Genomic DNA, 54,166 nt, shown 5'->3' with positions numbered 1-54,166 from the left:
GGATGCCTTCGGAGTAGACCACCTTGCCGTCCACCGGTGTGGTGTTCAGTACCGGAACGTCTTCCAGGGATGCGGGCCAGGTGGTGGGCAGGCGGCCGCCTGGCTCCTCGACGCCGAGGAGGATGTCCGCGATGGCACGGCCGAATTCCTGGCCGCCGAACCAGCCGAGCAGGACGGCTCCCACCTTGTCGAGCCATGGCATCAGGACCGGTGAGCCGGAATTGACCACCACGACGGTACGCGGGTTGACCGCGGCAACAGCTTCGACCAGTTGGTTCTGCAGGCCGGGAAGGTCAAGGTCCTTGCGGTCAAAGCCCTCGGACTCGATCGCGGCGCTGGTTCCCACCACCACGATGGCAACGTCGGCGGCCTTTGCCGCTTCCACTGCCGCGTCAATATCGGCCTGGGGGTCCTCCACGACGGTTTCCTCGCCCAGGAGGATGGCGGTGAACGGGATGACCTGCTGCTTGGGCAGCTCGTAAACGGCTTCGATGCGTACCGCTTCGCCCGCAGCGGTTTCCACGGGGTGGACGGTCTTGGGCGGGTCGAAGAGGGCAGCGCCGAGCACGTCGGTGTCATCCTCGATCTCGCCGTTGAACACTTCCTCGCCCTGCAGCGACAGGCGGATGTAGCCCACCGTTCCCACGCCCAAGTGATGGATGCCCGCCGTGGGGGCAGTCCAGTCAGCTTCCATGCGGATGGCGGCGGCACCTTCCGGGATCCCGACGCCGAACCAGATGAGGTGGGACGCGAGCCGGTCTTCACCGGAGATTTCCGCACCGTCTTCGGACAGGAAGGTCACCCGCATGCCGGGAACGCCGGACACGGGGTTGTGCAGGGAGGTGCGCGGGAAGGCCTGCAGGCCTTCGGCTACCTTGGCTCCGCGGGCGTAGCTGACGCTGACGCCTTCCGGCAGGGCTTCACGCAGGCCCTCCAGGGGAGAGACCGTGTACTTGGGCATGACGGTGGCACTGCCGCCGCCCTGCGTGCGGGCTTCTTCGGCGTTGTGGCCGCTGACTGCAACACTGGCCAGTGCTGACGGGTCAAGGGGCAGGAGCCCGTCCTTGTTGCGGACCAGGACGGCGCCCCGGACCGCCACTTCACGGGCGACGGCGGCGGCGTCGAGGGCCGGCGGAAGGTCGGCCACAGCGGGGGAGACGCCTTCAAGCGAACCGACGCGGGCAGCCAGGCGGAGGATGCGGATGACTTTTTCCAGGATGGCGGCGCGGCTGACGCGGCCGTCCTCGACGGCTGCGAGCAGTTTGGATCCCCAGTGGCCTACCGGGCCGGGCATCTCGAGGTCCTGGTGGGCGTTGGCCGCCTCGACGGACCGGACGCCGGTCCAGTCCGAGACAACGACGCCGTCAAAGCCCCACTCGGTGGACAGCGGGGTCTTCAGGAGGTGGTTCTCGCTGGCCGTGGTCCCGTTGATGGAGTTGTAGGAGCTCATGACCAGCCAGGCGCGTGCCTCGGTGATGGCGTCTTCGAAGGCTGCGAGGTAGAGCTCGCGCAGCGGGCGCTCGTCCACCACGGAGTCGGCGGTGAAGCGGTCCGTTTCGGCCTCGTTGGCCAGGTAGTGCTTGGGTGTTGCCCCGACGCCCATGGACTGCACGCCGGCCACGTAGCCTGCGGCCAGGGTGGCGGTGAGCCGGGGGTCTTCGCTCATGCATTCGAAGTGCCTTCCGCCCAAGGGTGAGCGGTGCAGGTTGATGGTGGGGCCAAGTACGGCGTGGACGCCCTTGCGGCGGGCTTCCTGGCCCAGGACCTGGCCGTAGCGGCGGGCGACGTCCACGCTCCAGGTGGCGGACAGGGCGGACGACGACGGCAGGGAGACGGAGTCGTGCCGCTCGTCGAAGTCTTCACCACGGACCCCCGAGGGACCGTCCGAGAGGACGACGCGGGAAAGGCCGATGGAAGGAAGGGCGTGCGTTGCCCAGACATCCGCGCCGGTCAGGAGCTGGATCTGCTGTTCAAGGGGAAGGCTTTCGGCCAGTTCGCGGATGCGTGCTTCAGCGTCGGGCGAACCGGCGGCCGGGGCGGTTACGGCAGGGGAGAGGGTGGGGTTCATCTATTTGACTCCTTTGATGCGGGTGACGAGGACGGCGCCGATGATGCCGACGACGGCCCCGCCAATGAAGAGTGCGGGGTAACCGCCGAGCGTGATGACGGGGAACGCGATGGCCGGCACCAGGGACTGGGGCAGTGCCTGGGCGATGTTGAAGACTCCAAAGGTTTTCGCGTTCTCGCTCTGGTCTTTGGGCAGCAGGTCGGTGATGAGGGCAACGTCCACGGCTCCGAAGCAGCCAAGGCCGAGGCCGGTGATGGCCTGTCCGACCAGGACCTGGTTGGTGGTGGTGCTGGTGGCGATGACGATCAGGCCGAGCATCACGATGATTGCCGAGGCGATGACCATTGCCTTGCGCTTGCCGATGCGGTCGCTGATCCAGCCTCCGGCGAGGCTGGTGAGGACGGTGCCGGCGGAGTTGACCAGGGTTGCCTGGAAGACCAGGGCGGTGACATCCGATTCGGCGACCTTGAGGTGGTCGATGAAGAAGTACGGCAGGTACAGCAGGCCCGCGCAGTATCCGATGTACACCAGGAACTTGGTGAACCAGGCCCACCCCAGTCCGGGGTTGGTGCGGGGGTTGAAGTAGAACGAGCCCGCGATCTCCTTCAGGTTCAGCGGGGCAGGCTTCTCGGTCAGGACCCGGTCTTTGAACGTGAAGGCAAAGGCGATGGCCACCACGGTGCCGATGATGCCGGGCACCACCGCCATCTGCAGCGCGTTATCGAACAGCTGTGCAAGGAACGCGGCGGCAACCAGGCCGAGGGGAAGCGTCATGCCAATCAGGCCGGAGAGACGGCCGCGTTCGGTGGGGCCGGCCTGGTCAGGAAGCGTGGCAACCAGGGCGGAAAGGGCGGCATTGAAGCTGAGCTGCGTAAACAGCCAGGCAACCAGCACCCCGGTGACGTCGGTGGCAGAGCCCAGGAAGAACAGCGACACGAGCCCGACTAGGGAACCGCCAACAATCCAGGGCTTGCGCATACCGAACCGGGATGTGGTGCGGTCGCTCAGCCTCCCGAAGAACGGGTTGGCCAGCAGCGCTGCCAGGGCGCCGACGCCCGCAACCAAGCTCAGGGCTCCTGCCCGGGTTTCCGGAGTGGTGATCTCGGAAACCTTGATGGCCAGCACCACAAGCGCCGGAGCCAGCACAGCCATCCAGAGCCCGGCGCTGGCGATGGGCATGCCGATGACGTAGGCGCGCGGTGCCTTGACGGGTGAGGGGGCGCCGGTTCCGGCGGCGGTGTCTGCTGTGCTGCTGCCCAAGGCACCGCTGGCCGGAGATGCAGCGGGATCTTGGGAAATGGTCATATCGGCCACATTGCCTCCTGATGAAAGCGACCCTCCGTTGGGCCGTGAAAAGGATCATATACACAAAAACCAAGTAAGACTAGGTTTTCAGGAGGGGCGCTTGAAATAAACTGTCGTGATGCCAACATCAAAGCCGCGTGGCCAGTACGCCAAAGGAGCGGAGCGCCGGGAGCAGATCATCCAGACAGCAACGGATGTCTTCGCCACTGAAGGCTTTGAGGGTGCGGCGCTGAAGCGGGTGGCCGAGCTCGTAGGGGTGAAGGAAGCCACTCTGTTCCACTACTTCAGGGGCAAGCAGGAGCTGCTCACTGCCGTCCTGTCCGAGCGGGACCGGCGGGTCCTTAGTACCGCCGATGACGCCAAGACAGGACTGAGGCTGCTCGCGCCCGTCGCGGAACGGAACCGCAACGAGCCTGGACTCACCACGCTTTACGCCGTGGCCTCAGCGACGGCCAGCGATCCCGGGCACGACTCACACCCGTATTTCGAAGACCGCTACGCCATGCTTGTGGCGGAGCTGGGCGAGGACATCCAACGCCGCCAGGAATCGGGTGAAGTGCGCAACGACGTTCCCGCGCAGGCCCTCGCGAGGCTGGTCATCGCAGCCTTTGACGGACTGCAACTGCAATGGCTCTACGACAAGAATGTCGACATGGCCGGCGGCCTGACGCAACTCACCGACATCCTCATGAAGCCGCCCTCAAAGGACAGATGAAGGCATATCCCGGTTCGGCAGGGGGGCATCCCGCCGGGGGATGCAGTTTCAAAGGAAGTGGGACACCCCCTGGGGTGAAAAATGGTGCCTCGGGCACGGCGCTAAAGCATCATGAGGACGAAACCGGCGATCGCGCTTGCCATGCCCACGCCGGTCAGTACCAGGCCCAGGACGGTGGCGGTGTTGTCGTACCTTGGGGGTTCCAGCCGCCAGCGTGTGGGGTGGCAGATGTCGTAGTGCAGGACCGCTACGTGTCCGGCCTGAAGTTCCGGTGCCTGTTCGGGCTCCAAAAGGCCCCTGCGGGAGGTGCTGGTGTTGTCGGTCCATTGCAGTCCCCGGTACCGTCCGGCGGTAAAAACTTCACCGTCGGCGGTGGACCAGTTGCACCGGCGCTTGCGGATGATCCAGCCGATGATCAGAAGCGGCACGCCCGGTACGACCCCGACCCAGGTCATCAGCTCCAGGATGGGGCCCAGGAATTCCGTGGGGCTGGCCATGGAGCGATCATATCGTCAGGGCACACGGGGTGAATGGGTAATCCGGGTTGTGGAAGGAAGCGAGGGGCCGACCAGACTTCAGCTGGAGATGGTGGTAAGCGCCAGACCAACAACGGCACAGAGGACGCCGGCTCCGGTCAGGATCCAGCCCAGAACGAGAAGCGGGTTCTGCTGCCGCGGAGGATACATGGACCAGTGGGCAGGGTGGCAGGTGTCGTAGTAGAAGACGATGAACGTTCCGGCAGTCACCTTCGCGGCTTCATCAGCCGGCAGCAGGATGAGACGGGATGTTGCCTCGTCCTTGGGTCTCCACTGGAGGGCTTTGTAGGCACCTGCGGTGACGACTTCGCCCGCGGCCTGGGCCCAGGGGCATTGTTTTTTGGCGATGATCAGGCCCGCGATGATCAAGGGGATGCCGGGGACGATACCGATCCAGGTCATGAGTTCCAGGATGGGACCCAGTAAGTCAGCGGAAAAGGGCATTGTGCTCCAGACCGGTCATGCCCGGCAGCAGTGTTGTTACCGCTGCCGGGCACGAAAGCAAGGGTGACTGTCAGGCGCTGGTGGCGTCCTGGACTTCACCCACGAGTTCTTCGATGATGTCCTCGAGGAATAGGACACCGGTGGTGTTGCCGTGGGCGTCGAACACCCGGGCCACGTGGGCGCCGGTGCGCCGCATCGTGGCCAGTGCGTCCTCGAGCTCGCCTCCGCTGAAGGCGGAGGCGAGGCGGCGGATCCGCTTTGCCGGAACGGGCTGGGTAAACTTCTCCGGCGTCACCAGGTCCATCACATCCTTGAGGTGCAGGTAGCCGGAGGGGACGCCGGCCTCATCGGTGAGGATGTACCGGGAGTAGCCGTGTTGGGCCACGGCGCGCTGGATGTCCGCCGGGGTGGCGGAGGCGGGCAGGAGCACCATCTCGCTGATGGGTACCTCCACGTCCGCTACTGTCTTGGCGGTGAACTCGAACGCGGCCGTCAACGTGCCGCTGGCGTCGCTGAGCATGCCGTCGCGTGTGGATTGCTCCACGATGTTGGCCACCTCGTCCAGGGTGTAGGCGCTGGTGGCTTCGTCCTTGGGCTCCACCTTGAACAGCCGCAGGATCGAGTTGGCGATGCCGTTCAGGGTCCAGATCACCGGCTTGACCACCCGGGAGACCATCACCAGCGGCGGGGCCAGGATCAACGCCGCACGGGTGGGCACGGAGAAGGAGATGTTCTTGGGGACCATCTCGCCCAGGACCACGTGCAGGAAGGTCACCAGCAGCAGGGCAATGACGAACGCGATGATGCTGATGGCCTCGTAGGACAGGGAGGTCAGGCCCAGCGGGATTTCCAGCAAGTGGTGGATGGCCGGTTCGGAGACGTTCAGGATCACCAGCGAACACACCGTGATGCCCAGCTGGCTGGTGGCCAGCATGAGGGTGGCGTGCTCCATGGCCCACAGCGTGGTCTTCGCGGCTTTGCTGCCGGCCTCGGCCTTGGGTTCGATCTGGGAACGGCGGGCGGAAATCACGGCGAACTCGGCGCCCACGAAGAACGCGTTGACCACCAGGAGCACCACCAGCCAGATAATGCCGGGAAGGTATTCACTCATGGGTCAGCTCCGAGGTGAGATTGTCGATGATGCGGTCATGGGCGCTCTGGGGCGGTTCCTGCGTCTCGTCCGGGGTGAAGCGGATCCGCTCCACATGCGTGCCCAGGACGCGCTCCACACGCAGGGTCCCGCCGTCGATCTGCACTTCATCGCCGAGTTCGGGGATGCGGTCCAGCTGGTCAGAGACGAACCCGGCGATGGTGTCGTAGTCCTCGTCATCCGGGACGGTGATGCCGGTCCGGTCCAGCAACTCGTCCGGCCGCAGCGACGCATCAAAGGTGATGGACCGGCCAATACGGACCACGCCGGCGCGCGCCCGGTCGTGCTCGTCCTCGAGTTCGCCCACAATCTCTTCCACGAGGTCCTCAAGCGTGACGATGCCCGCGGTGCCGCCGTGCTCGTCGGAGACGATCGCCACCTGGAGCCCCTGCTTGCGGAGCAGGACCAGCAGCGTGTCGACCCCCATCGACTCGGGCACCCTCAGGGGTTCGATCATCAGCTCTGACGCGGTGACGCGGGCACGGTCTTCCAGGGCCACGGCGAAGGCCTGCTTGACGTGCAGGACGCCCAGGACGTCGTCGCGGTCTTCTCCAATGACGGGGAACCGGGAGTAGCCGGTGGTGGTGGCCAGGGCGATAATCTCTTCGGCCGTGTCATCGTCGTTAACGGCAGTCATGCGCACGCGCGGCGTCAGGACGTCCGCGGCGGAGTGTTCGGAGAAGCGCAGGGTGCGGTGCAGCAGGACTGCGTGGTCGGCGTCGAGCACGCCTTCCAGGGCAGAGCGCCGCACCAAGGAGCTGAGTTCCTCGGCGCTGCGGGCGCCGGACAGTTCTTCCTTGGGTTCGATGCCGAAGGACCGGATGATCGCGTTCGCGGTGTTGTTGAACAGCAGGATCACGGGTTTGAACACGGCGGTGAAGAGCGCTTGGAACGGCACCACCACCTTCGCCGTCGCCAAGGGCAGCGCGAGGGCGAAGTTCTTGGGGACCAGCTCGCCGATCACCATCGAGAAGATGGTGGCAAGGAAAATGCCGACAACGGAACCCACCGCGGGCACGGCGCCTTCAGGAAGTCCGGCGGCGAGCAGGGGGCCGCTGAGCATCCGGCTGATGGCAGGTTCGAAGGTGTAGCCGGTCAGCAGCGTGGTGAGCGTGATGCCCAGCTGCGCACCGGAGAGGTGCGTCGAGGTGATCTTGAGGGCCTTGATGGTGGGCCCAAGGCGCTTTTCGCCGCGCGACTGGCGGGCTTCAAGATCGCCGCGGTCAAGGTTGACCAGCGCGAACTCGGAAGCAACAAAGAAACCGGTACCGACCGTCAGGACAAGGCCGATACCGAGCATGATCCATTCATACATTCGGGCGCCCCTCTCCCGTGGTGGCCGGTGAACCGGTCAGAAGGTGGAGGGGCCAGGGCATATGTGAAGGAGGGTCATCCATAATGCTTCCACTTTACGCGGTGCCAACTCTCGGCCGGGCCGTGTGCGCCGTGGGCGAACTCCTGGCATCCACGACCGAAACAGGTAGCGCCGGTGTGGGCCGCCGGGGCCACGTCAACGCTTAGTCCCTGTTCCGCTGCTTTTCAGCTTCCTCCTGGGCTTCCTTGCGTTGCTTTTCGGCCTCCTTTTGCGCCTCCTCGCGCTGCTTCTCGGCCTCTTTTTGCGCCTCTTCGAGCCGTTCCTGTTCGTCCTTGGTCAGCGGCCGATCGGTTGCGGGGGGCGTTGGCGCCGGCGCCAGGGCTGCTTCCAGGTCGCTCCTGATCGTGCTGATGGCCGCCTCGATCCGGGCCTTCCGCTGCTGCGAGACCTTGCCCTGCTCCGCAGCGGCTGCCACGTCCTGGTTCAGCTGCTGCAGCTCCGCCAGCGCGGACGGGAAGTCCTGTGCCGCAGCCAGTTCCTTTGCCGAGGCCACGCGCGTCTGCAGCTGGCCGGCCACCGCAGTGTCCAGGTCGGGCGCAGGGGAGCACCCGCCCAGCAACGCCACGCCAAGGCAGGCGCCAAGGACAGCGGTTGTCAGCTTTCGGCGGGGATGGCAGTTCATGGCCTGACGCTTTCTTCGAGTTCCTTGAAGTGCTCGCCCAGCTGCCCGGGGATGGCCGGCCCGGGATCCACCGGCGCGGGTGTCGGCCGCTGGAGGGACGTCAGCAGGACCGCCCCGAGGATGAGAACGACGACGGCGGCCGCGGCCAGGATCCACAGGCGGCGGCGCCGCAGGGGGCCGGGTTTGTCCCCGGGACGCTTCCGGGCAGGCTTCGGGTGTGCGGAGGCAGGTGCCCGCGCCGGCATATGTGGGGCAGGCTGCCATGACGTGGCGTTGGTGGCCTGGCTGTCAGCGAGGACGGGCAGCCTGCTTCCCTGCGCGGCCGGGCTCCCCGCCACGCGGGTCCCGGCGTCACCGGCGTGCAGGACCCGGGTGGCCGGGTGGGACGGTGCGACGGCAGTATCGCCGGCTCCTTCCGCCGGCGGGTTCCAGCCCGCGGTTCCCAGCATCCTGGCGACGCCCGCCGCATCCGGCCTGTCCTGCGGGTCCAGGGAAGTCATGCCGGTCAGCAGCGATTTCCACTGCGGGCCAATGGAATCGGGAATATCCGGAAGCCGGGAGAGCCGTGCCACGGCGGCTTCCAGCGGAGGACCGGGGAAGGCCACCGTCCCGGTGAGGGCCTCCAGCAGCACCAGGCCCAGGGAGTAGATGTCCGCGGGCGGTCCCACCGTGTCCCCGCGGGCCTGCTCAGGACTCAAGTAGGCCGCTGTTCCCGGAACCATGTTGGTGGCGGTGAGGCGGGCGCCGTCGAGCATTCTTGCGATCCCGAAGTCGGCAAGCTTGGGCCGCAGCGGGGAGTCCGCCGCGTAGCGGGTCAGCAGGATGTTCGCGGGTTTTACGTCGCGGTGCACCACGCCGCGCTGGTGGATGTACTGGAGCGCTTCAGCCAGTTCGGCTCCTAGCCGCGCCGCTTCGGCCCCTGCCAGCGGCCCGGCTGCGAGATGGCGGCGAAGGTCGGTTCCGTTAACAAGTTCCATGACCAGGAAGGGCACTTCCCGGTGGCCGCGGAGCAGCGTGCCGGTGTCGAAAAGCGTGACCAGGCCGTGGTGGTTCAGCTGGGCGAGCATCCGGGCTTCCGCCTGCTGCCGGGCCAGTTCCTCCGGGTCGGTGACGTCCTCGCGGAAGATCTTCAGTGCCACCTGCCGATCAAGAACCAGGTCGGTCCCGCGGTAGACGCTGCCCATGCCGCCGTGGCCAAGGACTTCTTCCACTCGGTACCGCTCACGCAGGACGGTTCCCGCCAAGCCGGTGTGCGTCTCTTCGGTCATGGTCATTGCCTTCCGTCCAGCACCTACTGTAGCGATGCCTTGCCGGTTCAACCGCTCGCCAACCGTGCTGGGAGGCGTAGAGTTAGGTGCATACTTACGCACATGTGAACTCGAAAGGGTGTCGAATGCTGGACGTTCTGCGGAATGTGACCTACCGGCGGTTGTTCGCGGCGCAGGTGGTGGCGCTGCTGGGGACGGGGCTCCTCACAGTCGCGCTGGGCTTGCTCGCGTTCGACCTGGCAGGCAGCAACGCCGGCGCCGTCATGGGCACGGCCCTGCTGATCAAGATGCTGGCCTACGTGGGCTTCGCCCCGGTGATCAACGCCGTCGTGGCACGGTTGCCGAAGAAGCCCGTGCTGATCGGTGCCGACCTGGTCCGTGGAGCCATGGCGCTGTGCCTGCCGTTCATTACCGAAGCGTGGCAGATCTACGTGGTGGTGTTCCTGCTGCAGTCGGCATCGGCCACCTTCACGCCGGCGTTCCAGTCGCTGATTCCCACAGTGCTGAAGGAGGAACGGGACTACACGAGGGCCCTCTCCCTGTCCCGGCTCGCGTATGACATGGAAGCCCTGGTCAGCCCCGCCGCGGCAGCATTGCTGCTGACCGTCGTCAGCTACAACAACCTCTTCCTGGGCACCGTGTTCGGGTTCCTGTTCTCGGCGCTGATGGTCGCCGTAACCATCCTTCCGAAGATTGAGTCGACCGCTGCACCGGCAACATCGCTGTGGCACCGGACCACCCTCGGTGCCCGGATTTTCTGGCGGACCAGCCGGCTGCGGTCCCTGCTAGCCCTGAACGTGGTGGTCGCCGCACCCACCGCCATGGTCCTCGTCAACACCGTGGTCTACGTCCGTGACGTGCTCGGCCGCGCCGACGCAGACCTTGCACTGGCGCTGGCATCCTTCGGCGTCGGCTCCATGCTCGTTGCGTTGTTTGCACCCCGCGTCCTGGAGCGCTTCGGTGACCGCTCCGTGATGCTGACCGGCGCGGCCGCCATCCCCGCAGCACTGGCCGGTTGCGTGGCCGTGGTTGCCTTCGCCGCTCCCGAAGCAGGGTGGTGGTGGCTGCTGGGGCTGTGGTTCGTCCTTGGCGCGGGCAACTCAACCATCCTCACGCCGTCGTCCCGGCTGCTGCGGGACGCCTCCACGGAGGAGACCCGGCCCTATGTGTTCACCGCCCAGTTCTCGCTCTCACACGCCTGCTACATCATCGCCTACCCCCTTGCCGGCTGGGTGGGCGCTGCCGCCGGCCTCGGCTGGGCAGCAGTGGCGCTGACAATCCTTGCGATACTGGGTAGCGCAGGAGCCTTCCTGTCCTGGCCCCGGCACAGCAGCACGGAGGCAGGCCGGCCCGTTATCGAGGAGAAGCCCGTTGAGCAGCCAACCGAGCAGTCCTCCCAGCACCGGCACTGAAGAACCCTCGCTCGTCCATGCGGTCGCGCCCGGGGCGGAGCTGCTGGAAACGGCCGCCGGGACGCTGCGGATGCTGGCCGAACCCACCCGGCTGCACCTGCTCTGGCAGCTCGCCCAGGGTCCCAAGACGGTTACGGAACTCACGGCCGCAGCCGCGGCACCCCGTACCGTGGTGAGCCAGCATCTGGCCAAGCTGCGCCTCAGCGGATTGGTGGATACCCGCAAGGACGGCCGGCATGTCATTTACTCGCTGCACGACGGGCACTTGATTAGGCTGATCCAGGAAACCATCAACCACGCAGACCACCGCGTCACCGGCGAACCCGTCCACGTCTGACGCCGGCTCAGCGGCAACCTGGGGGCAGGCCCGCCCGCTCCGAGCATGAAAGGCAGGACCATGCCCGCACAGCAGCCCCTGCGCTTTCTGCGCTCCGGCGTGATCACGGGTTCCGGTGTTGGTCTTGCGGCTGCGGCGCACACCGCCGGGGGCGGGCACCTGCCCCCGGCTCCTGTCCTGCTCCTGCTGGCAGTCCTGGTCATGGCCCCGGTGATGCTGCTCTCCCGCCGCCGCTTCCGGCTGCCGATCATGGCCCTCATCCTCGGCGGGAGCCAGGCGGCCCTGCACTCGGCCTTCACCGCGCTCTCCGGACCGTCGGTGCACTGTGCCGGAACCGGCGTCGCCGCCCACGGCCACCATCGCGAAATCGCCATCCCCAGCTGCGCCGACACACCAGGTTCCGTCGAGGAGCTGACAGGTCACGCCCTGGCCGCGCTGCCCGCCCCGGCCATGCTGGCAGCGCACCTGCTCGCCATCGCCGCCACCGCCGTCGTCCTGGCCCGCGGAGAGGCCGCACTTTGGCAGCTTAAGGCGTGGCTCGCCCCGCTGGCCGCCATCCTGCACCCTGTCCGGCTGCCGGCCGCGTACCGGGTCTGCGCTCTGCCGAGAAAGGCCGTAATGACGCGGCAGACGGCAGTCCGCATTCCGCCGCGCCGCGGCCCGCCGGCTGCCTCCGGGCGGACATTGTCGGCCATCGGCACACCCGCCTAATCAGGCCGGGCCCCTTTACCTTCCCCGAATTACGTCCGACCAGCCCTCACGCCTGGCCGGACACAGTCCCTGAAAGGACAACCACCAATGAGCTTTCCCATCCGCCGCGTACTGACCTCAGGCGCCGCAGCCGCTGCCCTCGCCCTGGGCCTGTTGGCCGGTGCTGCGCCAGCCCAGGCCCACGATGCACTGGCGTCCACCAGCCCTGCCGCCGGTGAAACCGTCACCGCCAATCCCGGCAAAGTCTCCATCACCCTGACGAATGCACCGGACACCGGGCTTCCCGGTTCAAACATCATCACGGTCACCGCCCCCGACGGCCATGTGGTCAGCGAGGGTGACATCGCCGTCGATGGTGCAACCCTGAGCATCAACGCCGCCATCGACCACGACGGCGAACATACAGTTGAGTGGCGGGCAGTTTCCGCCGACGGGCACCCCATCGACGGCACCTTTACGTTCACCTACGCCGGAGCCGGGAGCCACGGCCCGGAGGAGACGTCGACGGCGGCCGCCACCACGGAACCATCACCCACCTCAGCTGTCACCTCAGCGGCCCCGAGCCCGGCGCCTGCCACCGAAAGCCCGGCAGCCGCGTCCGCAACATCCGGACAGGACAATACGGGCCTGTTCATCGGCATCGGCGCACTCTTGCTCCTCCTGGTCGCGGCCGGCGCATACTTCATCGGCCGCCGCGCCAAAGGTGGCACCGAGTAGCTCCCACTAGCTGCGTTGCCCCTGATAAGCCCGTCCGGCACTTCGCCGGGCGGGCTTATCTTTTTGGCTACCGGACGGATGTACCCGCACTGCCGCCTCAAACGTCTAAGCAGGTATGGCGAGGAAAAAATTCGAGTACATACTTCGGATGTTTTCTGAGGCTGCGTCTTCTACAGTCGGCAGGAAGGCGGCCCCTCGGGGTTTTGCTGTGCCCCGGTTCCAGATGGGCAGGTCAGGCCCCGATCTGATTTCATCCATGGTCGCTGTGTTTGGCCCTGTCAAGAAATGTGCAGGTACGGTTCCTTCGCTAGGAAGTCATGACTGACCCAGCGCCCCAGATTTCACCTGGCCGGGCGCCAGTCTTCTTCGATGCCACAGGCAACCGCTGGCGAAGAATTTTGAGCCTTGTGTTTGCCGGGCTTCTGCTGGTGGTGCTGTCCATCGTTGCGATCCTCCCGGCCGCGACCGCTCCGGTACGCCCGGCACAGCAGAACCAGGCTGTGGCGTATCCACGGCAGCTGCTGAACCTGCAGGACCTGGAGAGCATCCCAAGGATCGGCCCCGACAAGGGCCTGGCCACATTCCACCGGATCGCAGTCGTAGAACGAGTGGATGGAAAAACGCTGCTCGAGGATCCGTTCAGTGACGCCGTCTGGAGGGAGGCAACTCCGGATGAGACATTACTGATCGGCGCCAGTCCGTACGTCGTTGAGGCCTACGGCCTGCCCCTGGAGCGCACGCTGATGCTCACCTTCGACGACGGCCCTGACCCCACCTACACGCCCGAAATCCTGGATCTGCTCTCCCGGGAAGGTGTTCCGGCAACCTTCTTTTCGGTGGGGGACAACGTGGTCAAATATCCCGACCTGTTGCGGCGCATTGTCCGCGAGGGCCACATGGTGGGCAACCACTCTGAATCCCACATCGACTTCTGGTCCCACGACGATGTGTACAACCGCCAGCAGATCATCGGGATGGACCGGATCATGCGTGCGGTCAGTAACTACGAATCCAGGCTGTTCCGGATCCCCACCGGTGACCCGGAGAACAACACGCTGGCGCTTTTGCTTTCGCAGCAGCTGGGGTATCTCCACGTCAGCTTTGACCTTGACACCCGCGACTGGGAGCACGGACCGGCCGAATCCATTGCACTGCCGGAATTGAGCGGCCCGGGCCACGTTGTGCTCGTCCATGACGGCGGCGGCGACCGCACCGCCACGATCGACATGCTCAAGGAGTTCATCCCCCAGGCCAAAGCCCAGGGCTACACATTCACCACGCTCCAGCCTCTGCTGCCACCCGAGTTCGTGCCGCAGCACAACGTGCCGGCGTCCATAGAGGACAACGTAACCCTCGCTGCCCTGACCTCTTACCTCGTTACCCCCAACGTGCTGCTCACCTGGCTGTTCTGGTTCGGTATCGGCTCCCTGACCATACTGACGTTCCTGTTCGTCATCCTGGCGCTGGTCAACAATTCCCGGCAGAAAAAACGTCAATGGGATGAGGTCAAGGAGACGGAATGGCCCTTCGTCAGCGTGGTCCTGCCCGTGTACAACGAAGAACTTGTGGTGGCGAAAACCTTGGATGCCCTTCGAGCCAGCGACTATCCCCTGATGGAAGTGGTGGCAGTCAACGACGGGTCAACCGACGGGACGCTCGCCGTGCTGACGGAGTATGCCACGACGTGGGCGGCACTGCGCGTCATCAACCAGCCCAATGGCGGCAAATCGGCTGCGAGCAATCACGGCATCGACGAGTCGTGCGGCCAGGTTGTGGTCACACTGGACGGGGACACCCTGTTCGAGCCGCAGACCATCAAGATGTTTGCCCGCCATTTCCTGGCACCCCGAAGCGGCAAGGAAGTGGGGGCAGTGGCCGGCCACGTCAAAGTCGGGAACCGGCAGAATCTCATCACCGCCTGGCAAAGCCTGGAGTACCTCTCCGGCATCTGCGTCACCCGCATGGCCGAAGGGCTAATGGGCGCGATTTCCATTGTCCCGGGTGCCTGCGCTGCCTGGCGCCGGGAGGCACTGGTCAGGGCAGGAGGCTACTCCCACGACACCATGGCCGAAGACGCAGACCTGACACTGTCACTGCAGCGGCTCGGCTACAGCATCGTCCAGGAGAACCAAGCAGTTGCCTGGACCGAGGCACCCCTGACAGTGCGGGGGTTGTTCAAGCAAAGGCTCCGGTGGACCTACGGCAACATCCAGACCCTCTACAAGCACCGGGCCATGATCTTCAACCCCAAGTACGGCGCCCTGGGCATGCTCAGCATGCCGTACGCGCTGATCTCCGTGCTGGTGCCCCTGGTCTTTATGCCGCTGACCGTGGTCGTCGCCGTCATCAGCCTCACTCACGGGGAATGGCAGGCCATCGCGATCTTCTCGGCTTTCGTCGCAGCAACCCACATGCTCATCTCCATCGTGGCGGTACTGATGGTCCATGAGAACCTGCTGCACCTGCTCATGGTGCCCGCGTACCGGCTGATCTACGAGCCCCTGCGGGCCTACGTCGTTTTCGGATCGGCCATCCAGGCCTTGCGCGGTTCCGCCGTGGGCTGGTACCGGCCGGCACGCACCAACAGCGTGGACCTTTCCGAAGCATCCGGGAAGCTGCGCTCCTTGGCGCCCAGTTCCACCTGACTGGGGCAGGCCATTCGGGCACAACACGTCCCAGGGTTATGGGGGGAGAAGGGATGAGTCCTGTGGAACCACTCTGCGTACAGCTGGAGGTGCTGTGGGCGAGATACTGATGGCGATAGCAACGGCGTTTCTCATCCCAGCCCTCAGCGCTGTGTGGTCCCGCCGCCGCAAAAGCGATGCCGAAGCGGCCGAATCACTCATATTCGGGCTCTTGATCCTGGCAGCGGCCATTTCGTGCTTCTACTTCGGGCTCACGCTGCCGATCGCGGTTGACGTCGAGGTGCTGGAAACGCTCCTCGTCATCCTGAAAATCATGCTGTTTGCGGCCGGAGTCTTCGGCGGGATGGCGGCAGCCGCCATCATCTGGGAATCCTTCAAGGGCTTCTCAGAAGGCACGAAACGAGGATGAGCAGGCTTAGATGACAGGGGAGCGGCGTTCGATCAGGATGGTGTCGCGCCATGTGCCGCGGAGGGGTCCGTGGCCCATTTGGGCTATGCGCTGCCGGCGCCCGACCACGACGTAGCCGTTGGCGAGGTGCAGTTTGAGGCTCGCTTCGTTCTCGGGGAAAACGCTGGCTTGGATGGTCCAGATGCCACCGGCTTCGGTGGATGCGGACAGGGCCCGCAGCAGGGCCGTGCCACCCCCGAGGCCGCGAGCTTCTCCTGCAACGTACACCGAGTGTTCCACGACGCCCGAGTAGACGTGGCGGGCTGACACCGGGGAGACAGCGGCCCAGCCCACGATGCGGCCATCCGCCGTCTCGGCGACGAGGCGATGGGCGGGAAGGCGGGAAGCGTCGAACCTGTCCCAGCCGGGCGCCTGCGACTCGAACGTGGCCTGGCCGGTATCGATCCCCTCCTGGTAGATATCCCGGACGGACGGCCAGTCCTCCGGACGCATGGAACGGACAGTCAGGGTAGGGGGCGCCGCTGGGGTCATCCATCCATTAGACATGCCTACGGCTTGGTTGCCTGGCTGCCGTGCGGGATAACGACGTCGTCGGCGGCGCGCGCGGCGGCCGGGAACAGCAGGAGCAGCAGGCCCAGGCCGACGGCGGCGCCCACCAGTTGGGCGACCACAAACGGGGGTACGGAGCCCGGGGCGATCCCGGCGAAGGTGTCGCTGAAGATCCTGCCGACGGTTACGGCGGGATTGGCGAACGCGGTTGAAGAGGTGAACCAGTACCCGGCCCCGATGTAGGCACCCACGGCGGGTGCGGCGAGGGCGCCGCGGTTGGTCGCGGCGAGGGCGAAAATCAGCAGGACCAGCCCGGCGGTGGCCACCACTTCGCCCAGCAGGTGCCCCCCGCTTGCCCGGTCCTTGGCGGAGAAGGAGGTCCCGACGTCGAACATTGCGTTGGCGAGCACGCTGCCACCAATGGCCCCGGTCACCTGGGCGGCGACGTAGGCGCCGAGGTCCGGCAGGGTCAGGCCCGAGCGGCTGCGCCGGCCAAGGAACCAGTCGGCCAGGGAGACGACGGGGTTGAAGTGCGCTCCGCTGACCGGGCCGAACACCAGGATCAGCACGGTCAGGCCAAAGACGGTGGCGGTGCTGTTCTGGAGCAGCTGCAGGCCCACGTCGTTGGGGGAGAGCTGCTGGGCGGCGATCCCGGACCCCACAACGATGGCAACGAGCAGGGCGGTGCCGAGCAGTTCGGCCACGGCGCGGCGCCACAACGGCGGCTGGTTCAAAGTCATGCCACCAGCTTGACGCACCAAGATAGCTCAGTCAAAATTGAATCAATGAAGATTGAGCCAGCTTCCGACTTTGAAGCCCGCGTCGCCCGGCATGCGGCTCTCGCCGATCCGGCACGCCTGCGCATCGTTGACCTCCTGACGCTGGGGGATTTCTCGCCCACGGAGCTCCAGGCTGAGCTGGGCATGTCCTCCAACCTGCTCGCACACCACCTGAAAACCCTGGAGGACGCCGGGCTGGCAACCCGGCACCGCTCCGAGGCTGACAGGCGCCGCAGCTATCTCCGGCTGGCCGCCGGGGCCCTCGACGGGCTGGTTCCGGGCGCGGTCCACGGTGCGCAGCGGGTCCTGTTCGTCTGCACGCGCAACAGCGCCCGCTCCCAGCTGGCCGCGGCCCTGTGGCGCCAGGCGAGTACCGTCCCGTCAGTGTCCGCCGGGACGCACCCCGCGGACCGCATCGCCCCCGGGGCCGTCGACGCCGCCCGCCGCCACGGGCTCCACCTTCCCGCCGTTGCGCCCCAGTCCCTGGATGAGGTCGCCGGTGACGCCGATTTCGTGGTGACCGTATGCGACAACGCCCACGAGGAACTCACCGGGCTGGCGGGAATCCACTGGTCCGTCCCCGACCCGCTGCGCCTCGGTACCAAGGACGCGTTCGACGCTGCCTTTGCGGACATCGCCAGCCGGGTCACGGACCTCGCGCCCCGCATTACGGCTGCCTGATCCCGCCGTGGAACTCTTCACAACAACATATTGACATTTATCAATGTATGGCCAGATACTCGCTATATCGATCATCATCAATGTTCGGTTCGGGAGTGTCGGCCAGGCCGTCACCGTCCAACCCAACCGATACCAGGAGACAACCCGTGAGCACCGAAACCGCCAAGAAGCCCTCCGTCCTGTTCGTCTGCGTCCACAACGCCGGCCGTTCCCAGATGGCCGCCGCGTTCCTCACCACGCTCGGCAAGGGCCAGATCGAGGTCCGCTCCGCCGGGTCCCAGCCCGCCGATAAGATCAACCCCGCCGCCGTTGAAGCCATGGCAGAGCTCGGCATCGACATGTCCGCCGAGGTGCCCAAGGTCCTCACCACCGAGGCCGTCAAGGAGTCCGACGTGGTGATCACCATGGGCTGCGGCGACGAGTGCCCCTACTTCCCCGGCAAGCGCTACGAGGACTGGGTGCTGGAGGATCCGGCAGGCAAGGGCGTCGAGTCCGTCCGCCCCATCCGGGACGAGATCAGGACCCGCATCGAGGGCCTGATCGACTCCCTGACCCCGGCCGCTAAGTAGCCCGGGACCCCTGGGGAGAACGCCATGAGCAACCAACAGCTGATCATTATCGGGTCCGGTCCGGCGGGGTACACCGCTGCCATTTACGCGGCCCGGGCGGGTCTGTCACCTTTGGTGCTGGCGGGTTCGGTGACCGCCGGTGGTGCGTTGATGAACACCACGGAGGTGGAGAACTTTCCGGGGTTCCCGGGCGGGGTCCAGGGTCCGGAGCTGATGGACGGGCTGCAGGAGCAGGCCGAGAAGTTCGGCGCGAAGGTGGTGTTCGACGACGTCACGTCCGTTGATCTGAAGGGTCACCTGAAGACGGTGGTGACCGGGGGCGGGGAAACCCACCAGGCGCCGGCGGTGATCCTGGCTACCGGGTCGGCGTATAAGGAATTGGGGTTGCCGGAGGAGAAGAAGCTCAGCGGCCACGGGGTGTCCTGGTGTGCCACGTGTGACGGGTTCTTCTTCCGCGAGCAGGACATCATCGTGGTGGGCGGCGGTGATTCGGCGATGGAGGAAGCGACGTTCCTGACCCGGTTCGCGAAGTCCGTGACCGTCGTCGTTCGCCGCGAGGAGCTCCGTGCCTCCCGGATCATGGCGCAGCGGGCCAAGGACAACCCGAAGATCAGCTTCGCCTGGAACTCCGCCGTCACCGCCATCCACGGCGACGGGAAGGTCACCGGCGTGACCCTCACCGACACCCGCTCCGGGGAAACCCGCCAGCACGCCGCGACCGGGATCTTCGTGGCGATTGGCCACGTCCCCCGCACCGAACTGGTAGCCGGGCAGGTGGACCTGGACGCTGAGGGCTACATCAAGGTGGATTCCCCCACCACGGTCACCAACATCTCCGGGGTCTTCGCCTGCGGCGACGCCGTGGACCACCGCTACCGCCAGGCCATCACCGCCGCGGGCACCGGCTGCGCCGCAGCCCTGGATGCCGAACGCTACCTCGCCGCCCTGGACGATGCGGACAGCATCGCCACGGCATTGGTCGAAGAACCAACCCACGCCTAAACCGGGAACAGGGGAGGGGGTGAACCTCATGACCAACGGATGCTGCGGCGACTCAGGTTGCTGCGACGACGAGGACTGCTGCTGACCCCCGCCCAACTAGGTAGCAGTAGATGTCGTTTTGGGGCTTCAAAACGACAGTTACTGCTACCTAGTTGGGCAACCCCGCCGCCTAACCGCACCGAACCGCCGCTACGGATGAAAGAGGACACCATGGATTCAGCGAAGAAGCTTCCAGTCGCCGTGATCGGCGCCGGGCCCATTGGCCTGGCCGCCGCCGCCCACCTGCTTGAGCGGGGCCTGGAACCGCTGATCTTTGAAGCAGGTACGACGGCGGGCGCGGCCATCGAGCACTGGCGCCACATCCGTCTCTTCTCACCGTGGCGGTTCAACACTGACGCCGCTGCCGTCCGCCTCCTCGAAGCCGCCGGCTGGGAAGCGCCCCGGCCCACGGCACTGCCCTACGGCGGGGAGCTGATCGACAAGTATCTGGCGCCCCTGGGCGCCCTTCCCCAGATCTCTTCCCGCCTGCAGACCGGCGCGCGTGTCACCGCTGTCACCCGGCAGGGCCTGGACAAGACCCACATCAAGGGCCGGGACACCACGCCCTTCGTGGTGCGGGTGGAGCACGCCGACGGCGAAACCCGGGACCACGCCGTGGCAGCAGTCATCGACGCCTCCGGGACCTGGTCCACCCGCAATCCGCTGGGCACCTCGGGCCTGCCCGCCATCGGCGAAGAAGCAGCAGGGGAGCGGATCTCGGCGCCCCTGCCCGACGTCACCGGCCGCGACCGCGCGTCATTTGCCGGCCGCCGGGTCCTGGTTGTCGGTGCCGGACACTCCGCGGCCAACACCCTCATCAACCTCGCTGACCTCGCCAAGGAAGAGCCGGACACCCGGATCCTGTGGGCAGTCAGGGGTGCAACTGCGGAAAAGGTCTACGGGGGAGGCGACCTGGACGGGCTGCCTGCCCGCGGCCAGCTCGGCGGCCGGGTCCGCCGGCTCGTGGAGGCCGGAAAAATCGAACTGCATACCGGGTTCGGGATCAGCTCGATCAAATCCCTGGACTCCTCGGTCACCGTCAGTGCGGTGGACGGCCGTACCCTCGAGGCCGACGTCGTGGTTCCCTGCACGGGCTTCCGCCCGGACCTGGACATCCTGCGCGAGCTCCGCCTCAACCTGGACCCTGCCGTCGAAGCGCCCATGGAACTGGGCCCGCTGATCGACCCGGAATTCCACTCCTGCGGCACGGTCCCGCCGCACGGTGCCAAGCTGCTCGCCCATCCGGACAAGGACTTCTATATTGTGGGGATGAAGTCCTACGGCCGGGCCCCCACCTTCCTGCTGGCCACCGGCTACGAGCAGGTCCGCTCGGTTGCCGCCGCCCTCGCAGGCGACCAGGAATCCGCCGACACGGTCCACCTCGACCTCCCCGAAACCGGGGTCTGCTCCACGGACGCCGGCACCAGCTGCGACGTCCCCGCCACGGCACTGCCAGCAGAGGCCGCGGAATCCGGTTGCTGCGCCGCACCCGAACCGGTGCTGGTGGGCTTCCCCACCGGCCTGGCCCACGGCCGCTCCGGCACCAGCAACTGACTCGGTTACCGGAAACCCCTTGGAGAGCTGTCATGAGTGAACACCGCGACACCGGCCTTGGCCTGCAGGACAACACAGAGCTCCTGCACCGCATCAGTGAACGGCTCGCCGAGCGGTTCGCCGGGATCTTCGCCGCCGAAACCGTTGAGCGCTACGTCTTCGAGTCCTATACGGCGCTGGCCCGCACCGCGAAAATCAGCGCGTACCTGCCAGCCACCACCGAACACTTCGCCACCGACCGGCTTGCGGCGCTGGCCAAATCGAAGGGCGCAGTAGGTTCCGAGGGGCCCGAGGTCCTGTTCGTCTGCGTGCAGAACGCCGGCCGCTCCCAAATGGCAGCCGCGCTGCTCACCGTCGAAGCCAAAGGAAGAATCCACGTCCGGTCCGCCGGATCCCTGCCCGCGGCCGAACTGGACCCCGGCGTCGTGACCGTGATGGCCGAAATGGGCCTGGACCTGACGAAGAACTACCCCAAGCCCCTCACCGACGACGTCGTCCGCGCCTCCGACGTGGTCATCACCATGGGGTGCGGAGATTCCTGCCCGATCTACCCCGGCAAACGCTACGAGGACTGGGACCTGCCCGACCCCGCAGACCAGTCCCTCGACAACGTCCGGGACATCCGGGACCAGATCCACGAACGGGTCAAAACCCTCGTCGCCTCAATTCCCGCCCACCCACTCGAAAAGGAAACAACCTCCTCATGACCCAGGACAAGACTCCGTCCGTGCTGTTCGTCTGCAGCAAGAACGGCGGCAAATCCCAGCTCGCCGCCGGACTCATGCGTGACCTCGCCGGCGATAAGATCGCGGTCTACTCCGCCGGAACCAAACCCGCCAAGGACCTGAACCCGCAGGCGGTGGAGTCCCTGACCGAACTGGGCATCGACGTCACCGGCGAATATCCCAAACCGGTCACCGACGAGGTCCTGGACACCGTGGACGCCGTTATCGTCCTGGGCACCGAGGCCAAGCTTGAACCGCTTGAGGGCAAGCGCTTCGAAGTCTGGGAAACGGACGAGCCCTCCGAACGCGGCATCGAGGGCATGGACCGGATGCGCCTGGTCCGGGACGACATCAAAGCCCGGGTCCAGGCGCTCTACACGGAGCTCACCGGGAAGTAGCCATGACCGCCCCGGCGCCGTCACGGACACTCGCCGCGGAGGGGGCACCCCGCGGCGGATTGGCCGCGCTGTGCATCACCCAGACCACCGGCTGGGGCGTGCTCTACTACGCGCTGCTGGCGGCGGTCCGGCCCATCAGCGAGGACACCGGCTGGGCCCCGGCCCTCATCACCGGGGCCTTCTCCGCCGGGCTGGTGGTGTCCGCGGTGGCCGGGATCGCCGTCGGCAGGATGCTGGACAGGACCGGCCCGCGCAGCCTGATGATCGGCGGTTCATTGGTGGGCGTTCTCGCCCTGGTTCTGGTGGCGCTGGCACCGAACCTGACCGCGTTCGCCGCGGCCTGGCTGCTGGCCGGCGCAGCACAGGCCGCGGTGCTCTATCAGCCGGCGTTCACCGTGATCAGCCGCTGGTACGGCCCGGCCCGCGTACGGCCGCTGACCATCCTGACCCTCGTGGCAGGATTCGCGTCCACCATCTTCGCCCCGGTCACTGCTGCCCTCTGCACCGGGATCGGGTGGCGTGGAGCCTTCCTGGTCCTCGCCGGACTGCTCGGCGCCGTGACCCTGCCGCTGCACGCGCGCTGCCTCAACCGGTCCTGGCGCCAAGCAGGCAACGCCGCCCAACTGACAGACGACAAAGCACTCGTCCGGGCCATCCGGCGCAGCCGGACATTCGTTGGCCTGCAGGCCCTCATGGTCCTGCTCTGCCTCGGCCTGTACACCGTGACGCTGAACATCATCCCCCTGCTTATGGAAAAGGGTGCCGATTACACCGCGGCTGCCCTTGGCCTCGGACTGGTCGGTGCAGGGCAGGTGGCCGGCCGCCTGCTCTTCGCCGCCGTCCCCGCCAAAGCCCGCATCGCCGTCGTCACCGGAACCGCTGCGGGCGCACTCCTTCTGCTCGCCCTCCTGCCGGGACCGGTGCCGCTGCTGATCGGGGCCGGGATGCTCGCCGGCGCCGTCCGCGGCTGCCAGACACTGTTGCAGGCCACCATCGTTGCGGACCGGTGGGGAGCAACCGGCCTGGGCACGCTCCAGGGCAGCTTCGCCGCGCCCCTCACAATCGTCACCGCCCTCGCCCCGGCCGCGGGCCCGGCGATGGCCGCGTGGTTCGGCTCCTACACCGCCACGGCATACGCCATGTCCGCCGCCGCTGGAAATGCCCTGCTGTTCGCGGCGGCGCCGTTCGTGCGGGGACTGCATGTCTGGTGATGAATGGCCGGACGGGCCCGTCGTCGTCGGCGTTGAATGGAACTTCTCCGAACACCTGGTCCGCACCGCCGCAGCCCTGGCGGCGGCAATGGGAGAGCACCTGATCTGCGCGTTCGTCGACCCGGCCAGCTACCTCACGGAATGGGCGCCGGTGAACCAGCGGACAGCCCTATCCCTGGACCCGAGCATCAACGAAGAAGCCGAATTTCCTTCCGGGCACCTGCAGCGGAGGCTTGAAGATGTTCTCGGGGAACCGGGGGAGTCCTGGTCCTTCCGCGTACTCAACGGCGACGTCTCCAAGGCCCTCAACCGCCTGGCCAGGAACACCGATGCGGCGCTGCTCGTGGTGGGCGCCGGCCGGCCGGGGTCTGTGGCGTGGCTGGACAGGGTCCTCGAGGGATCCGTCCCTGCCGCCCTGATCCGGCACCAGCAGCGGCCCGTCCTCGTTGTCCCGGAGGGCGGGGCGTGAGGGCGTACGACGGCGGCGCGCGGTTTGCGCTGATTGGCGCGGACCCAATGGGCTACTGGTGCGCGAGGCGGAGCTTGGCCGCCCGTTCCACAAGGAGCGGTACGTAGTCCCGGACGGGCCCGTCGTCGAGCAGGCCGTGCTCTTCGGCAACCACATCTTCAATAAGGGAGCGTTGGTGATGGGGGAACCGCTCGGCCAGCCGGTCGATGACAGCCATCAGCGCTTCAGGTTCTTTGGTCATCCCCAAAGCTTCGGCCTGCCGGCCGGGAGAGTCAACAACCACTTTTAACCGCTGCGCCAATCTAAGATCGCTGACGTCGTCGTACGTAATCGTCCACTCGTTCACCAAATTACTTGCCTGTAACGTCAGTTTCGGAAAGCCCGTCGGTCCCCCACCGGCGGGCTTTCTTCGTCCCCGCACAAGCTTCCAGTTTCACCCCTGACAGACCGCCTGCTACTGCTCTTGCAGGGTGGGCGTAGCAGAAGCGAGCATTGGTCATGGAAGACCTGCGGCAGACAGCCACCACGCTCCTGGGGCGTGCGGACGTGTCCTTGATAGACCTCTGGATCTCCTATTGGAACCACGGCGGGCGCTGTCACCCCTTCGAATTCGACGCCTTTATTCATGGCATCCTGGTTGCCCGCTGGTTTGACACGAAGGCTCTTGCGTCCGCGCTTGAAGAACTCTCCCTGGACGCCGCCAGCTGAAGAGCGGGCCTGAGCAGGCAGAGGAATCCGGGCGTTATTCGTCGAAAAATGTCCGCAAGGGTGTATGGGGTGAAACGGATTCAATGACTGCGGCCGCTACGTTGTGCAGTTTCATGTTGCGGGAGCTGGAGGCTTTCCTCAGGATGGTTATCGCCGCATCCTGGCTGCACCGGTTCTGGGCCATGATCACGCCGACTGCGATATCGATGGCAGTCCGGGACTTCATCGCCGCTTCCAGGTTGTCTTTCGCTTCCTGGAGCCTCGTCAGGCGCAGCTCTAAGCGGAGGGTCTTGGCGGACTGTTCGCCGAACAGTTCGGCGCGGGCGATGTCCTCGCCCGATATTCCGTGGGGCCGCGAGGAGTAGATGTTCAACGCGGCGGTGGAGTCTCCCTCCAGGCGCAGGGGAACACCCAGGATTGATTGGATCCCCTTTTGCGCGACGGCGCGGATGTATTGCGGCCAGCGGCGCTCTTTTGAAACGTCCGGGACGTAGGTGGTGGTGCCGGTGCGCATGGCTGTCAGGCAAGGCCCGTCGCCGAAGGCGTATTGGAGCTCATCCATCTCCCGTGCCCTGGGACTGCTGCAGGCTACCGTAACGGGTTTTTTCCTGCGCACCACGGTGACATTGCAGTGGACCTTGGATTCGGGCGGAGAGAGGAGCGACGCAGAGAAGGTGGCCAGTTCCTGGAAGAATTCTTCGGCATCAGAGGTTTCCAGGACCATGTCCTGAAGCCGGGAGGCAACATCGTCCTGCAGTTCTGAGCCGAGAGGCATAGCGTCCATGGCGCGTCCTTACGAAGTGTCTTCAACCGCGATGAAGAACATGCGGCGTGAATGCGACCACCTCCAGACGGTTCCCTCCCAGCTTACGCCGGAACCGCCTGCCCGGAAGGTTGTGGAGCCGGGAAGCGCACCGCCCCTGCATTCTGTGGCCGCCGAGTCACGAATGCAGCGCGAAGTCCTCGAGAGCCCACGCCAGGATTTTCAGGTCAAAGGCGTCAAGAACCATGAGGTCGTAGAGGCAGGCATCGAATTCCACCAGGCCTGCGTTCCCGCCGTTTCCCCAGTACCAGCCCCACAGAATGGGAAGTGAGGAGACATCGTCGCGGATGAGGACCTGTGCCTGTGCCAGTGGATCCAGCATGAGAAAACCTAGCCACTGCCGCCGGCACCGAATGCAAGGCAAAGACAGTAATTAAAAGGCCTCCGAAGTGGAAGCGTCCTCTCATGATCACAGACTGCGGCCCGCAAGTAACCCCTTGATTGTGGGGGGGGTATCTGCTAGCGCGCCGGAAGCGCCGCCAAGGAGCGACAAAAGGGCTAGTTGCCGGCGCGCTGGGCCTCCAGCCACCGGCGCACCACGTCAAGGACTTCGTCCGGATCAGCGGTGGCAAACCTGTTCGGCTCCCCGCCCGTGGCCTTGCCGTACGTGATCCGGGCCCGGAAACCGGATTCGCCCCTTGGCTCAAACCACGTCCGGATGACCATGGTCTCGCCGCTCAGGGCGTCCCCGCCCCCGTCCGCGGCGCCTGTGCCGCCGTCGTCCATCATGATGTCCCCCAACTCTCGTGCGTCAACCTGCCCCGATCCTGAGGCATAAGCATCAGGAACGTGCGGGATTTTCTGAAAGATTGGCGCAAGGTTGGGTGGCGCAGGGGCGTCAGGTCCTGGCTCTGCGCTTGACCCAGCCCCAGGCAGCCGTGGCGGCGAACAGCACCAGGCCGATGAGGGCCAGCCACAACAGGCCCTCGATGATAAACCCCAGGATGGACAAAACAAGCCAGATGATCAGCAGTGTGATGATGAGTCCCATGACCGAAGCCTAGTCCCAAGACACAGGCGCAGACACGGGCAGCACCGCTAGCCGGAGGTCATCCCGCCCTGGCTCTTCTGGGCGAGCCGCTGGAGTTGCCAGTCATGCACCTCCGGCAGCCAGTCCAACGGGGCCGATGGACCCACCCGCGGGTCATCGGGAACGCGGCCGTCCCGCAGGGCCTGCACGTACTCGCGGTCCTGTTCGATGCGTGCCCGCAACTGTCCAGCTCCGCCCACGGAGCCGTGGCCGGGGATGACGGCATCGGCGTCGTCTGCAACGCCGTCGAACAGCCGCAGCGCGGCGAGGTAGTCCCCGAGCGGATCCGCGGCCTCCAGGTCGAGGAACGGCATCAGGATGTCCGAGAGCATGTCGCCTGCAACGAGGACCCGGCGCTCCTCGATCAACAGCGCAGCATGGCCGGGAGCATGGGCCTGATGCTCGATGATCCTGATGCCGGGGCCGTCCCAGGGAAAGTGCGCAGCGTCGGCGGGCAGGCCGGTAATGAGGCCGAGCAGATCCATCGGGATCTCGTCGGCGTGCTCCGGCGGCAGCCCCTCGGCTACGCGGTCCTTCCAGTCCGGGTCCGCCAGCACACCCCGGATGGAGGCGGCGCAGCGGGCTGTTCCATAGCGGGGCGCGTCGCCGAAGTCCGGGTGCCAGAGCACGTGGTCCCAATCGGGGTGCGTGGAGAAGCCTGCGACGACGGGCTGGCCCAGCCGGCGGAGGTCGTTGGCGAGGTCCGCCATTTCGCCGCTGGTGATGCCGGGGTCGATGAGCAGCACACCGTCCCTGCCCTGCACAACAACGGAATTGCTCTGGATGAACGCGCTCTCGTGGACCAAAACGCCCTCAGCCACTTCCTGCAGCATGGAATGCCTTCCGCTTGTGGGTGGAACCGCTAGGGGAGACGCTATGGCCTGCCGTCAGCGGGTGGCAAGCACTTGACGTACGACGGCGGCCCGCCCCGCCGTCGTACGTCACGGCGGTGCCGCCAAGGTGGCCCCCTGCCGCGTGCGTGCCCCTGCCGCCCGACGGGAACGGGCATGGATTGTCGGACCCGGTCGGGCGGCGCATGGCTAACGTGGAGTCAACATCGAAACGCAGGGAGGGCAGCAGGTGGATCCCTGGAACAGGGCGATCGAGCACATCGAGCAGCAGATCAGCGACGGTGCAGGGTACCGCTCTGCCGGTGAGGTGGATGTGGCTGCGCTGGCGCGGATCACCCTGACGTCGGAGTACCACTTCCGGCGGATGTTCTCGGTGCTGGCCGGAATGCCCATCTCGGAATACATCCGGCGGCGGCGCATGACAGCCGCGGCCTCCGCCGTGGTTTCAGGTGATGAGCCGCTGCAGGACATTGCCGTGCGCTTCGGCTACGCCTCGGCCGACGCCTTCAGCAGGGCTTTCCGGGCCGTGCATGGTGTGGGTCCGGCCGATGCCCGCCGCTCCGGTGCCGTGCTGCGCTCGCAGCCCCCGCTGCGTTTCTCCCTCTCAGTGAAAGGAACACAACAGATGGACTACCGGTTGCAGAATGAGGACGCATTCACGCTTGTGGGGCGGCGGCGGAGGATGCCGCTGGTTCACCACGGTCCCAACCCGGCACTGGAGCAGTTCCGTGAAGAGCTGGGCCTGGCGGTGCTGAGGGAGATCAGCAGCCTGTCCACCAGATCCCCACGCGGTGTGCTGGCCGTGAGCACGGATTTCGCTGAGGACCGGGCGGACGGGAGCACCTTCGAGTACTGGCTTGCGGCAGCCACCGATGAAGCTCCGGCGGCGGGCAGCGGGCACGAGACAGTCCGTGTCCCCGCCCGCCAGTGGTTGGTGCTGGAGTCGCAGGGCATGGAGACTGAGGAGGTCCAGCAGTTGTGGGCAAAGGCGTACGGCGAATGGTTCCCGGCCAACCCTTACGAGCCGCTCGCGGAACCGGAGCTGCTGGCGACGGTCTTCGACCAGGAGGGGAAGCCGGACCACATGGAGCTGTGGCTGGCGGTGTCGGCTACGGGCTGAGCCGGCGCCTGCTCTCCCGAGTGAAATTGAAAAGATCCGCACCGGATCTTTTCAGTTCTACCCATAAGTGAAATAGTTGGGGATGGCAGCGATCCCGTCCTTCATTAGGGACAACGTCTATATCGCCTCGAGTGAAGTGACGGCTGCGGCCGAAGATGCGGCGTTGGCCATCCGCGACTTTGACCACGAGTTCGGTTCCGGCATCGCGCCGTTTTCGGCCATCCTGCTGCGGACCGAATCAGTCTCCTCATCCCAGATCGAAAATGTGACCGCCAACGCCCGGAGCATCGAGATGGCAGTGCTTGGGGACGACTCCAAGCGAAACGCCACCCTGGTTGTGGACAACGTGGCGGCCATGAACGCTGCCCTTGCCGCCGCTGATGCTTTGGATACGGCAGCCGTCCTGGAAATGCACAGGGCACTCATGAAGCATGCCGACCCGAAGGGCGCGGGTATCTGGCGTAGTGAGCCTGTCTGGATCGGCAGGTCCAGTTCGAGTCCGGTAGGAGCGGACTTCGTCGCTCCCGATGCCAGGCGCGTGCCGGCACTCATGGACGATCTCATGGCCTATGCCGGGCGGAACGATGTCCAGGTCCTGTCCCAAGCGGCAATCGCCCATGCCCAGTTTGAAACTATCCACCCTTTTACCGACGGCAATGGCAGGACCGGCCGGGCGCTGATGCACGCCATGTTGCGGAACAAGGGCCTCACAAGGGCGGTGACCGTCCCAGTCTCGGCCGGGCTGCTGAATCACGTCAGGGAATACCACGATGCACTGACCGCTTACCGAAAAGGGGACCCCGACGGGATCATCCTGCTCACCTCGGAAGCCACGTTCCGTGCTATTGACAACGGCCGCCGGCTCGCCGGAGACATCACCGCGGCAAGGGCCCGGTGGAAGGACGTCATCAAGGCCCGCAAGGACGCTGCCGCGTGGAAGATTGCCGACCTGTTGGCCCGCCAGCCTGTTGTCAACGCCAAGCTGTTGGAAGACCGGTTGGGACTATCGGGGCCGACGATCTGGCGCCAGATGCAGGTCTTGGAGGAAGCGGGCGTGGTGCAGGGCTTTGACAAGTTCAAGCGCGGCCGGCACTGGAAAAGCGACGAGATCCTGGACGCGCTGGATGCATTTGCCGCGCGCTCCGGGAGGCGCGGCCGCGGCTGAGCCTCACAGGTAGGGGTGTTATGTTCATCCCTAACTGCGAGACAGGGGGTGCCGCATGGGCCGACGAGTCATTCCGCTGGCAGGCGTGCTCGCGTTGGTTCTGGCTGCCGGCGCGTGTACAAACCAGGAGCCCCCGCCACCTCCAGAGGACACGGTGGGTGAGCAGGTGTACATCACGGCCTACACCTGGTTCGACAACACCCCTCCGGGCTCACCCATCATCAGCCACCCGGTCCTGCATAAGACGGCCGGCGGGACCGGAACCTACGAGGATCCGGTGACCATCGCCGTCGGGCATTCAAAGGAGACGGGGAAGGACGTTCTTGACTACCCAGCCGGGACCCGCATCTACCTGCCGAACGTGCGCCGGTACTTCGTCGTGGAGGACACCTGCGGGGACGGTGACGCGCCCGAGGAAGGTCCGTGCCACACCGGGGCGGATGAGTTCGGGGACGCCTCCATTTGGCTGGACATCTGGATCGGCGGCGAGGATGACGGCGCGGAGTTTGCCCGCCGCTGCACCAGGGAAGTCACGGGCGTGCAGACAGCGGTCTTCGACCCTGCGGACAACTACGTGGTGGCCGAGGGGGACGGCGTCATCCACGACGGCGAGTGCGATTCCGGCTACGGCAACGAACTCGTCACCAGATGACTTCTGCCGCTGTTCAGTTGCTGTCGGAAACCGCTGAGCTGACGGCCGTTGGGCTGTCGTACTCCTTGTCGGGGATGGCCTCAAGGGCCTGAATCACGTTGTTGTCCGCGCCGGAGTCCTTTGCCTTGGACAGCAGCGCATCGCGGCTCGCGGGGTAGTCCACGCCGCCCAGGAACTTCTGGATCTGGATCGGGTTCGGAGTGTCGGCCATGGTGTCGGTTCCCTTTCGTTGTCAGCTCTGGTGTCCGGGGCTCCTCCGCTGGCGCGTCGGGCCGCACAGGAGTTCATCCTAGGCATGGACGCTCCGCGGCGAAAGGGGGGCGTCCGACGACGGCCCTCACCCTGCCGGGTAGGGCGCCTGGGCCAGGGCCCGGGCAAGGTGGGCGGCGTTGCGGGCGGCTCCTGCAGTGGCGGAAGCGACCTTTTCGGGGACGGTGTCCAGGTCTTTGTAGTCCACGGTCTGCATCGCCTCGCCCACCCAGTACGTGGCGCCCTGCGCAGGCAGGGTGAACCCGACGTCGTTCAATGCCTGCTGTGTGTCCGCCACGGTCTTGTGTGCCCCGTCCTCGTTGCCCACCACGGCAACGATCGCGACTTTTCCGTACATGATCGGCCGGCCCGCATCATCAGTCTCGGAAAGGTCGGCATCGAGCCGCTCGATCACGCGCTGGGTGATGCTGCTCGGGTGCCCCATCCAGATCGGTGTGGCGAGGACCAGGATGTCAGCGGCGAGGATCTTGTCGCGGATCCCCGGCCAGGCGTCGCCGTCGCCCATGCTGATCTGCACTCCCGGCATCACGTTGTGGTCCACGATCCGCAGCGACGTCCCGCTGACGCCGTGGGTGGCGAGTTCGTCCAGCACGTGGCGGGCCAGCAGCTCGCTGCTGGACGGCTCCGGCGACGGAGTCAGGGAGCAAATGAGTGCAAGCGCGGTGAGGTCAGCCATGATTTGTCCTTCTTCCTGGTCGGTTTTATCGGTGTCAGTGATTCGCGGCGAACGGCCGGAGGGACTGGCCGAATTCGCAGAGGCCATTGCCGAACAGATAGCAAGTGTGCTTACTATCTAACCAGTCGCCCCTACCAACCAAAGGACAGACGCCATGAAGAAACTGCTCTTCGCTTTGCTTCCCGTCATCTTCAAGCGGGTCATGCAGGCCAGGAAGGCTCGGCAGGCCCCCACTGCCCATCCGCGCCCGCCGCGGAACCGCCGCTAAAAACCGGAGCAAGCCCGGGCGGGTTACCGCCTAACCCTCGATGTTCTGCCCTACCACCGCCAGGGTCCGGGCCAGTTCCTCCGTGGGGCTGAACTCCACCAGCACGGTTCCGGGATCGAGTTCGTCGGTATGGCCCGGAGGTGTGTAGTACGCCTCCCCGGCTTCCACGATCTCGTCGCCGTCGGGCATGTGCATGGTGAGCCGGCCCTTCACGACGTATCCCCAGTGGTGGCTTTGGCACCGGTCATCCGGCAATCCCTTGTAGAACGGCGTAAAGTCGCCTCCCTCTTCGAATTTTTCGAAAGCGATGGTGTAGCCGTCCGTCTCCCGGTAGCGGCCTTCGTAGCCGGTCATCCGTTCCACCCGTGCGGTCTGGTCATCAATCGATAGCTTTGCCATTGTCCTTTTCCTTCCTTGAGTCCGGCGCTGGCTTATCCCTGCGCCGAGGTTTCCGCCGCTGCGGTAAGCCGCCGCAGTCCTGCCCCGCTTGCCCGTGCCCACTCAAGCCGGGCCAGTGACCTGAGCACCGGGATTCCGTACAGGGCCAGCAGGCCCGGCAGTCCGCTCGCCCGGACGAGCCGGCATGTGTAGGTGACGTCGCTATGGTTCCCGTCCGCTTCGATGTCGTAGCGATGAACCAGGAGCCAGTCCGCCGTCGTCCCGTTTCTCTTTGAGGCCACAGCCGATTCGGTGACCCGTTCGAACCTCACGGGCCGGACGGCCTCGGTGACCACGGAGGAGTCCGTCATCCGGCACGTGCCGTCCTCGGCCGTGGAAATGAATTCCGTTCCCGCCGTTGCCTGCCCCTCAGGGGCTTCCATGGACAGAAGCGTCGAGGCCTCGGCTCCTCCCCATTGCATGTGCCCGGTCAGATTGGCCAGGACATCGAAAACAACAGGGGAGGGGGCGGTGGTGTGTTCCCGGACGGTCACGGCGATCTCATGTTTGAGGACGTTGCCCGCCGTTTGTTGCCGTTTCATCCTGCACCTCCTGAATGTCGTCGGGATACTTCAAGGATGGGACGACGACGGGAGGAGAGGATGGGGGGAGTCCCCCATTTACCGCCCTATTCAGTGGGGAAGTGCCGCAGGGCGAACGCGCCTGCTTCGCCGCGGCTGCGCAGGTGCAGCTTGGCGAGGATGTTGCTGACATGGTGCTCGGCGGTCTTGGTGCTGATGAACAGGCGGTCGGCGATCTCGGCATTCGTCAAGGCTTCGGCGAGCAGCCTGAGTACTTCGCGCTCGCGCCGGGACAGCAGTCCGAGCGCCTTCGGGCCGGTCCGGGCTGGACCGCCGAGTGCCCGCAGCAGGGCTGCTGCCTTGTCAGCCATGGCCGCCGCGCCCGCCTCGTCGAACGCGGCCAGGGCCCGCTCGGCGTCGTGCACGGCAACCTCAGGGTCCGAATCGCGCAGGGCCTCGGCCATGGACAGGCGTGCCCGCGCGGCCTCCAGCGGCATTTTCAGCTCGCCAAAGATCTCAATCGCGGAGTCCAGCCGTGAACGGGCCGAGGACGTGTCCCCGCCGGCGGCCGTTACGCGGCCGGCCGTGAGGTGTGCGGTGGCCAATGCCCGGGGCCAGCGGGTTTCGGCCGCAATTCCGTCGAGGCGCCTGGACGTTTCCTGTGCTTGGCCGGGGTTGCCCTGTGCCAGCTCCACTTCGGCAAGCAGCGCCAGCAGCGGGACGGCGAGGAGCCCGCCTGCCACGTGATGGATCCGCCGGTGCAGCAGGGCCGCCGCAACGGCTGTGTCTCCGGCAGCCAGCCGGACGGCCGCCGTCGCGAGCAATGCATCCGGGCGGTCCTCAAAGCCCGCGAGCAATCTGCCGGCCTCCTCCACCCGGCCTTGGAGCAGACGCAGTTCAGCCAGTTTCGCTGCCGGGTGAACGCACCGTGCGCGGTGGCCGGCCTGGTCCAGCTCACGCAGCGTCTTGATAAGCCAGCCCTCGGCGCTGGCGATGTTGCCGGAAGCAAGGAGGATCTCGGCACAGCAAGTCCCGCAGAATTCCATCAGCGCGGGGTGCCCGGTCCGCTCCATGAAATGCATGACGGTTGTGTTCCATTGGCTGAGCCGGGAGACGTCGCAGGACTCTTCGCTGGCCCGCGTGACCATGCAGCACACGTCGCCGAAAACCATCCTGTCGCGAAGTTCGCCGGCCGTGACCACCACCATCGCCTCGTCAACGAGGGTCATCCCTTCCGGTACGTCACCGGCCGCTATCATCCCCAGGCCGAGCAGCGCCAGCGCGGTTGCCTCGAGTTCCGGATCATCAGCGCCGCGCGCAGCTTGTAATGCCGTCCGGGCATCTTCCCTGGCAGTTGCAGGATCGGCCTGCAGCAGCCCGTGCGTCACAGCCAACCAGCCGGTCTCGGCGCCGTCGGGCAGGCGGGACGCGAGGCCCTCGGCGCGTGCGAACCAACCCCGGCTGGCCGCTTCGTTGCCCAACGCCTCGGCGTATTCGCGCGCCAGCCATACGGCAGCCTTGAAGGCCCGGGAATTCTGCCCCGAACGGCGAAAGCCCGCGTAGGCCAGTGTCCGCTCGGCGATTGCCCGGTCAGCGTCGCGGAGCCACCACAGCGCGCGACCCAAGCCGTCGTGGGCTGCTGGTTCATCGTTGACGGCCAGTACTGACTCGAAAGCCGAAGCCGCCGCCGCCCAGTCCGTCGAAGCGAGCAGACGCTCACCCTCCACAAGGCCTTCAGGGGCTGAGGCAACGACCATGAACTCATTGTGCTCTTCCCGTCGACGGCTTCCTAGGTGCACTGGTTATTCCGAGTCCCTGCACCCAGTAACGGCGCTGTAACGGGCCGAATGGTCAGCTTCCTCGCATCCGTATCCCGATTGGGCAGGTGAACTGCGAGGAGGTGCCATGCCTTGGGTGATTGACCTCAGTGGCGGGCAGGCCTGGGCTCGGGAGGCCATCACAGAACTTCGCACGGCAAACCTGGTCACGGAAACAGTAGATGCTCCGGTGGGCGGATCAGCCACTGGCATCATCCTGTCCGCAGCGGACTCACAGAACCTGAAGGCGGCGCTGGGGGCGGCCGAGTACAACAGGTGCCGGGTGCTTGTCATTGGTCCGCCGGACGGCAAGCTGAAACCGTGGCCGGTGCTGGAGGAGGGGGCGGCGGAATGCATCACCTGGCATAGCCAGGTAGCAGCGATTTCGGCGTGGATGCAGCGCGTTGAAGATGTTGAGGCGGTCCTTGACTCCGTTGAGGTCCGTGAAAAGTTGACCGGACAAAGTCCGGTATTGAGATCGGCACTGCGGGACCTGGTGGTGGCGGCGCGTTTTGGCCAGGCACCCATACTGATCCAGGGTGAAACCGGGACCGGTAAGGAGCTGGCTGCACGGGTTGCCCACGCGGTAAGCCTGCAGCCAGGAAATCTGGTCACAGTCGACTGCACCACCATTGTTCCCACCCTCATGGGCAGCGAACTCTTCGGGCACGAACGCGGTGCTTTCACGGGTGCGGTGAGCGTCCGGACGGGTGCCTGCTCAGGCGCGGACCAGGGGTCCCTGTTCCTTGACGAGGTGGGCGAGCTTCCGCTCGACCTTCAGCCAGAACTGCTGCGCGTGGTCCAGGAGGGTGCCTATAAGCGAGTGGGAGGCGACAGGTGGCTGCGCAGCAAGTTCCGGCTGATCTGTGCCACGAACCGGGATCTCTCCAAGGAAGTCGCTGCCGGCAGTTTCCGTACCGACCTGTACCACCGCATTGCGGCCTCGGTGGTCACCATGCCGCCGCTGCGGGAGCGGATCGAGGACATTCTCTGCCTCTTCGCGCGCTTCTGCCGCGAAGCCAGCGGTGCCCGCACAGATCCAGAGGTGGACACCACCGTCCAGGACGTCCTGCTCCGCCGGACCTACCCGGGCAACCTCAGGGACCTCCGGCAGCTGGCATTCCGGATCGCCGCCCGACACGTGGGTCCTGGAGCCATCACCCCGGGCGACCTTCCCCGCGAGGACCGGCCCACCTCTATGAAGGCTTTCGAGGCATTGCAACAGTGTCAGGACACGAACGACGGCGGCCCTGCCAGTGCCGTCGATCCGCTCACCAGGGCGGTGGCCCGGGCAGTGGACGCGGGCCTTGGCCTGCGGGAGATCAAGGAACGCGCGGCGGAAATCGCGGTGGACGTTGCCCTGCAGCAGAGCGGCGGGAATGTGCACGCGGCTGCCGCGATGCTCGGGCTCACGGACCGGGCAGTCCAGCAGCGGCAGGCCCGGAAGACGGGCCACGACGAGGAGCGTCAATATTCGACGGACAACTCGTCAGCCACTTCCCGCCAGTAGGCGTCACCGGTCTCATAGGCGAGTTCGCGGAAGAGGTCCTCCAGTTCACGCCACAGGACATCCGGGCCCCGCCGGCCCGGCAGCCGTCCCCGGTAGTTGGTGCGCTTGTAAACCTTGCCGAATTCCTTGCGCACAAGGTCTTCGACGGCAAGCCCGAACATGTCCGGCTGCTTCTCAGGTGACGGAAAGGGGATAAATTTTTTGAGCCTGATGTCGCTGAGAACACGGCGGGGCTTCAGCAGATCTTTGGTGGGTGGAAGCCGGCCCACTTCCGGCAGATTTTCCCGCCTCACCTCATAGGCGAAAACGCGCACGTGCGACGGTGCGCGCCGGTCCGGCAACGGAAGGTACGTGATGAGCCAGATCGCCTGGCGGTCCGGCTCTTGGCCGATGATCCATGATGCCCGTTTGCCCGCACCCTTCGCCGCTCGCGGTGACGGCTTCCTGCCCCGCGCATATTCGCTTTGCCACACGTAGTCCCGCAATTGGGACAACCCTGCCCGGATGCCTTCCGGACTCTCCGGCTTGATTTCGGCAAGCCCCGGGCCCGTGATGGTTCCTGATCCTGTCATAGCCATGCTTCTTCCCTCCTGGTATCACTGGGTTTCCGGCGGATGTGGAAACCCCTGATTGCCGGCCTGGTCAGCCGCAATACGTTGCCGCCCAGGACAAGCTCCCGGTCTTCGGGACCAAGGCCAAGGGCAAAAATTTTGGCGAGTTCCGGCGCCGGATGCAGGTAGGGCCCGTCGCTGCCGTAGAGCACCTTGTGCGCCCCCGCCCGGGCAACGGCCTCCTCCAGCAGGTCGTAGTACCGCACCCCGGATGTATCGGTAAAGATGTTGGGCACCCGCACCAGCGCGTTGATCAGCCGCTTCTGCGCCCGCCAGTCGTCCGCAAAGGAGGACAGATGCGGCACGATCCAGGGAACATCGGGGTGCCGCCCGGCCAGGTGCGTCACAATCTGCACCTCCCCGCGGGGGTCGAACAGCACCGGCATCCTGAAACGGGATGCCGCACGGGCTACCTCGTCCGTGGCGATCCCGTCGGACCAGTGCACCTTGATCCCGCAGGCACCCCGCGAGTGGGCAGCGGCCACCAGCGCGCCCACCCGTCCCCGGTCCGCAGCGGGATTGACGAACACGTACCAAAGCCATGTACCAGGTTCCTGCCCGGCCAGATCAGCCACCACGCGGTTGGCTGCCGCATAGGTTCCCACCGGCGCCGCCATCAGGACGGCCTTGCGAATTCCGACGGCGGCCGCGCGGCTCCGCCACAAGGCAAAGGAAGATTCCGGGTCAGCAGGGCCCAGGGGAACTCCGGCGGTCCCCACGTGCACGTGTGAGTCCACAATCATCAGGCAGCGCGCCTGTCCTGGGTTAAGGCGGCGAGGCCCCGGACCAGCCGGTCAAGGTCCGCCTGCGGGTGGTCGGCCCGCACCACGGCGGACAACAGCGCACCCGGCTGGCAGCGGGGCAGCTGAACCAGGACCTGGACACCCCGCGCCACCAGCATTGAACGCCACCGCCGTGCCAGCTGAAGCGAGTCCAATCGGGTCCCCACAATGGGGAACGGCAGCCCCAGCGGCGGAAGCCCAAGATTGCCAAAAGCCTGCCGCAGCCAGCGCGTAAGCCGCCACAGCCGGTCCCGCAGCCGTGGCATACGGCTGTCCCGCACAGCGCTGAGGCCGGCGCCCAGGTCCGCTGCCGAGGGCGGACTGCTGTGCAGGCGGTTGCCGCCATGCCGGGCGAGCCTGGTGATCGTCGGCCGGTCCCCGGTGATGACCGTGACGGGGGTTCCGTACGCCTTGGCCAGGGAGCCCAGCCACACCACGCCGTCGTGCTTCAGTCCCTGCCATCGCACCGCGCCGGACCCGTCCCCAAAACTGGCCTCGGCGGCCCGCTGACCCAGCACACCGAACGCCAGGGAGTCATCGACGACCACCCGCCCGCCGGTCTTCCCGACGAGTGTTTGCATGGCTCCGAGCGGGGCGGAACGGCCGCACCCCTGGCACCAGCCGTCGGTCACCAGCCACGTCCTGGTTTGAGGTACGACGGCGGGAGGCCGGAAATGCGGGAACGTCACCACTCGCACGCCGCGGGCGGCGGCCGCCCGGCAGGCCCATTGGGTCAGCGGGTAGGCGCCCGCATCGACCAGGAGCAGGTCACCGGGCTGGGGGAGCACCTGCAGGATGTCCATCATCCCGTGCAGGGCCGATCTCGCAACCAGCCCGGAGCCGGCGTGTTGCTGCGCGGCCACGGCCCAGGCGAGCTCCGTGGCCGCCGGCAGTTCGCGCAGGACTGCCGGGACCCCGGTAGTGAGCTCGGTCCAGGGCGGTACAACGGCGCTGGGGTGGCGCTGGCCCAGGAACAGGGCGGACGTGAAGTCCGCTGCACCTGGTGTCCCGGCCATTGCGGTGGACACGTCCGTTCCTCAGTACCGCACGAGCTTCCGGGCCAGCCGGCGCTGCAACAGCGTGGACGGCATGGTGGTGTCCACGCGCTCGCTGAGGTCCACTCCCGTGACTGCCCTGTAGGCGTGGATGTAGCGCTGGACAGACGGCTTCCACTTGATGGCCCAGTTCTCGGCGTCATCGCCTTCCATGTCGGACTCGTTCCAGCGTCCGTGCCGGACGGACAGAAGCAGTTGCTCGCCGTGGACGGCCAGGTCATAGAAGTGTGTGATGCTTGCGTCGGACCAGCCCTGGATCGACTTCATGGCGTCTACCCTGTCCATCCAGTCTTCGTCATAGGGAACCATGGTGCGGCCACCCAGGAACTCACGCATTTCCGGCTGGGCAAGCATCCATTGCACTTCCATGGTTTCGATGCGGGCTGTCACGGACATGTCGGCGAACTGGTTATTCGCCCCATAGGCCAAGACCAGGTGAAGCTCCCGCAGGCTGCTGAGAAGTGGGAAAGCGTCCGCATCCACGGTCTTGTCGTTGTGCTCCTTGTAGTAGTGATGGCAATCGTGAAGCAGGCTGTGGAAGGCTCCGAGGAATTGCGTCCGCCGCTCCACCATCAGTTCGCCCGGCGGTATGGCGCGGCCGATCAGTTTCAGGCCGTACTGGTACTCATACTCGGCGGCCCGGCGCCGCAGGGACAGCCGGTCCTTTTCTGATTCTGCGAGCCCCCACAGGAGTCCCCGCAGGGGCAGGAGCGGGCTGACCGCCAGCCGGGAAAGTGGATCCCCGCCCATCGGCACACGGCGGTTCTGGAAGCGGGCAAGGATCCTGTTCAGCGACTGGAACAACATGCCTTCCTCCAGCCAGTAAACGTAAATGAGCTCCGTAAACGGCACGAGCTTCAAAGGGTAGTCTTGTCCCGCAGGAAACCCGGGCGGGAATGGTTCCGCCTGGTCGCCCCGCTCCTGGCTGACATATGAGCCCTCTATTGCTTCCCTCGAGCCGTTTGCGGGTTTCCATTCGAGGTTCCCTGACTGGGAAGACCGGGCGAACGTATTCCCCAAGGCTGACTCGGTCACGAAATCTGTTGCCAGTTCATGCAGCTGTTCGTACGTTAATGATCCGTACCGCGTGAAGTCCCTAAGTTCCTGTGCGTTTTGTTGGGCATACCCGGCAAAGCGCTCGAATCGACTGTTCTTTGTCACGTTCTGGATGAAGTTCCACAAATGCGCATGGGTGCTGCCGGGCTTTGCATTTGGTTCCAGAGCCACCCTGACAATCGGCGCGGTCTCCTTGCGCTTAACCGTGAAGGTATCCAGGGTTTCCCAGGTTGCCTTACCGATCTCTGCCTTTTTGCCCGCCTCTACCTCGTTGATGCGACGGAATTGGACCTCGTATGTACCTGGATCGGGGATCAAGACCATCCGCTCGAAGCCTTCTCCCTCTGCCAAGGTCCGACGGACGGCACCTCCTTTGCCTTCATCTATGGGAATTGGGTTGCCTCCGCCCGCCGGAACTACTTGAAATTCGAAGGTTCCAGCTGACTCTGAATCCCTCAGATCGAACCGCAGGGCAACCTCCTGTCCGGCGTATACAGGATTTATGGGCCGTCGAGTAAATTCCATGGCTATCTCCTAGTTAGTGCTGTTGTAGCGAAAGTTTGGGTTGTGCGGACCCGGGCAGGAGCAGGCGTGCCCAGAACGTCCAGGCTGTCCCGGACCGCCCAGGCTGTGAGCAGCGAGGAGAGCTGCGAACTTTCCTCCTCTGCTGAGATGCGTCCGGCCGCCTTGGCTTGGCCCAGGACGGCGAACACCAGGGCCGGACGCTGGCGGGCCATCACGCCGAAGTCGCTGTCCCACGCCTCGTGAAGCCGCAGCAACCGGCCAGGCTGGCGCTCCTTGAGTGGAAAGATGGTGCCGAGTTCGCGGCCTTCCGCCAGAGGGGCGCGGTGATGAATGAGCAGATCCACGAGATCCCCGATATGGGCCTCGCAGTTCCGGATCCAGGACGCGTGCGCGGCCGGAAGCCCCGCGAGCGGATACATCGCCTTCCACACCGTGGCGAGTTCCCGCCACTGGGGATGCGGGTACAGGGCGTTCCCCAGAGCCGAGGAAATCAGCACCCTCAGGTAGGGCATCGGGTGCGGATCCGTGCCGCTGGGGCGGAACACGAAATACCGCGGAAGGCTGACCACCGCCAGGAGCCCGATGGTGGACGTGATGCCCACGGTGGCAACGGACCACATGTCCGCCACGATTTCGCTGATCCACTGGGACCACACCTGCCAGCCCCCGTCCGGATCACGGGCCGCGCGCCGCTCGATCTCCGCGCGCAGGGACTGGACCAGCTCCAGCTGCGCGGCGCCCTGGTGCCCCACTTCGTGGACCAGCGAAGAGGCAATCCCGCTGCCGATCATCCGCTCCCGGGGAAGCCGGATGATCCCCACCGGGTTCGGCTTGCCGCCCGGAAGCCGGGTTTTCGCCCGGCGGATTGCCGCACCCGCACCCCTGGCGAGGTAGACCACCAGCCTGGTGTCGCCGTCGTCGGACGTTTCAAGCCGCAGCGCATCCTGCGCCAGGATGTCCAGCCCGGACAGCCAGACGCCGGTGGCGTGTTCACTGCGCTGGGTGACCACCTCGGTGAAGAGGTCGAACTGGGCCAGGACCACGTTGAACTGGAGGCGGATGAGGACAAACCGGCGCTGCTGTTCGGCGGCGGAGGCCACCTGTCCGTCCCCGTGCAGCCAGTCAAGAAAGTCGGCGAGCTGCAGGCGGAGTTCGTTGCGCCCGGTGTGGAGGAAACGCTCGATCAGGAGCTGGGCGTCGCGGGGCAGGGCAGCGGCGAGGACCATGGTTTCGTGCATGACGAAGGGCTTGATCTGGTCCAGGCGGGACAGGAGGCCGGTCGCCTCGCTCTCAATCAGCCCCGTGCTGATGGTTCTCGTGTCCATGCCGATCGCCTACCCTTCGCCTCCCCGGTGCCGGATCACACGCCCAGGAGGATGACGCGTCCGTCGCGGCGGATCCACCGGCCCTCGTCGGCGTTGCCGTTCGAGGTGCCGTTGCCGCCGTCGGACTGGCTGTCCCAGCCTTCGTCGGGCGCGCCCCACGTGGCGCCGGCATACTGGTCGCCGTAGATCCGGGTGCCGCCGCGGGGACGGCGCCGCGCGGCCTGGCGGGCGCGCAGCAGGGACGGCGCGTACCGGCGGGCCGCGGCGGTGGCTGCTGCACGTGCCGCGGCACCCGGCGGCACGGAGACAGGCGTCCGCGCGGCGTTGCGGTAGGACGCACGGGCGAACCGGACGTACCGCCGGGCAGCCTCTTCCTCGGCTTCCATCTCGTCCATCGACTCCATCTCCTCGGCTTCCAGCAGCCCGCCAGCCAGGGAGCCGAGCTTGCTGCCAATGGCCGTCCCGACGCCGGGAGCCACGAAGGAGCCGATGGCACCTCCCACAATGGGCAGCGCCTTCTTGGCCACCGATTTCAGGGCGCCTCCGAGTGCTTTGCCGATGGGGGACTTGATGAACCTGGACGCGCCTTTCACCACGCTGCGGGCGAGCTTGCCGAGGAACTGGTCCAGTTCTTCCTCGGACGTGATGCTCAGGAGCTCCATGGCCAGCTCGGACTCAAGGTTTTCCTCGTTGTCCTGTTCGCCTTCGTAGCCGTTGAAGTTTCCTTCGTCCTCGTCTTCCTGCTGCCAGGGGAAAGCGGATTCGTTTTCGTAGTAGTTGGTGCTCATGTCACTGTCCTTTGGGGTGGGATTGAAGCCGGGTGGTTATCTGGCGTTGAGGATCACGATGTTGCGGCCGCGGCGGATCCAGCGACCGCTTTCTGCAGGGGACCCGGACTTGCCTGGGCTTTTGAGGAGACCTGGCAGGTGCTGGCGGGCGGCTGCGGTGGCCGCCTTCTGTGCGGCCAGGGGAGCGGGAACGCTCTTGGGCATGGCGGCGGCGCGCTGGGCGGTTGAGGTGGCAAAGCGGACAAAGGCCCGGGCCGTTTCCAGGTCGCGGTCCTCGGCGGAGAGGCCTTCCAGCTGGAGCCCGGACTCGAACTTCGTCCCAAGCCACTGGCCCACGCGCTGGCCGGCCTGCCCGCCTGCCCCGGGGACGATGTAGTTGCCCACCGCCTGGCCGAGCTGCGGCAGGGCCTTCCGGGCCGCCGATTTCAGGATGTTGCCCACGGCTTTGCCAGCCGAAGATCCGGCGAAGTCCTTTGCGGCGGAGACCGCCCTCCTGGCCAGGCTTCCCAGGAACTGGTCGAGTTCCCCTTCGTCGGTGACGGCCAGCAGCTCGGCGGCGAGGGCCAGCTCGTCCGTTTCGCCGTCAGTCTCGCCCCACATCTCGTCGTTTTCGTAGGAGTCTTCGGCCTGGAACGGTGACTGTTCGCCCTCGAACGAGTAGCCGGATTCTTCGTCCATCACCTCGCCCCAGGTGCCTTCGTCCTGGCCCTCAAAAAGTGCCCTGTCGATGTCGTGCATGAGTATTTCCTTCCCGGAGTCTTGCGGGTGCCTTGGGGGACACCCTCGCGGAACACCGCATACCCTCCTACTGCACAATTCGTGCCAACTGGTTCGGGTGCTGGTCCCAGCGGGAACGCGCCGGTTTTCCGGCTCTTGGAGGGGGCGCTGCCGAAGCGGCCTTCGCCCTTGCGAAAGAGGGTTCGCGGCTAATGAAACGGGCTGGACCCGGCTTGGCCGTCCGGGCGGAGGGAACGGCGGTACTTGTTCACGGTCCGCCGGGCAATCTCGAAGCCGTGGCGGGCGAGTTCTGCGCGAAGCTTTTCATCAGACATCGTGCCGGGCGCGGCTGCGATAAGCTCCTCCAGCGCTGCCCGCGACGCCTGCCCTTTGCCGAAGAGACAGGACAGATCAGCGACGGCTCCGGAGGGCAGCCGCAGCCGCTTGCCGCTGACCGCCCTGCTGACGGTGGAGGGATGCAGCCCGATTTCCTGCGCTACTGCCGTGCGGGTGAGGGGATGGTGGTGGCTGCGGCCGTGGTCCAGGAAGTCCTTCTGATGGGTTAGGGCGCATTCGGTGATGCGCAGAAGTGCGTTGGCTCGGCGGTCGATCTGGTAAATCAGCCGCTGGGCAGCGACTTCGTGTTCTGCCAGCCATTGCTTCGCGTCGGTTGAAGCCCGCAGACCTAGCGACAAGTCCACTACGTGCAGTCCGAACCAAACGCTCGCCGGTACCTCTACTTCGAGCGACCCGTCCGGCCTGCGGTACAGGAAGACGTCAGCTGTGGGCGCGGCGGCGTCCGTGGTGCTTGTCTCTACTGCGGCGAACGGCCGCAGCCGGTCCTTGATGACGGCCAGTCCCGCCAATACCTGCTGTTCGGTGAGTCCCATGGCACGTACGACGGCGGCGGTACTTCCCGCGGCGAGGTCGGCTAAGTGCTCGCTGACCAGGCGGGGGAGCCAGCCAGGCACCTCGCCGGCCTCAACCAGCGCTTCAGCCTGGGCCGCCAGCAGTCCGGTGACACTGGTGGATGCGATACCGGGCGGACCCACCGCCCGGAGTGCGCGGAGGGCTTCCTGGACCTGTTGGTCCCTGAGGCCGTGAAGCCGGGCGATCTCTTCCGGACCGGCGTCAAGGATTCCGCGCGGAGTCAGGTGGGCCATCACGGATTCGAGGGCCTGCCGGCAGTCTGATCGGACTTCCAGCCCGGCATCGGCCTCCAGCGTGCGGAAGGGATCTACCCCCGATTCGGCCCCGTCCTGGAACTGCGGGGCTGTCCCTTTTCCCCTGCAACGGTGGCAGGTGCCGGAGGAGACATGGCGGCCGCAGCCGGGGCAGGGGTGGCCGTCCATCCGCTCCAGCACAGGGTTTTCGGCCAGCGAGCGTTCGGTGGCCTCCGCTACTTCCTGATGTGTCATGGCCAGCATGCCCATTGCGTTCAGTAAGCCGGGCAAGGTGCGCAGTTCAGCCTGGGGACCTACCTGCAGTTCCAGGCCTTGGCCGGACGCTCCGCTGACCATGCCACAGGTTAGCCCTGCAATGAGGCACGCCGAAAGGGAGCCACTGGCGTGATTGACGCCCATGCGCCGGCGCCCAACGGCCAACGGCCGTACCGAAACTCGGGTAGGCACTGGACGGGGACAAGTCAGGTAACGGGACCTACACTGTTTGCGTGACGGGAAGGGGTTCCACTCCGAAGTGGATCTTCGCGGCGACAGCCTGGGTCGGTGCGCTAATCGCGCTGGCTTGCCTGTTCTTGTACTTCGACATGCACTTTACGCCTTCGGACAGATCCTCCGACAAAGTGTTGGGGGTCGCCCCTGACTCATCGGATCTCGATTGGCAGGATTTCGAGAGCCTGAGGCCCCAGTTTTCTCCATCTGAACCAGGATCTCAGCCGCCTCAACATCTACCAGAATCCGCTGCCGTCGAGAACTTTCAACGCGATTGTGAAAGCGGCGTAAACCGCTGGCGGACCGGTCAGGTTGACTATCCGAAGGAACTATCGATCTCGGTTAATGAGTCGGTTACGTATAACGCAGCCGTGGATGTCCGCGAAGACCCGTTGCCTGCCGATGAAGTAATCGTCGTCGCCGGTAAGTCTGGTTCTGAGCAAATAGCCGTCAGGTGCACAGTCGCCGCGAAGTTGGTTGCCGTGGGGGATTTTATGCGAGTGGACAACTCAGAGGAGTGGGTGAGCCAGGACTTTACTCCTTTGGGTGTCGCTGAGTGGTCATGGTCAGTCTCTGCCGACAAGCCTGTCGATCAGGAACTTCGTCTGGTTATTCGGCCCGCTGTTCTGACAGCGGGAGCAAACGGCGGACTGCTGTACACGCAGGGTAGCGGCGATTCCAGTTATGCGGACACCAGTGAGGCAACCATCGTTACAGAAGTAAAAGTTCGCGGCACTTTACTCGAGCAGTTGGCGTTCTGGTTAGAGACCCAGTGGCTTCTCCTCGTTGCGATTGCGGGCACCCTTGCGGCGGGTGTCGCAGGGTTCCGAAAGTGGATCCAGGATCAGTTTGGGCAACCAAGCCGGTCCGTGGAAGAACCAAGCAAAAAGAAAAAGGACAAGGGCAAGAAGAAGTAGCCAGTGGCGGGAACGAGCAGACGCACACGCTGTGCTTGCCACTCCTGGCTTACGGACGGAAGGGTGGGTAACGCCGCAGTAACGCCCGTTGTGTCCTGATGGAAAGGGACCACCTCGAGTTTTGAGGAGGTTCCGGGATGTAGTCCTGAGCCGGCTCGTCCCTAGGCTGAGGAGGCGGCTAGTGAAGTCGGGTAGAGTCCCGCGAAGCACGCCGCGCACACATTTGAGCCGAGGGTTTCACGCCCCTTCGTCCCGTTCCGTGCGTACTTCACGGATGAGCAAGGCGCCCAGCAGCAGCGGTGCTGACCTGAGCCACTCTGTCCTGCAATGGTTTGCCATCATTGCGCCCCTCACCACCGTGGCCACCGCACTTTCGTTTTGGTTCGGCTGGACAATGACGGCCACACGAACTGCGTACTTCGGCATTGACCAAAGCGTCCTGGAATATTCCACGGTGGATTATCTTCTTCGCAGTGCTGATGCCCTGATCGTTCCGGCGATCCTCCTCCTGCTCGTAAGCATTGTGGGCGTTGCGATTCATGCCGTTACACGGAGTATCATCCGGCGCGGCGTTGGGCTCGGTTATGTTCAATTGGCCGCCGGGTTCGTGCTGCTCGCAGGAATATTTTTCACATCCCTCGGAGTGTGGACCATCTTCGAAGAGCCCCCGTTCAGGACACCTTTTCTCTTTGAGCCCGGTGCGCTTGGTGGTGGAATCGCAGTCAGCGCATACGCTTTCTGGGCCCTTCGAAGGACCGCGCTGGGGGACCAAAGGCTCAGGCGCCTGCCGATGTGGGAGAAACTTGGGTACGTTTCCGTGGTCCTCCTGGTGGTTGTGGCCCTCTTTTGGGCTTGCTCTTTATATGCGGGAGCATTGGGCACGGGCAGGTCCAGGGATTACGAGCGGGAGTTGAGCAGGCGTCCGTCGGTGACGGTCTACAGTGTGCATTCGCTCGCCCTCGGAAGCTCGGTGGTGGAGGAGAAAGTATCCGTTCCCGGCTCAAAGTACGGCTTCAAATACACCGGACTCAAATTCGTCACGCTCAGTTCCAACAAGTATTTCCTGCTGCCCGCCAACTGGTCCCGTGATGCCGGCGCCGCGATCGTTCTGGAGGAGAGCCCGGAATACCGGGTCGAATTCGAACCGGGAGAGGGATAAGTCGATGAAGCTTCATTCCAAGGCCGCAGCCCTTTCATGCATTGCATTGGCTTCCCTTTGTGCGTGTGGCGGGCCACCTACAAACGGCGAGCCATCCCTAAACGGCGGTACTGAATCCACGCCTGTTTCCGTAACTCACCGGGTAAGGATTGGCGGTGACGACTGGCTCATTGAGCCCGGTGCGGGAAGCCCGATTGTTAGAGCCGGCACTATTGAATCCTTCGAAATTGTGAATGACACCAGCGAAGACCTGGTGCCGGATGTCGGGCTGGGCGGCAACACAACATTCCGGATAATTGTGAACACGTGCCCGGAAGGCGTGAAGCCGGGCAGGACATGCATTGTGCGCGGCGAATGGTTGGCCGGTGGCCCGCGGGACGTCACCCTGGACGTGGCAGTTACCAACAAGAGCGCGCCCAGCAAACCCACGAAAAAGATTTCAGTCCCTCTTGAAGCCGCGTCCGGTTCTGCCACTCCCACGAAGAAGACTGTTGCGCCCACTCCGGTTTCTACGGCCACAACGTCAACATCGCCCTCCGCAACTTCGACAACCGGCACGCCCACGCCCACGCCATCGACGACGACGAGCGTCACCTCACCACCACCCACTACGGCGGCTCCGACAGCATCTGCAACCAAAAGTGCCTCATAGCCTCCTGCCTGGCCTGTCCACTGCAGGAGCTGATAGAGCGTTGCCGGAAAACCTGCAGGAGCTGATAGAGCGTCGGGGGAAAACCCGCAGGAGGTGATGGGGCGTCGGGAAGAGGGGGAGCAGCGAGGAGGGGACACGCCCACCGCTTGACGGCCCCAAACGCTTCCGCATATCCTGAACGAACGGTCGGTAAATAATTCCGCACGTCCCAGAAGGTCTTTGCATAGGAGCAACCATGGCAGCGCAGAACCTGCAGTCAGTGCCCGCCGAGCTATCCCCGGAAGAGGAGGCTGAGGCCCAGGCCCACTTCGACCGCGTCATGGCCGAGGACTCACGCATCGAGCCCAAGGACTGGATGCCGGCGGCCTACCGCAAGACCCTGCTCCGCCAGATCAGCCAGCACGCCCACTCCGAGATCATCGGCATGCAGCCCGAGGCCAACTGGATCTCACGGGCCCCCAGCCTCAAGCGCAAGGCCATCCTCATGGCCAAGGTCCAGGACGAGGCCGGCCACGGGCTCTACCTCTACTCCGCCGCCGAAACCCTTGGCCAAACAAGGGACAAGATGATGGACGACCTCATCGCCGGCAAGGCCCGCTACTCCAGCATCTTCAACTACCCCGCGCTCACCTGGGCGGACATGGGCGCCATCGGCTGGCTGGTGGACGGCGCCGCCATCTGCAACCAGGTCCCGCTGTGCCGCGCCTCCTACGGCCCCTACGGCCGCGCCATGGTCCGCATCTGCAAGGAGGAGAGCTTCCACCAGCGCCAGGGCTTCGAGATCCTCCTGGAACTCTCCAACGGCACCCCCGAGCAGAAGCAGATGGCCCAGGACGCCGTGAACCGCTGGTACGCCCCGGCCCTGATGATGTTCGGCCCGCCGGACGACGATTCGCCCAACTCCAAGCAGTCCATGGCCTGGAACATCAAGCGCTTCAGCAACGACGAACTCCGCAGCCGCTTCGTGGGCATGATGGTGGAGCAGGTCCGGGTCCTGGGCCTCACCCTCCCGGATGACCAGGTCCGCTTCAACGAGGACACCAGGAAGTGGGAGCACGGCCCGCTGGACTGGCACGAGTTCCAGGAAGTGCTCGCCGGCCGCGGCCCCTGCAACGCCCAGCGCCTGGAGCGCCGGAGGGCAGCGCACGACGACGGCGCCTGGGTCCGCGAGGCAGCAGCCGCTTACGCAGCAAAACAGTCAAAGAAGACGAAGGAATACGCAGCATGAGCCCCCACGGCAACCCGGAAGTCCCCGCAAGCTCGGCCACCGAGATCAACCGCGACGCGCAGAAGGTGAGCCCGGCGGTGGTTTCGACAAGCTCAACCAACGATCGTCCGGTGGTTGAGCCTGTCGAAACCCATGACCGCGGGGCCTGGGGTCTCTGGGAGGTTTTTGTCCGGTCGAGCCGCGGCCTGAGCCATGTTCATGCCGGCAGCCTCCATGCACCGGATGCCGCGATGGCCCTGCGCAATGCCCGCGACCTCTACACCCGCCGCAACGAGGGTGTCTCCATCTGGGTTGTCCCGGCCGAGGCCATCGCCGCGAGCGACCCGGACGCCAAGGGATCGTTCTTCGAGTCGCCGCAGGGCAAGGATTACCGGCATGCCACGTACTACACCAAGAGCGAAGGGGTAAAGCACCTGTGAGCACCCCCGGAACAAACACCGACGCAACAGAGACCACCGGCCACGGCGACATCTCCACCGGTGTAGCCGGCAGTGGCGACTCCAACGCCTCCGCCACCCGGATCACCCCCGGCAACGCGCTGCGCCCGGAGGACATCGCCCTCGAGGTCCGCACCGGCCTGGCCGAGCCAACAGAAGACGTAGCCGAGTACGCCCTGAGGCTGGGCGACGACGCCCTGATCCTCGCCCAGCGCCTGGGCCACTGGATCTCCCGCGCACCCGAGCTGGAGGAGGACGTGGCCCTGGGAAACATCGCCCTGGACCAGCTGGGCCACGCCCGGTCCTTCCTGAGCTACGCCGGCGGCGCCTGGGACAAAACCGAGGATGACCTCGCCTACTTCCGCCGCGAGCACGAGTTTCGCTCCGTCCAGCTGTTCGAGCAGCCCAACGGGGACTTCGCGGTGACCATCGCACGGCAGTTCATCGTGAGCTACTACCAGTTCGAGCTCTACCGCCGCCTCACAGAATCAAAAGACGCCACGCTCGCAGCAATCGCCGCGAAGGCCGTAAAAGAAGTGGATTACCACCGGGACCACAGCGCCCAGTGGATCCTGCGCCTGGCCGGCGGCACCGAGGAGTCGCGCACCCGGATGATCCACGGCCTGCGCCTGATGTGGCCGTACGTCAACGAACTGTTCCAGGACGATGACCTGACGAACCGCCTCGCGGAGGCGGGCGCCGCCGTCGCGCCTTCCACCCTGAGGGAGGACTTCGACCGGCTGACCGGCGATGTCCTCAAAGAAGCCGAACTGGAGGTGCCGGACGTTCCGGCAGCCCCCGGCGGCGGACGGTTCGGCAAGCACTCGGAGCACCTGGGCTACATCCTGGCCGAGATGCAGGTCCTGGCCCGCGAGTACCCGGGAGCCAAGTGGTGACCGCGGCCATGTACATCTCCGACTTCGAGACCAGGACCCGGACGCCGCGGCAGCAGGCGTGGGACATCGCCGCCACCGTCTGCGATCCGGAGATCCCGGTGCTCACCATCGCGGACCTGGGGATCCTGCGCGACGTGCAGGTGACGGAAGACGACGTAAGAATCACCATCACCCCCACGTACTCGGGCTGCCCGGCCATGGATGCCATCCGCGACGACCTGCAGACAGCGTTCGCCAAAGAGGGCTACAGCAACGTCCACGTGGACCTGGTCCTCGCCCCGGCCTGGACCACGGACTGGATGACCGAGGAGGGCAAAGCGAAGCTGCGGGAGTACGGCATCGCACCGCCGTCGGGCAAGGCAGGGCTGGGCCACAACGGCCCTGTCCGCCTGAGCCTGGCCGTCAAGTGCCCGCAGTGCCAAAGCCTGAACACCAGGGAACTCACCCGGTTCGGTTCCACTTCCTGCAAGGCGCTGTATGTGTGCCAGGACTGCAAGGAACCGTTCGACTACTTCAAGGTCCTGTAAGGAAGCCCCATGCCTGTTGTCCGCCAGACCGCCGCCGAGTCGGCGCAGGCCGCCGGCCGCCGTCGTCCGTCCTTCCACACGCTCGCCGTCAAGGAGGTGCGCCGGCTCACCGAGGACGCCATCGAGGTCTCCTTCCACGTCCCGGCGGAGCTCGCCGGCCAGTTCGACTACCTGCCCGGCCAGTACGTGGCCCTGCGCACCAAGCTGCCGGATGAGACCGGCGAGCTGCACGAGGTGCGCCGCAGCTACTCCATCTGCGCCGAGCCGCGCAGCTTCGAGGACGGCAGCAGCGAGATCCGGGTGGCTGTGAAGAAGGACCTGGGCGGGCTGTTCTCCACCTGGGCCAACGCCGAGCTGAAGGCCGGGGACACGCTTGACGTCATGAGCCCCATGGGCGCGTTTGTGTCCAAGCACGGCCGGGACGGCTCCACGGTGGAGCAGAACGTCATGAACTCCATGAACCACCCGGAGGACATGGCGGGCGAGCCGGGCAACTTCGTGGCCATCGCGGCCGGGAGCGGCATCACCCCGGTGATCGCCATCGCGCGCACGCTGCTGGCCGCCAACCCGGACACCCGGTTCGACCTGATCTACGCCAACAAGGCCGCCATGGACGTGATGTTCCTGGAGGAGCTCGCGGACCTCAAGGACAAGTACCCGCAGCGGCTGGCCATCCACCACGTGCTGTCCCGCGAGCAGCGGATCGCGCCGCTGCTGAGCGGAAGGATCGACGCCGGGAAGCTTCAGCAGCTGCTGGGCACCGCCATCCACGCGGACGACGTGGACGAGTGGTTCCTGTGCGGGCCGTTCGAGCTGGTGCAGCTGTGCCGGGACACCCTGGCCGAGCGCGGCGTGAAGCCGGAGAACATCCGGTTCGAACTGTTCACGTCCGGCAAGCCGGACCGCCCGGAGGGGCACGCCGGCCGTCCTGTCGTGGTGGACGAGTCCAAGGAGACGTACAAGATCACGTTCAAGCTGGACGGCCTGCAGGGCGAGGTGGCCAGCCCTACGCACGCCCGCGAGTCCATCCTCAACGCCGCGCTGCGGGTCCGCCCGGACGTGCCGTTCGCGTGCGCCGGGGGAGTGTGCGGCACCTGCCGGGCCAAGGTGGTCACCGGCAGCGTGACCATGGACGAAAACTACGCGCTGGAGCAGGATGAGCTGGACAAGGGGTACGTGCTGACCTGCCAGAGCCACCCCACCAGCAAGGAAGTCACCGTCGATTTCGACGTCTAACGGTGGTTGAGCCGGGCCCACGCCCGCAGGGTTCCCTGGCCGAGCTTGCGAGGCTAGGGTGCGGGTGGGGAGCGAAATCAGCCTGTCGAAACCCAGCCCAAGTAGAAAAGAGAATTGTATGATCTCCCTCTCCATCAGCAACGGCGTCGCCGAGGTTGTTCTGAACGCGCCGCACAAGCTGAATTCGCTGGACGAGCAGGCTCTCCAGGATTTAACACAGGCGTACGACGACGCTGCTGCCGCCGCCTCACGCGGTGACGTGCGGGCGCTGCTGCTGAGGGGAGAGGGCCGCGCCTTCTGCGCGGGCAGGGACATTCAGAACGTGACCCCGGAGAGTGACGACGCGGCGGCCTACCTGGGAGGGCTGGTGGAGCCGCTGCTGAAGAAAATGGCGGCGTTCCCCGCGCCCACGTTCGCCGCAGCCCAGGGCGCGTGCCTGGGCGTGGGGCTGGGGCTGCTGCTGGCCACGGACGTGGTCTATGTGGCGGAGAACGCGAAGTTCGGGTCGCCATTCGCCAAGCTGGGGGCCACGCTGGATTCCGGCGGGCACTGGTACTTCACGGAGCGGCTGGGCATGCACCGCACATTGGACCTGATCTACACGGCCGAGCTCATGAGCGGTGCTGAGGCCGTGGCCCAGGGGCTGTTCAGCCGGGCTATGCCGGCGGACTCGTTGCTGGAGAACACCAGGGCGATTGTGGGCCGCGTGGCCCGCGGCGCCACCGGTGCCTTCAACGTCAGCAAGGAATTGGTGGCGCACATCCGCGACCAGCGGCTGGGCCTGTGGGAGGCCATGCAGGAGGAGAACGCCGAGCAAGCGCGGCTCTGCAAAACGCAGGACTATGCAGAAGGTTTCCGGGCTTTCCAGGAGAAGCGTGAGCCGAAGTTCAGCGGCTTTGGTGGTTGAGTCTGTCCATATCGGTGGTTGAGCCTGCCGCCTTACGGTGGTTGAGCCTGTCGAAACCAAATTGCCTTTGTTCGCCGCTAATTTGTAAGGTTCACCTATGACAACGGGGAAAGCAATAACCAAAGCCGTCATTCCTGCTGCCGGATTGGGAACTCGCTTCCTGCCCGCCACCAAGGCAATGCCGAAGGAAATGCTGCCGGTCGTCGACCGCCCGGCAATCCAGTACGTCGTGGAGGAAGCCGTGAAGTCCGGCCTTACCGACCTGCTGATGATCACGGGGCGCAACAAGCGCTCCCTCGAGGACCACTTTGACCGTGAGCCGGGCCTGGAGCGGGCCCTGGAGCTCAAGGGTGACAAGGACAGGCTGGAGTCGGTACAGTATGCCTCCGAGCTCGGGCCTATCCACTACGTCCGCCAAGGCGAGGCCAAGGGCCTGGGCCACGCGGTGCTGTGCGCCAGCCAGCATGTCGGCAACGAGCCTTTTGCTGTCCTGCTGGGCGATGATCTCATCGATGAGGCAGAGTCCCTGCTGACCACCATGATCGAGGTGCAGCAGAAGACCGGTGGATCCGTGATCGCGCTAATTGAGGTTGATCCGTCGCAGATCAGCGCTTACGGCTGCGCCGACATCACTGCCGTTGAGGGCGAGGATTACGTGCGCGTCAACAGCCTGGTGGAAAAGCCGGCCGTCGCTGACGCACCGTCCAACCTGGCCGTGATCGGCCGGTACGTACTGCACCCGTCCGTGTTCGGCGTTTTGGAAAACACCGAGCCCGGACGCGGCAACGAGATCCAGCTGACCGATGCGCTGCAGACCCTGGCCGCAGGCGAGGGCGAAGGCTCCGGCGTATACGGCGTTGTTTTCAAGGGACGTCGTTTCGACACGGGCGACAAGCTGAGCTACCTGAAGGCTGTCATTACGCTGGCCTCCGAACGAGTTGAATTTGGCGAGGACCTGAAGACCTGGATGAAGGCCTTCGTAAACTGACTTTAAGCTGAAATAGCAACGGCGCCGCCTCTAGTCAGAGGTAGTGCCGTTGCTATTTAAGCAGTTCTTTTGGGTCTAGGGTGCAACCAGTTCGAGGCGCCTTGCGGCGGCCTCCGCGTCCTCTGCCAACAGTTCCAAGAGGTACTTACCGTAGCCACTCTTGGCCAGAGGCTCTGCTCGCTCACGGAGTTCAGCATCCGTCAGGAAACCCTGCCGCCAGGCAATCTCTTCCGGGCAACCGATGGACAGTCCTTGGCGGTGCTGGACTGTACGGACAAACTCGGAGGCGTCGTTCAGATCATTGAAGGTGCCGGTGTCCAGCCAAGCAGTGCCGCGCGGAAGAATTTCCACCTGCAGTTTGCCGCGTTCCAGATAGACACGATTGACGTCTGTAATTTCCAACTCGCCCCTTGCAGACGGCTTCAAATCACGTGCAATTTGCACCACGTCATTGTCGTAGAAATACAGACCGGGCACCGCATAGTGGCTCCTAGGTTTTGCTGGCTTTTCTTCAAGTGAGATGGCGCGCCCGCTTTCATCGAATTCCACGACGCCGTATGCCGATGGATCAGCCACTCGGTAGCCGAAGACTGCTCCGCCGTCGATATTTTCGAAGCGGCGCAGCTGGGTTCCCATTCCACGTCCGTAAAAGATGTTGTCGCCCAGGACCAAGGCAACAGGTCCGTCACCAATGTGGTCGGCACCCAGGACGAAAGCTTGCGCCAAGCCGTCCGGGGAAGGTTGCTGTGTGTAAGTGAGGTTGACGCCGAACCGGCTACCGTCACCAAGCAGGCGCTGGAACTGGTCAGCGTCGTGAGGCGTGGTGATAATCAGGATGTCCCGGATTCCAGCCAGCATGAGCGTGGACAGCGGATAGTAGATCATGGGCTTGTCGTAAACCGGAACAAGCTGTTTGCTGATTCCGAGCGTAATTGGATGAAGACGTGAACCGGTTCCCCCGGCGAGGATTATTCCGCGCATAAGAACATTTTCGGCGCTTTTTCAAATTGCGCCAAATCTAAGTCGCCGTGAAAACATAGGAGTCATGCGAAAACTTCTTGTTACCGGCGGTGCCGGGTTCATTGGTTCCAACTTCGTCCACTACGTACTTGATAACACCGATGACCACGTCACCGTTCTGGACAAGC

General features: G+C 65.4%; 60 protein-coding genes (1 of these 60 cut by a window edge). 30 read left to right on the top strand and 30 right to left on the bottom strand.

The features are described 5' to 3' along the window. Both B5520_RS19485 and B5520_RS19480 read right to left on the bottom strand, forming a co-directional pair. Positions 1-2,068 carry the 5' portion of a beta-glucosidase family protein gene (locus B5520_RS19485; RefSeq protein WP_079598721.1) on the bottom strand. Its footprint begins 431 nt before the window's first position, so the window shows 2,068 of its 2,499 coding nt (coding positions 1-2,068); its start codon is at positions 2,066-2,068; its stop codon lies beyond the left edge, outside the window. Further along, positions 2,069-3,373, bottom strand: coding sequence for an MFS transporter (locus tag B5520_RS19480; protein ID WP_079598720.1), 1,305 nt, complete (start codon positions 3,371-3,373; stop codon positions 2,069-2,071). Positions 3,374-3,491: 118 nt separating this feature from the next. Between B5520_RS19480 and B5520_RS19475 the strand changes: the two genes are divergently transcribed. After that, positions 3,492-4,088 (top strand): TetR/AcrR family transcriptional regulator, encoded by a 597-nt coding sequence (locus tag B5520_RS19475; RefSeq protein WP_079598719.1) that lies wholly within the window; start codon positions 3,492-3,494, stop codon positions 4,086-4,088. A gap of 101 nt (positions 4,089-4,189) precedes the next feature. Here B5520_RS19475 and B5520_RS19470 read toward each other — a convergent pair whose 3' ends face one another. The 6 genes from B5520_RS19470 to B5520_RS19445 form a co-directional block, all read right to left on the bottom strand. Next, entirely contained in the window at positions 4,190-4,585 is a 396-nt protein-coding gene (locus B5520_RS19470) for a hypothetical protein (RefSeq protein ID WP_079598718.1), read from the bottom strand. Positions 4,586-4,663: 78 nt separating this feature from the next. Then, positions 4,664-5,026: a hypothetical protein gene (locus B5520_RS19465; RefSeq protein ID WP_139386277.1), complete on the bottom strand. Its 363-nt coding sequence runs from the start codon at positions 5,024-5,026 to the stop codon at positions 4,664-4,666. A 112-nt stretch (positions 5,027-5,138) separates the two neighbouring features. Continuing rightward, the gene (locus B5520_RS19460) at positions 5,139-6,179 is read right to left on the bottom strand and encodes a hemolysin family protein (protein ID WP_079598716.1); all 1,041 of its coding nucleotides are present in this window, start codon (positions 6,177-6,179) and stop codon (positions 5,139-5,141) included. After that, positions 6,172-7,533, bottom strand: a complete 1,362-nt coding sequence (locus B5520_RS19455; protein WP_079598715.1) for a hemolysin family protein — start codon at positions 7,531-7,533, stop codon at positions 6,172-6,174. Before B5520_RS19455 ends, B5520_RS19460 begins: the two co-directional genes overlap by 8 nt. A gap of 202 nt (positions 7,534-7,735) precedes the next feature. After that, positions 7,736-8,215 (bottom strand): hypothetical protein, encoded by a 480-nt coding sequence (locus tag B5520_RS19450; protein WP_079598714.1) that lies wholly within the window; start codon positions 8,213-8,215, stop codon positions 7,736-7,738. After that, positions 8,212-9,483: a serine/threonine-protein kinase gene (locus B5520_RS19445; RefSeq protein ID WP_079598750.1), complete on the bottom strand. Its 1,272-nt coding sequence runs from the start codon at positions 9,481-9,483 to the stop codon at positions 8,212-8,214. Before B5520_RS19445 ends, B5520_RS19450 begins: the two co-directional genes overlap by 4 nt. A 125-nt stretch (positions 9,484-9,608) precedes the next feature. Here B5520_RS19445 and B5520_RS19440 point away from each other — a divergent pair, with 125 nt between their 5' ends. The 6 genes from B5520_RS19440 to B5520_RS19415 all read left to right on the top strand — a co-directional run bounded on the left by B5520_RS19440 (position 9,609) and on the right by B5520_RS19415 (position 15,714). Continuing rightward, positions 9,609-10,895 (top strand): MFS transporter, encoded by a 1,287-nt coding sequence (locus B5520_RS19440; RefSeq protein ID WP_079598713.1) that lies wholly within the window; start codon positions 9,609-9,611, stop codon positions 10,893-10,895. Beyond that, on the top strand, positions 10,855-11,232 hold the full coding sequence (locus B5520_RS19435) for an ArsR/SmtB family transcription factor (RefSeq protein ID WP_079598712.1): 378 nt from the start codon (positions 10,855-10,857) through the stop codon (positions 11,230-11,232). The genes B5520_RS19440 and B5520_RS19435 overlap by 41 nt, the downstream gene beginning before the upstream one ends. A 60-nt stretch (positions 11,233-11,292) precedes the next feature. Beyond that, the gene (locus B5520_RS19430) at positions 11,293-11,943 is read left to right on the top strand and encodes a hypothetical protein (RefSeq protein WP_079598711.1); all 651 of its coding nucleotides are present in this window, start codon (positions 11,293-11,295) and stop codon (positions 11,941-11,943) included. A gap of 87 nt (positions 11,944-12,030) precedes the next feature. Further along, positions 12,031-12,660: a copper resistance CopC family protein gene (locus B5520_RS19425; RefSeq protein WP_079598710.1), complete on the top strand. Its 630-nt coding sequence runs from the start codon at positions 12,031-12,033 to the stop codon at positions 12,658-12,660. Positions 12,661-12,977: 317 nt separating this feature from the next. After that, complete coding sequence (locus tag B5520_RS19420) at positions 12,978-15,305, top strand: bifunctional polysaccharide deacetylase/glycosyltransferase family 2 protein (protein ID WP_079598709.1); 2,328 nt, start codon at positions 12,978-12,980, stop codon at positions 15,303-15,305. Positions 15,306-15,399: 94 nt separating this feature from the next. Beyond that, positions 15,400-15,714, top strand: a complete 315-nt coding sequence (locus tag B5520_RS19415; protein ID WP_079598708.1) for a hypothetical protein — start codon at positions 15,400-15,402, stop codon at positions 15,712-15,714. Positions 15,715-15,720: 6 nt separating this feature from the next. Here the strand turns inward: B5520_RS19415 and B5520_RS19410 are convergent, their stop codons facing one another. Further along, positions 15,721-16,245 (bottom strand): GNAT family N-acetyltransferase, encoded by a 525-nt coding sequence (locus B5520_RS19410; RefSeq protein ID WP_079598707.1) that lies wholly within the window; start codon positions 16,243-16,245, stop codon positions 15,721-15,723. 17 nt (positions 16,246-16,262) lie between these two features. Further along, on the bottom strand, positions 16,263-17,003 hold the full coding sequence (locus tag B5520_RS19405; RefSeq protein ID WP_079598706.1) for an aquaporin: 741 nt from the start codon (positions 17,001-17,003) through the stop codon (positions 16,263-16,265). 45 nt (positions 17,004-17,048) lie between these two features. On the opposite strand from B5520_RS19405, the gene B5520_RS19400 reads away from it, so the two are divergent. From B5520_RS19400 to B5520_RS19365, 8 genes are all read left to right on the top strand, one after another. Next, entirely contained in the window at positions 17,049-17,723 is a 675-nt protein-coding gene (locus B5520_RS19400; protein ID WP_079598705.1) for an arsenate reductase/protein-tyrosine-phosphatase family protein, read from the top strand. Positions 17,724-17,869: 146 nt separating this feature from the next. Further along, a complete protein-coding gene (locus tag B5520_RS19395) occupies positions 17,870-18,292 on the top strand; it encodes an arsenate reductase ArsC (protein ID WP_079598704.1) in 423 nt (140 codons plus the stop codon). Between the two features lie 24 nt (positions 18,293-18,316). Further along, positions 18,317-19,294, top strand: coding sequence for a thioredoxin-disulfide reductase (gene trxB / locus B5520_RS19390; protein WP_079598703.1), 978 nt, complete (start codon positions 18,317-18,319; stop codon positions 19,292-19,294). A 210-nt stretch (positions 19,295-19,504) separates the two neighbouring features. After that, positions 19,505-20,887, top strand: a complete 1,383-nt coding sequence (locus B5520_RS19385; RefSeq protein ID WP_079598702.1) for an NAD(P)-binding domain-containing protein — start codon at positions 19,505-19,507, stop codon at positions 20,885-20,887. Positions 20,888-20,919: 32 nt separating this feature from the next. Further along, entirely contained in the window at positions 20,920-21,594 is a 675-nt protein-coding gene (locus tag B5520_RS19380; RefSeq protein WP_079598701.1) for an arsenate reductase ArsC, read from the top strand. Beyond that, a complete protein-coding gene (locus tag B5520_RS19375; protein ID WP_079598700.1) occupies positions 21,591-22,010 on the top strand; it encodes an arsenate-mycothiol transferase ArsC in 420 nt (139 codons plus the stop codon). The genes B5520_RS19380 and B5520_RS19375 overlap by 4 nt, the downstream gene beginning before the upstream one ends. A gap of 2 nt (positions 22,011-22,012) precedes the next feature. Then, a complete protein-coding gene (locus B5520_RS19370; RefSeq protein WP_079598699.1) occupies positions 22,013-23,221 on the top strand; it encodes an MFS transporter in 1,209 nt (402 codons plus the stop codon). After that, a complete protein-coding gene (locus B5520_RS19365) occupies positions 23,211-23,690 on the top strand; it encodes a universal stress protein (RefSeq protein ID WP_079598698.1) in 480 nt (159 codons plus the stop codon). The genes B5520_RS19370 and B5520_RS19365 overlap by 11 nt, the downstream gene beginning before the upstream one ends. 52 nt (positions 23,691-23,742) lie before the next feature. On the opposite strand, the gene B5520_RS19360 is transcribed toward B5520_RS19365, so the two are convergent. Then, positions 23,743-23,931: a three-helix bundle dimerization domain-containing protein gene (locus B5520_RS19360; protein WP_079598697.1), complete on the bottom strand. Its 189-nt coding sequence runs from the start codon at positions 23,929-23,931 to the stop codon at positions 23,743-23,745. A gap of 257 nt (positions 23,932-24,188) precedes the next feature. Here B5520_RS19360 and B5520_RS19355 point away from each other — a divergent pair, with 257 nt between their 5' ends. Then, on the top strand, positions 24,189-24,398 hold the full coding sequence (locus B5520_RS19355) for a hypothetical protein (protein WP_139386276.1): 210 nt from the start codon (positions 24,189-24,191) through the stop codon (positions 24,396-24,398). 34 nt (positions 24,399-24,432) lie between these two features. On the opposite strand, the gene B5520_RS19350 is transcribed toward B5520_RS19355, so the two are convergent. The 5 genes from B5520_RS19350 to B5520_RS19335 form a co-directional block, all read right to left on the bottom strand. Then, a complete protein-coding gene (locus B5520_RS19350) occupies positions 24,433-25,182 on the bottom strand; it encodes a GAF and ANTAR domain-containing protein (RefSeq protein ID WP_254865648.1) in 750 nt (249 codons plus the stop codon). Between the two features lie 157 nt (positions 25,183-25,339). After that, the gene (locus tag B5520_RS19345; protein ID WP_079598695.1) at positions 25,340-25,543 is read right to left on the bottom strand and encodes a hypothetical protein; all 204 of its coding nucleotides are present in this window, start codon (positions 25,541-25,543) and stop codon (positions 25,340-25,342) included. A gap of 176 nt (positions 25,544-25,719) precedes the next feature. Beyond that, positions 25,720-25,950, bottom strand: a complete 231-nt coding sequence (locus B5520_RS19340; protein ID WP_139386275.1) for a hypothetical protein — start codon at positions 25,948-25,950, stop codon at positions 25,720-25,722. 109 nt (positions 25,951-26,059) lie between these two features. Then, complete coding sequence (locus tag B5520_RS22545) at positions 26,060-26,212, bottom strand: LPXTG cell wall anchor domain-containing protein (protein ID WP_115525355.1); 153 nt, start codon at positions 26,210-26,212, stop codon at positions 26,060-26,062. A 47-nt stretch (positions 26,213-26,259) separates the two neighbouring features. After that, positions 26,260-27,084: an MBL fold metallo-hydrolase gene (locus tag B5520_RS19335; RefSeq protein ID WP_079598693.1), complete on the bottom strand. Its 825-nt coding sequence runs from the start codon at positions 27,082-27,084 to the stop codon at positions 26,260-26,262. 247 nt (positions 27,085-27,331) lie between these two features. Between B5520_RS19335 and B5520_RS19330 the strand changes: the two genes are divergently transcribed. The 3 genes from B5520_RS19330 (at position 27,332) to B5520_RS19320 (ending at position 30,039) form a co-directional block, all read left to right on the top strand. Then, positions 27,332-28,222: an AraC family transcriptional regulator gene (locus tag B5520_RS19330; RefSeq protein ID WP_079598692.1), complete on the top strand. Its 891-nt coding sequence runs from the start codon at positions 27,332-27,334 to the stop codon at positions 28,220-28,222. An 82-nt stretch (positions 28,223-28,304) separates the two neighbouring features. Beyond that, complete coding sequence (locus tag B5520_RS19325) at positions 28,305-29,387, top strand: Fic family protein (RefSeq protein WP_079598691.1); 1,083 nt, start codon at positions 28,305-28,307, stop codon at positions 29,385-29,387. Positions 29,388-29,442: 55 nt separating this feature from the next. After that, positions 29,443-30,039: a hypothetical protein gene (locus B5520_RS19320; RefSeq protein WP_139386274.1), complete on the top strand. Its 597-nt coding sequence runs from the start codon at positions 29,443-29,445 to the stop codon at positions 30,037-30,039. A gap of 13 nt (positions 30,040-30,052) precedes the next feature. On the opposite strand, the gene B5520_RS19315 is transcribed toward B5520_RS19320, so the two are convergent. The 5 genes from B5520_RS19315 to B5520_RS23195 form a co-directional block, all read right to left on the bottom strand. Next, positions 30,053-30,250: a DUF2795 domain-containing protein gene (locus B5520_RS19315; protein ID WP_079598689.1), complete on the bottom strand. Its 198-nt coding sequence runs from the start codon at positions 30,248-30,250 to the stop codon at positions 30,053-30,055. Positions 30,251-30,376: 126 nt separating this feature from the next. Next, entirely contained in the window at positions 30,377-30,985 is a 609-nt protein-coding gene (locus B5520_RS19310; RefSeq protein ID WP_079598688.1) for a flavodoxin family protein, read from the bottom strand. Positions 30,986-31,283: 298 nt separating this feature from the next. Then, positions 31,284-31,652: a cupin domain-containing protein gene (locus B5520_RS19305; RefSeq protein ID WP_217700350.1), complete on the bottom strand. Its 369-nt coding sequence runs from the start codon at positions 31,650-31,652 to the stop codon at positions 31,284-31,286. Positions 31,653-31,684: 32 nt separating this feature from the next. After that, the gene (locus tag B5520_RS19300; protein WP_079598687.1) at positions 31,685-32,233 is read right to left on the bottom strand and encodes a hypothetical protein; all 549 of its coding nucleotides are present in this window, start codon (positions 32,231-32,233) and stop codon (positions 31,685-31,687) included. 86 nt (positions 32,234-32,319) lie between these two features. Further along, positions 32,320-33,969 carry a helix-turn-helix domain-containing protein gene (locus B5520_RS23195; RefSeq protein WP_079598686.1) on the bottom strand — a complete coding sequence of 550 codons (1,650 nt, stop codon included), beginning with the start codon at positions 33,967-33,969 and terminating at the stop codon, positions 32,320-32,322. Positions 33,970-34,117: 148 nt separating this feature from the next. Here B5520_RS23195 and B5520_RS19290 point away from each other — a divergent pair, with 148 nt between their 5' ends. Beyond that, positions 34,118-35,539 (top strand): sigma-54-dependent Fis family transcriptional regulator, encoded by a 1,422-nt coding sequence (locus B5520_RS19290; protein ID WP_079598685.1) that lies wholly within the window; start codon positions 34,118-34,120, stop codon positions 35,537-35,539. Here B5520_RS19290 and B5520_RS19285 read toward each other — a convergent pair. The 8 genes from B5520_RS19285 to B5520_RS19250 all read right to left on the bottom strand — a co-directional run bounded on the left by B5520_RS19285 (position 35,497) and on the right by B5520_RS19250 (position 43,918). Then, positions 35,497-36,111, bottom strand: coding sequence for a hypothetical protein (locus B5520_RS19285; protein ID WP_079598684.1), 615 nt, complete (start codon positions 36,109-36,111; stop codon positions 35,497-35,499). The two genes, B5520_RS19290 and B5520_RS19285, sit on opposite strands and share 43 nt — an antisense overlap. Further along, positions 36,108-36,893: an amidohydrolase family protein gene (locus B5520_RS19280; RefSeq protein ID WP_079598683.1), complete on the bottom strand. Its 786-nt coding sequence runs from the start codon at positions 36,891-36,893 to the stop codon at positions 36,108-36,110. Before B5520_RS19280 ends, B5520_RS19285 begins: the two co-directional genes overlap by 4 nt. Next, the gene (locus B5520_RS19275; RefSeq protein WP_079598682.1) at positions 36,893-37,960 is read right to left on the bottom strand and encodes an aminotransferase class I/II-fold pyridoxal phosphate-dependent enzyme; all 1,068 of its coding nucleotides are present in this window, start codon (positions 37,958-37,960) and stop codon (positions 36,893-36,895) included. Before B5520_RS19275 ends, B5520_RS19280 begins: the two co-directional genes overlap by 1 nt. Before the next feature lie 9 nt (positions 37,961-37,969). Next, positions 37,970-39,367 carry a hypothetical protein gene (locus tag B5520_RS19270; protein WP_139386273.1) on the bottom strand — a complete coding sequence of 466 codons (1,398 nt, stop codon included), beginning with the start codon at positions 39,365-39,367 and terminating at the stop codon, positions 37,970-37,972. 203 nt (positions 39,368-39,570) lie between these two features. Continuing rightward, positions 39,571-40,893, bottom strand: a complete 1,323-nt coding sequence (locus B5520_RS19265; RefSeq protein WP_079598680.1) for a hypothetical protein — start codon at positions 40,891-40,893, stop codon at positions 39,571-39,573. 35 nt (positions 40,894-40,928) lie between these two features. Beyond that, complete coding sequence (locus B5520_RS19260; protein ID WP_079598679.1) at positions 40,929-41,681, bottom strand: hypothetical protein; 753 nt, start codon at positions 41,679-41,681, stop codon at positions 40,929-40,931. Positions 41,682-41,717: 36 nt separating this feature from the next. Beyond that, on the bottom strand, positions 41,718-42,419 hold the full coding sequence (locus B5520_RS19255; RefSeq protein ID WP_079598678.1) for a hypothetical protein: 702 nt from the start codon (positions 42,417-42,419) through the stop codon (positions 41,718-41,720). 188 nt (positions 42,420-42,607) lie between these two features. Next, positions 42,608-43,918, bottom strand: coding sequence for an RNA polymerase factor sigma-54 (locus B5520_RS19250; RefSeq protein WP_176156924.1), 1,311 nt, complete (start codon positions 43,916-43,918; stop codon positions 42,608-42,610). A 152-nt stretch (positions 43,919-44,070) separates the two neighbouring features. Between B5520_RS19250 and B5520_RS19245 the strand changes: the two genes are divergently transcribed. The 9 genes from B5520_RS19245 to galU all read left to right on the top strand — a co-directional run bounded on the left by B5520_RS19245 (position 44,071) and on the right by galU (position 53,018). Continuing rightward, the gene (locus B5520_RS19245; RefSeq protein ID WP_079598676.1) at positions 44,071-44,988 is read left to right on the top strand and encodes a hypothetical protein; all 918 of its coding nucleotides are present in this window, start codon (positions 44,071-44,073) and stop codon (positions 44,986-44,988) included. 274 nt (positions 44,989-45,262) lie between these two features. Then, positions 45,263-46,147, top strand: coding sequence for a hypothetical protein (locus tag B5520_RS19240; protein WP_104443641.1), 885 nt, complete (start codon positions 45,263-45,265; stop codon positions 46,145-46,147). An 887-nt stretch (positions 46,148-47,034) separates the two neighbouring features. Continuing rightward, a complete protein-coding gene (gene paaA / locus B5520_RS19235; RefSeq protein WP_079598674.1) occupies positions 47,035-48,027 on the top strand; it encodes a 1,2-phenylacetyl-CoA epoxidase subunit PaaA in 993 nt (330 codons plus the stop codon). After that, positions 48,024-48,446, top strand: a complete 423-nt coding sequence (gene paaB / locus B5520_RS19230) for a 1,2-phenylacetyl-CoA epoxidase subunit PaaB (protein ID WP_079598673.1) — start codon at positions 48,024-48,026, stop codon at positions 48,444-48,446. Before paaA ends, paaB begins: the two co-directional genes overlap by 4 nt. Then, positions 48,443-49,360 carry a 1,2-phenylacetyl-CoA epoxidase subunit PaaC gene (gene paaC / locus B5520_RS19225; RefSeq protein WP_079598672.1) on the top strand — a complete coding sequence of 306 codons (918 nt, stop codon included), beginning with the start codon at positions 48,443-48,445 and terminating at the stop codon, positions 49,358-49,360. Before paaB ends, paaC begins: the two co-directional genes overlap by 4 nt. An 8-nt stretch (positions 49,361-49,368) precedes the next feature. After that, positions 49,369-49,887, top strand: coding sequence for a 1,2-phenylacetyl-CoA epoxidase subunit PaaD (gene paaD, locus B5520_RS19220; protein ID WP_104443643.1), 519 nt, complete (start codon positions 49,369-49,371; stop codon positions 49,885-49,887). A 9-nt stretch (positions 49,888-49,896) separates the two neighbouring features. Further along, complete coding sequence (paaE, locus tag B5520_RS19215; protein WP_079598670.1) at positions 49,897-51,123, top strand: 1,2-phenylacetyl-CoA epoxidase subunit PaaE; 1,227 nt, start codon at positions 49,897-49,899, stop codon at positions 51,121-51,123. Positions 51,124-51,241: 118 nt separating this feature from the next. Beyond that, complete coding sequence (locus B5520_RS19210) at positions 51,242-52,030, top strand: enoyl-CoA hydratase/isomerase family protein (protein WP_079598669.1); 789 nt, start codon at positions 51,242-51,244, stop codon at positions 52,028-52,030. A 97-nt stretch (positions 52,031-52,127) separates the two neighbouring features. Continuing rightward, positions 52,128-53,018, top strand: coding sequence for a UTP--glucose-1-phosphate uridylyltransferase GalU (gene galU, locus B5520_RS19205; protein WP_079598668.1), 891 nt, complete (start codon positions 52,128-52,130; stop codon positions 53,016-53,018). A 75-nt stretch (positions 53,019-53,093) separates the two neighbouring features. On the opposite strand, the gene rfbA is transcribed toward galU, so the two are convergent. Then, entirely contained in the window at positions 53,094-53,999 is a 906-nt protein-coding gene (rfbA, locus tag B5520_RS19200) for a glucose-1-phosphate thymidylyltransferase RfbA (RefSeq protein ID WP_079598667.1), read from the bottom strand. Between the two features lie 64 nt (positions 54,000-54,063). Between rfbA and B5520_RS22540 the strand changes: the two genes are divergently transcribed. Next, a partial coding sequence (locus B5520_RS22540) for an NAD-dependent epimerase/dehydratase family protein (RefSeq protein ID WP_139386272.1) occupies positions 54,064-54,166 on the top strand: 103 nt, incomplete at its 3' end.

Origin of the sequence: Arthrobacter sp. P2b, from assembly GCF_900168295.1 — a bacterium.
GTDB lineage: Bacteria > Actinomycetota > Actinomycetes > Actinomycetales > Micrococcaceae > Arthrobacter.
This window is presented reverse-complemented; position numbering and strand designations above follow the sequence as displayed.

What these genes read in the sequence shown, in the direction of transcription:
- B5520_RS19480 (WP_079598720.1), bottom strand. Translation starts at nt 3,373, where the DNA reads ATGACCATTTCCCAAGATCCCGCTGCATCTCCGGCCAGCGGTGCCTTG.
- B5520_RS19475 (WP_079598719.1), top strand. Translation starts at nt 3,492, where the DNA reads ATGCCAACATCAAAGCCGCGTGGCCAGTACGCCAAAGGAGCGGAGCGC.
- B5520_RS19470 (WP_079598718.1), bottom strand. Translation starts at nt 4,585, where the DNA reads ATGGCCAGCCCCACGGAATTCCTGGGCCCCATCCTGGAGCTGATGACC.
- B5520_RS19465 (WP_139386277.1), bottom strand. Translation starts at nt 5,026, where the DNA reads ATGACCTGGATCGGTATCGTCCCCGGCATCCCCTTGATCATCGCGGGC.
- B5520_RS19460 (WP_079598716.1), bottom strand. Translation starts at nt 6,179, where the DNA reads ATGAGTGAATACCTTCCCGGCATTATCTGGCTGGTGGTGCTCCTGGTG.
- B5520_RS19455 (WP_079598715.1), bottom strand. Translation starts at nt 7,533, where the DNA reads ATGTATGAATGGATCATGCTCGGTATCGGCCTTGTCCTGACGGTCGGT.
- B5520_RS19450 (WP_079598714.1), bottom strand. Translation starts at nt 8,215, where the DNA reads ATGAACTGCCATCCCCGCCGAAAGCTGACAACCGCTGTCCTTGGCGCC.
- B5520_RS19445 (WP_079598750.1), bottom strand. Translation starts at nt 9,483, where the DNA reads ATGACCGAAGAGACGCACACCGGCTTGGCGGGAACCGTCCTGCGTGAG.
- B5520_RS19440 (WP_079598713.1), top strand. Translation starts at nt 9,609, where the DNA reads ATGCTGGACGTTCTGCGGAATGTGACCTACCGGCGGTTGTTCGCGGCG.
- B5520_RS19430 (WP_079598711.1), top strand. Translation starts at nt 11,293, where the DNA reads ATGCCCGCACAGCAGCCCCTGCGCTTTCTGCGCTCCGGCGTGATCACG.
- B5520_RS19425 (WP_079598710.1), top strand. Translation starts at nt 12,031, where the DNA reads ATGAGCTTTCCCATCCGCCGCGTACTGACCTCAGGCGCCGCAGCCGCT.
- B5520_RS19420 (WP_079598709.1), top strand. Translation starts at nt 12,978, where the DNA reads ATGACTGACCCAGCGCCCCAGATTTCACCTGGCCGGGCGCCAGTCTTC.
- B5520_RS19410 (WP_079598707.1), bottom strand. Translation starts at nt 16,245, where the DNA reads ATGACCCCAGCGGCGCCCCCTACCCTGACTGTCCGTTCCATGCGTCCG.
- B5520_RS19405 (WP_079598706.1), bottom strand. Translation starts at nt 17,003, where the DNA reads ATGACTTTGAACCAGCCGCCGTTGTGGCGCCGCGCCGTGGCCGAACTG.
- B5520_RS19400 (WP_079598705.1), top strand. Translation starts at nt 17,049, where the DNA reads ATGAAGATTGAGCCAGCTTCCGACTTTGAAGCCCGCGTCGCCCGGCAT.
- trxB (WP_079598703.1), top strand. Translation starts at nt 18,317, where the DNA reads ATGAGCAACCAACAGCTGATCATTATCGGGTCCGGTCCGGCGGGGTAC.
- B5520_RS19385 (WP_079598702.1), top strand. Translation starts at nt 19,505, where the DNA reads ATGGATTCAGCGAAGAAGCTTCCAGTCGCCGTGATCGGCGCCGGGCCC.
- B5520_RS19380 (WP_079598701.1), top strand. Translation starts at nt 20,920, where the DNA reads ATGAGTGAACACCGCGACACCGGCCTTGGCCTGCAGGACAACACAGAG.
- B5520_RS19375 (WP_079598700.1), top strand. Translation starts at nt 21,591, where the DNA reads ATGACCCAGGACAAGACTCCGTCCGTGCTGTTCGTCTGCAGCAAGAAC.
- B5520_RS19370 (WP_079598699.1), top strand. Translation starts at nt 22,013, where the DNA reads ATGACCGCCCCGGCGCCGTCACGGACACTCGCCGCGGAGGGGGCACCC.
- B5520_RS19365 (WP_079598698.1), top strand. Translation starts at nt 23,211, where the DNA reads ATGTCTGGTGATGAATGGCCGGACGGGCCCGTCGTCGTCGGCGTTGAA.
- B5520_RS19360 (WP_079598697.1), bottom strand. Translation starts at nt 23,931, where the DNA reads ATGACCAAAGAACCTGAAGCGCTGATGGCTGTCATCGACCGGCTGGCC.
- B5520_RS19355 (WP_139386276.1), top strand. Translation starts at nt 24,189, where the DNA reads ATGGAAGACCTGCGGCAGACAGCCACCACGCTCCTGGGGCGTGCGGAC.
- B5520_RS19350 (WP_254865648.1), bottom strand. Translation starts at nt 25,182, where the DNA reads ATGGACGCTATGCCTCTCGGCTCAGAACTGCAGGACGATGTTGCCTCC.
- B5520_RS19345 (WP_079598695.1), bottom strand. Translation starts at nt 25,543, where the DNA reads ATGCTGGATCCACTGGCACAGGCACAGGTCCTCATCCGCGACGATGTC.
- B5520_RS19340 (WP_139386275.1), bottom strand. Translation starts at nt 25,950, where the DNA reads ATGATGGACGACGGCGGCACAGGCGCCGCGGACGGGGGCGGGGACGCC.
- B5520_RS22545 (WP_115525355.1), bottom strand. Translation starts at nt 26,212, where the DNA reads ATGGGACTCATCATCACACTGCTGATCATCTGGCTTGTTTTGTCCATC.
- B5520_RS19335 (WP_079598693.1), bottom strand. Translation starts at nt 27,084, where the DNA reads ATGCTGCAGGAAGTGGCTGAGGGCGTTTTGGTCCACGAGAGCGCGTTC.
- B5520_RS19325 (WP_079598691.1), top strand. Translation starts at nt 28,305, where the DNA reads ATGGCAGCGATCCCGTCCTTCATTAGGGACAACGTCTATATCGCCTCG.
- B5520_RS19320 (WP_139386274.1), top strand. Translation starts at nt 29,443, where the DNA reads ATGGGCCGACGAGTCATTCCGCTGGCAGGCGTGCTCGCGTTGGTTCTG.
- B5520_RS19315 (WP_079598689.1), bottom strand. Translation starts at nt 30,250, where the DNA reads ATGGCCGACACTCCGAACCCGATCCAGATCCAGAAGTTCCTGGGCGGC.
- B5520_RS19310 (WP_079598688.1), bottom strand. Translation starts at nt 30,985, where the DNA reads ATGGCTGACCTCACCGCGCTTGCACTCATTTGCTCCCTGACTCCGTCG.
- B5520_RS19305 (WP_217700350.1), bottom strand. Translation starts at nt 31,652, where the DNA reads ATGGCAAAGCTATCGATTGATGACCAGACCGCACGGGTGGAACGGATG.
- B5520_RS19300 (WP_079598687.1), bottom strand. Translation starts at nt 32,233, where the DNA reads ATGAAACGGCAACAAACGGCGGGCAACGTCCTCAAACATGAGATCGCC.
- B5520_RS23195 (WP_079598686.1), bottom strand. Translation starts at nt 33,969, where the DNA reads ATGGTCGTTGCCTCAGCCCCTGAAGGCCTTGTGGAGGGTGAGCGTCTG.
- B5520_RS19290 (WP_079598685.1), top strand. Translation starts at nt 34,118, where the DNA reads ATGCCTTGGGTGATTGACCTCAGTGGCGGGCAGGCCTGGGCTCGGGAG.
- B5520_RS19285 (WP_079598684.1), bottom strand. Translation starts at nt 36,111, where the DNA reads ATGACAGGATCAGGAACCATCACGGGCCCGGGGCTTGCCGAAATCAAG.
- B5520_RS19280 (WP_079598683.1), bottom strand. Translation starts at nt 36,893, where the DNA reads ATGATTGTGGACTCACACGTGCACGTGGGGACCGCCGGAGTTCCCCTG.
- B5520_RS19270 (WP_139386273.1), bottom strand. Translation starts at nt 39,367, where the DNA reads ATGGTCTTGATCCCCGATCCAGGTACATACGAGGTCCAATTCCGTCGC.
- B5520_RS19265 (WP_079598680.1), bottom strand. Translation starts at nt 40,893, where the DNA reads ATGGACACGAGAACCATCAGCACGGGGCTGATTGAGAGCGAGGCGACC.
- B5520_RS19260 (WP_079598679.1), bottom strand. Translation starts at nt 41,681, where the DNA reads ATGAGCACCAACTACTACGAAAACGAATCCGCTTTCCCCTGGCAGCAG.
- B5520_RS19255 (WP_079598678.1), bottom strand. Translation starts at nt 42,419, where the DNA reads ATGCACGACATCGACAGGGCACTTTTTGAGGGCCAGGACGAAGGCACC.
- B5520_RS19250 (WP_176156924.1), bottom strand. Translation starts at nt 43,918, where the DNA reads ATGGTCAGCGGAGCGTCCGGCCAAGGCCTGGAACTGCAGGTAGGTCCC.
- B5520_RS19240 (WP_104443641.1), top strand. Translation starts at nt 45,263, where the DNA reads ATGAGCAAGGCGCCCAGCAGCAGCGGTGCTGACCTGAGCCACTCTGTC.
- paaA (WP_079598674.1), top strand. Translation starts at nt 47,035, where the DNA reads ATGGCAGCGCAGAACCTGCAGTCAGTGCCCGCCGAGCTATCCCCGGAA.
- paaB (WP_079598673.1), top strand. Translation starts at nt 48,024, where the DNA reads ATGAGCCCCCACGGCAACCCGGAAGTCCCCGCAAGCTCGGCCACCGAG.
- paaD (WP_104443643.1), top strand. Translation starts at nt 49,369, where the DNA reads ATGTACATCTCCGACTTCGAGACCAGGACCCGGACGCCGCGGCAGCAG.
- paaE (WP_079598670.1), top strand. Translation starts at nt 49,897, where the DNA reads ATGCCTGTTGTCCGCCAGACCGCCGCCGAGTCGGCGCAGGCCGCCGGC.
- B5520_RS19210 (WP_079598669.1), top strand. Translation starts at nt 51,242, where the DNA reads ATGATCTCCCTCTCCATCAGCAACGGCGTCGCCGAGGTTGTTCTGAAC.
- galU (WP_079598668.1), top strand. Translation starts at nt 52,128, where the DNA reads ATGACAACGGGGAAAGCAATAACCAAAGCCGTCATTCCTGCTGCCGGA.
- rfbA (WP_079598667.1), bottom strand. Translation starts at nt 53,999, where the DNA reads ATGCGCGGAATAATCCTCGCCGGGGGAACCGGTTCACGTCTTCATCCA.